Raw genomic sequence first — 57671 nt, forward strand, 5'->3', positions numbered from 1 at the left:
CCGCGAAGGTCGACGCCGCCACCACGCTCGCCACCGGCCGCCGCGCGCAGGTCGAGGCCGAGCGGGTCGAGCAGGCGGCCCTGCTGGCTACGGCCCGCGCGCAGGTCGACGAGCTGGCTACCGAGCTGGGCCGGCTCACCGACACCGTGCACCGAGACGAGCTGGCGCGGGCGGAGCAGCGGCTGCGCATCGAGCAACTTCAGCAGCGCGCCGTCGACGAGCTCGGCATCAGCCCCGACGACCTCGTCGACGAGTACGGGCCGCACCTGCTCATTCCGCCCGTGCCGGACCCCGACGTGCCCGAACCGGGCGACCCGGTGCCGTTCGTGCGCGAGGAGCAGGAGAAACGGCGCAAGCGGGCCGAACGCAAGCTCAACCAGCTCGGCAAGATCAACCCGCTGGCCCTGGAGGAGTTCGCGGCCCTCGAAGAGCGGCACAGCTTCCTGGTCAACCAGTTGGAGGACCTGCGAGCGAGCAAGCGCGACCTGCTGCAGATCGTCGCTGAGGTCGACGAGCGGGTGCAGCAGGCGTTTGCGCAGGCCTATGCCGACACCGCGGTGCAGTTCGAGGGGGTCTTCGCGCGGCTGTTCCCCGGCGGCGAGGGGCGGCTGACGCTCACCGATCCGAGCGACATGTTGACGACCGGCATCGAGGTGGAGGCTCGACCTCCGGGCAAGAAGATCAAGCGGCTTTCGCTGCTCTCCGGTGGTGAGCGGTCGCTGACCGCGGTGGCCCTGCTCGTCGCGATCTTCAAGGCGCGGCCGAGCCCGTTCTACATCATGGACGAGGTGGAGGCGGCGCTCGACGACACGAATCTGGGGCGCCTCATCACCCTTTTCGAGGAGTTGCGTGACTCCAGCCAGCTCATCGTCATCACCCACCAGAAACGCACGATGGAGGTCGCCGACGCGCTCTACGGCGTGACGATGCGCGGCGACGGGGTCACCACCGTCGTCAGCCAGCGGATCCGCGAGGCGCAGCCCGCCTGAATCCGGACCGGTGTCCAAAACTGCGGACCTGTGAATTCAGTGTGACGACAGGCCGACTCGGCGCTGTCGTTACCGATTTGTGACCCTAATTCTCGGGCTTGCCGGCTACGTCCGGGCGGGGCCGCTGCCGATTGAGAATACGTGCTCGTCATGCTCGGCTTCGCCCTCGGATTGGGCCTCATCGGCGCCATCGTCATGGTCATCGTGACCATCCCCGCCACCCGCGAGGGTCGCGGCCCCTGGACGTGGTGGGCGCGCAAGAAAGCCGACGCGGCCCTGCGCCGCGCGATGCGCCCGGTGGCCACCGCGGAGGAGCGCTTCGCCAAGGGCCTGAACTGGCGTCGCCTCGTCGGCGTGCTGCTGCACGCCATGCCGCGTCGGCGGCGCCGGAGCGCCCCGAGCTTTGTCACCCCCGGCGCCCACCTGCCCGGCGAGGCCAGCCCCGCCACCGCAGCGCCGGGAGCCGCCAGCGCTGCCGATCGAGCCGCCGCTGCCGATCGAGCCGCCGCCGACCGCGGCCTCAACGGTCACGCGAACGGTCAAGCGAATGGGCACCTGAACGGCCAAGCGAACGGTGCCGAGCCGGAGCGCTCCCTGCGCGAGAAGGTCGACGAGTACAGCTACGTCGCGCAGGTCGAGGCCCAGGCCGACCTGGCCAACGACATCGTGGTCATGGTCAAGAAGCGCATCCAGATGCCTGAGGTCATCGAGGCCGAGCCCATCGACGCCGTCATCGTCAACCCGCGCATCCTCTCCCGCTCGTAGGCGGTTTCGTCCGAGTTCTTCGGCCGGCTCAGGTGATCGCGCGCAGCAACGCCGTCAGCGCGGTGGCCACGAGGGCGGCCCACAACAGCGGCAACCGCCACCGCCACATGAGCAGGCCCGCCACGGCGACGCCGATCGTGTGCGCCCCCACGGACCAGCGCGGACCGTCGCTGAACAAGGCGGTCACGACCAGAGCGCACATCAGCGGTGCCGCCAGCAGGGCGATCACGCGCAGGGCCGGCGCCGGCAGCGGGCGCCCGCCCAAGGCCACCGGCCCGGCAGCCTTGAGAGCGAACGTGATCGCGGCCAACCCCACGATCAGCAGCCAGCGGTCGGAGTCGGTCATCGTCCCCCCGGCCCCGCGTCGGCCCGCGGGGTGCGCAGCCCGATGAGTGCGGCCAGCGACGCGGCCAGCACCGGCACCCCGGGCGGGGTGACCGGCACGAGCGCCAGTGTGAGGGCCGCGGCGAGCCCGGCCGCGACGAGGCGACGCGGGTTGCGGAGCTCGATGAGCAACAGGCCGAGGAAGAACGTCGGGAAGATGGCGTCGAGCCCGAACCTGTCGGGGTCACCGAGTCCACCGCCGACGGCAGCCCCGAGCACGGTGCCCGCGACCCAGGCCACGTACTGGGGAGCGGTGGAGCCGAACACGATCCAGCGATCGAAGGTCCCGTCGCCGCGCCCGCCGAGAACCCACGAGGAGTCGACCACGGCCTGGCCCTGCAGGGCCCGCTGCAGCGGCCCGCCGGGTAGCGACGGCGCCAGCGCCATCCCCATCGCCAGAAAGCGGGAGTTCATCATCGCGCCGGCGGCGAGCGCCGCGGGGATGGAGCCGCCGACCGTCACGATCGCCAGCGCCGCGAACTGCGCCGAACCGGCGAAGATGATCGCCGAGGCCACGATCGTCTGCAGCACCGAGAACCCGGCCTGCAGGGACAGGACCCCGAACGAGCCGCTCATGAGAAAGGCGACCGAGGCATAGGGCAGTCCCAGGCGCCAGCCGTCGCGGAAGGTGGGGTTCACCCGGCCACGGTAGGGCAGAGCAGAGGGCCGCCGGATACCGACGCCGTAGCGCCGCGTCAGACCAGCGGATTTGCGAGACTGAGGGGGTGATGGACTCGGTGTTGGACTTCCTCTACAGCGTCTGGGGGATCGCCGTCGTCGTCGGCGTTCTCGTCGTCGGACTGATCGTCGGGCTCATGCGCCCGGGACGACGCCGCCCGCCGGCCCCGCCACCCGATGTCGACGTGCGCGGGCCGGGTCCCGCCGACACCGCGGCGCCAGAAGCCCCGCCTCACGACGCGGCGGCGCAACCCAGCACCCCGCCCGCGCCGACCCTGGAGCGACCCGAACGCGCCGGTCGGCGGATGCAGCGGCTGCGGGCCCGCCTGGCCCGCTCGAACACCGCGTTCGGTCGTTCCCTGCTGGCCCTGCTCGGCGGCGGCAAGCTCGACGAGGAGGCGTGGGAGGACGTCGAAGACACACTCATCGCCTCCGACCTGGGCGTGGAGGCCGCCACTCAGCTCGTCGACAAACTCAAGCAGCGGGTCAGTGCCGAGGGCACCACCGACGAAGAGACGATGCGCGGCTGGCTGCGTGAGGACCTCATCGAGCTCATCGACCCCAGCATGGATCGGCGGATCAGCTCTCGCCGTCTGGAGGATCGTCCCGCCGTGTTGCTCGTCGTGGGCGTCAACGGCACGGGCAAGACGACGACGGTCGGCAAGCTGGCCCGCGTCATGGTGGCCGAGGAGCGCAAGGTGCTGCTCGGCGCGGCCGACACGTTCCGCGCCGCGGCCGCCGACCAGCTGCAGACGTGGGGCGCCCGCGTCGGGGTCGACACGATCCGCTCCGACAAGGAGGGCGCCGACCCGGCGGCCGTCGCGTTCGACGCGGTCAAGGCCGGGCAGGAGTCCGACGCCGACGTCGTCATCATCGACACGGCCGGGCGGCTGCACAACAAGGCGAACCTCATGGACGAGCTCGGCAAGATCAAGCGCGTCATCGAGAAGCGCAGCCCGATCGACGAGGTGCTGCTCGTGCTCGACGCCACGACGGGTCAGAACGGCCTCAAGCAGGCCGAGGTCTTCGCCCAGGTCGTCAACGTGACCGGCATCGTGCTGACCAAGCTCGACGGCACCGCCAAGGGCGGCATCGTCGTCGGGGTCCAGCGTCAGCTCGGCGTGCCCGTCAAGCTCGTCGGCCTCGGCGAGGGCCCCGACGACCTGGCCCCCTTCGACCCCGCCACCTTCGTCGACGCCCTGCTGGACTGACCCGACCACCCGTCCCCTTCGGGAGCCCCGTTCGTCAGGGCAGGTTCTCGATCGGAAGGCGGGGGATGTCGTCGGCGGGCTCGTAGCCCCACACCTGGGCGAGAAAGCTCGTCTGGGCCTGCCAGGAGGCGATCACGTTGGCGGGTTCGCGGAAGCCGTGGCCCTCGCCCTCGAAGAGCACGAGCGCCACCGGTAGGTCTTTGGCGCGGACGGCACCGGCCATGACGTGCGCCTGCTCGGGCGGCACCACTTTGTCCTGCGTGCCCTGCAGCAGCAGCAGCGGGCAGGCGAGGCGGTCGGCGTGGGCGATGGGGGAGCGCTGCCGGTACACCTCCTGCGCCTGCGGCCACGGGCCGACCAGGCCGTCGAGGTAGCGCGACTCGAACTTGTGCGTGTCGTGCGCCAGCGCGGTCAGGTCACCGACGCCGTAGAGGCTGATCCCAGCGCTGAACACCGACGATGCCGTGGGCGCAGTCAGCGCGGACAGCGTCGTGAAGCCGCCCGCCGAGCCGCCGCAGATCGCCATCCGGTCGCCGTCGACGACGCCCGAATCGGCCAGGTGCACGGCTCCGCGCACGCAGTCCTCGACATCCACGACACCCCACTGGCCGTCCAACCGCTGCCGATAGGCGCGCCCGAAACCCGTCGAACCCCCGTAGTTCACGTCGAGGACCGCCAGCCCCCGGGAGGTGAAGTACGCGGTGCTCGCGGCGGCCACGGGCGCGGCCGCCGCCGTCGGTCCGCCGTGCGAGATCACGATGAGCGGAGGCCGTGCGTCGGCCGGGCCGGTGACCCGCGGGTTGGTGGGCCGGTAGAGAAAGCCGTGGGTCGGTGCGGCGCCGTGACCGGCCCAGGTCACCGGCTCCGGCGTCGGGGCGCAGCCCTGCGGTAGCTGCGGCCCTCGGGTCGCCACGACCGTCGGCTCGAGCGAATCGGTGCCGCTTTCGCACAGGTGGGCGCGCCAGCCGGGGGCGGGGCCGTGCACCGGCACGATCGTCACGCTGCGCGGCCGATCGGCGAAGCCCGCCTCGCACAACACGCCGCCGCGGCACGGGGCGAGCCGGCTCGCCGCCGTCAGGTCCAACGACAGGTCCCGCGCCACGCCGGGCTGACCGAGGGACTGGGCGTCGGGGGCCAGCAGACACAGCCGCGCCACCCCATCGACTGTGCGCACGCCGACGAGGCCGCCGTTGTCGACGCGGGTCAGGCAGCGCTGCCGCAGCGTCCAGGCGGGCAGCCCGAACTCCGAGTGCGCGAACTCTGCGTCGACCAACAGCCGGGCCGCGGCCCGCGATCCGCCCTCGGCTGCGGCCTGCGCCGGGCCGGCGAGGGTGTCGGGAGTCTCCTGGAGGTCGACTTGGAGGTCGACGAGGTAGGGCAGGCAGTAGCCCGTCGGGTCTTGCAGAAACGCCAGACGGTGTCCGTCGACCCACACGGGCTCGGTGGCGGCGACGCGAGGCGGCCCCTCCGCTGCCTCCCCTTCCGTAGCGGCTTCCGTAGCAGCGTGCCGCGGATCGCGACCGGCCACGACCCGGGTGCCGGTCACCGAGCCGTGCCGATCGAGGTCAGCGACGACGATCTGGGTGTTGGTCCACGGCATCGCCGGATGCGACCACTGCACCCACGCCAGCCGGCGACCGCCGGGTGCCAAGACCGGATCGAGCACGAAGTCGGGAGCCTCGAGCGGCTCGCCGTCGCTCCGGCCGCGCGCGTCGAGCGCTCGCCGCCGGCCCGGGACGATGACGTCGCCCTCGTGCGGTCCGCCGGCCAGGGGGATGCGCACGATCTCGTTGACCGGCTCGCAGGTCGGGTCGCAGTGGTCTTCACGCACCGCGAACACCACCTGCCGCACGAGGTCGATCATCGGGGCGCCGTAGCGCACCTCGTGCCCCGGCCACGCCGGGGTCAACGGGGTCGTGGCGCCATTGGCCGCGACGCGCAGCAGGGAGCCCGACACATCGTCGACGACCGCGACGATGCCGCCCCGCGCCGCGAATTCGCCTCCGCCGTACTCGTGCACGCGGGAGCGCACGCTGATCTGCGGGCCGGTCAACTCGACCGCTCGCGCATCCGGATCGCGGCGCATGAGCACGACGCGTGATCCTGATGTCGGCGTGGTGGCCAGCCAGTACACGTACTTGTCGTCCGCGACCGGATTGGCCGGCGGGCCGCTGCCCTGCACCACGAGGTCCAGCCCGACCGGGCTCGGCCAGGCGCCGTAGGGAAGGGCGTCAGTCATGGCCCCATAGTTACGAGAATCACACGCGGTGTGCCAGTTACTCGCGAATCGCGTCTGGTTTGTCGGATTTCTCGCCGTGGCGCAGTGGGGCTGCACCCGAACCGTCTTGCCTGTTGGCAATCGTCGCGAAACGTCGTCGCAACATGGCCTTTCTACCGTCGGCGCATGCATCTGAGTCCGGCTGACACCGAGAAACTGCTGCTGGCGGTCGCCGGCATGGTGGCGCGCGACCGGCTGGCCCGGGGGGTTGCGTTGAACCACCCGGAGGCGGTGGCGCTGCTGTCCACGTGGGTCATCGAGCGGGCACGGGAGGGCCGCGGCGTCGCCGACCTCATGGCGGCCGGCCGGGGGGTGCTGACCCGTGATCAGGTGCTGCCGGGGGTCGCGGAGATGATCCACGACATCCAGGTCGAGGCGACCTTTCCCGACGGGCGCAAGCTCGTCACCCTCCACCACCCGATCGGTGAGCCCGAGGCGGGCGAGCCGGCGCCGCACGATGACGAGCTCTACGAGTTCACTCCCGAGTTCACCCCCGGGCAGGTGCGCACCGTCGCGGGCCACATCGACCTCAACGCCGACCGCGGCCCCGCGCAGCGGTGCACGCTGACGATCCTCAACACCGGCGATCGCCCCGTCCAACTCGGCTCGCACCTGCACCTACCCGACGCCAACAGCGCCCTGGAGTTCGACCGCGACGCCGCCGCCGGCTACCGCCTGGACATCCCCGCCGGCACGAGCGTGCGCTTCGAACCAGGGGTCTCGGCCAGCGTCGACTGCGTCGCGCTACGCGGTCGCCGACACGTCGCCGGACTGCAACTGCGGGAAGGCAACTGACGTGGCGCGCATCGACCGGGCCAGCTACGCGGGCCTCTACGGCCCCAGCGTCGGCGACCAGGTGCGCCTGGGCGACACCGACCTGTGGATCCAGATCACGCAGGACCGCACCGCCGGCGGCGAGGAGGCGGTCTTCGGCGGCGGCAAGTCGATCCGCGAGTCGATGGCCCAAGGCACCGCGACCCGCGCCGACGGGGCGTTGGACACCGTCATCACCAACGTCATCGTGCTCGACCACTGGGGCGTCATCCGCGCCGACGTCGGCCTGCGCGACGGGCGCATCGTCGCGCTCGGGCGGGCCGGCAACCCCGACATCGCCGACGGCGTGCACCCCGACCTGCTCATCGGCCCGGGCACCGACGTCATCGCCGGTGAGGGCCGCATCCTGACCGCCGGCGGCATCGACATGCACGTGCACTTTCTGTCGACCAGCCAGGTGCACGAGGCCCTGGCGACCGGCCTGACGACCCTCGGCGGCGGCGGCACCGGGCCCAGCGAAGGATCGAAGGCGACGACCGTGACGCCCGGCCCGTGGCATCTGGAGCAGGTGCTGCGAGGGCTCGACGCCGAGCCCATCAACCTGCTCCTCATGGGCAAGGGCAACACGGTCAGCGCGCAGGGCCTGGCCGAACAGGCCCTCGGTGGAGCCGCCGCCTACAAGTGCCACGAGGACTGGGGCTCCACACCCGCCGCCATCGACGCCGCCCTGCGCGCCGCCGACGAGCACGGCCTGCAGGTGACCCTGCACTCCGACAGCCTCAACGAGTGCGGCTACGTCGACTCCACGTTGCGGGCCATCGGTGGCCGCTCGATCCACGCCTTTCACACCGAGGGCGCGGGCGGCGGGCACGCGCCCGACATCATGTCGATCGCCGCCCACCCCAACGTCCTTCCGGGGTCGACCAATCCGACGCTGCCGCACACCGTCAACACGGTCGCCGAGCACCTCGACATGCTCATCGTCTGCCACCACCTCAACCCGGCGGTGCCGCAGGATCTGGCGTTCGCCGAGTCCCGCATCCGCGCCACGACGATCGCCGCCGAAGACCTGCTGCACGACCTCGGGGCCCTGTCGATGACGAGTTCGGACGCCCAGGCGATGGGCCGCATCGGCGAGGTCGTCACCCGCACCTGGCAGGTCGCGCACGTCATGAAGGCCCGCTACGGCGCCCTGTCCGGCAGCGAGCCCGCCGACAACGAGCGGGCCCGGCGGTACATCGCGAAGTACACGATCAACCCGGCCATCGCGCACGGCATCGACTCGGTCGTCGGCTCGATCGAGCCCGGCAAGCTCGCCGACCTCGTGCTGTGGGACCCGCGGTTCTTCGCCGTCCGACCGGATGTCGTGCTCAAAGGCGGGTCGATCGTGTGGGCGGCCATCGGCGACCCGAACGCCTCCATCCCGACACCCCAGCCGGTGCTCATGCGGCCCGCGCTCATCGCCGGCACGGCGCCCGGCTTCACGTTCACCTCACCGGCGGCGGTCGCCGACGGGCTGGGGGAGCGGCTCGGCCTGCGGCGCCCCCTGCACGCGGTCGCCCCGACCCGGGCGGTCGGCAAGGCCGACATGATCAACAACGGGGCCACCCCCGACATCCGCATCGACCCCGAGACCTTCGCGATCGAGGTCGAGGGAGAACTCGTGACTCCCGCTCCCGTCGATCAGCTGCCGCTGGCCCAGCGCTATGCGCTCTTCTGAGGAGGTGAGCGGCCTGGTCGAGGCGCCGACGGTGCAGTACGCGCTCATGCTGCTGGCCGACGCGCGGCTGCCCTCGGGCGGCCACACGATGTCGGCGGGCCTGGAGCCGGCGCTGCTGGCCGGCCTGACGGCCGAGCAGGTGCCCGCCTTCCTGCGGGCCCGACTGGTGACCACGGTGCGGGTCGACGCGGCCACCGCCGTCGTGGCGCGGCACGCCTGCGCGACCGCGGCACCACCCGCGGCAGGCTCATTCGCGCCCTCGACGGAGTTGGCGGCGGTGGCGCAGGCGTGGGCGGCCCGCACCCCCAGCGAGGTGCTGCGCGCGGCCGGTGAACTCGCCGGTCGCGGACTGTATCGGGTGCTCGCGCACGTGCATCCGGAGGTCGGTCGGGGCGTGGCACCGCTGGTGCGCGAGCGCCGGGCGTGGCGGCCCGTCGTGCTCGGTGCTCTGGCGCATGCCCTGGCCCTCGACTCGGCGGCGACTGCGCTGCTGGCCGCCTACGACGACATCCAGACCGTGACCTGCGCGGCCCTCAAGCTGCTGCCGCTGGACCCGCTGACGACGCTCGACTGGTCGCTGGCGGCCCGCGCCGACGTCACCACCCTCGTGGCTCAGGTCGCCGGTCTCACCGACCCAGACGACATCCCGGCCTGCGCCGCCCCGCAACTCGAGGCGTGGCACCAGCGCCACGCCGCCGCTGACAGGAGACTCTTCCGTGTTTGAGCACCGATACGACGCGCACCCGCAGGGGCAGCCGCCCACGCACGCCCCCACCAGCGCCGGCAGACCGATCCGCCCCATGCGGCTGGGGGTCGCGGGCCCGGTGGGCACCGGCAAGTCCTCGCTCATCGGCCTGCTGTGTCGCCAGCTGTCGCCGCAGCTGTCGCTGGGGGTCATCACCAACGACATCTACACCGACGAGGACGCCCGCATGTTGCGCGCCGCGGGCGTGCTCGACCCCGAGCGCATCCGGGCCGTGGAGACGGGCGCCTGCCCGCACACGGCGATCCGCGACGACGTGACGATGAACCTGCTGGCCGTCGAGGACCTCGAGCGCGACTTCGAGCCGCTGGACCTCGTGCTCGTCGAGTCCGGCGGCGACAACCTCACCGCGACCTTCAGCCCCGCGCTGGTCGACGCCCAGATCTTCGTGCTCGACGTGGCCGGTGGGGGAGACGTCGTGCGTAAGGGCGGCCCCGGCATCGCCCGCGCCGACCTGCTCGTCGTCAACAAGACCGACCTGGCCCCTTACGTCGGGGTGGATGCTCAGCTCATGGCCCGAGAGGGGCATCTCGTGCGCGACGGCCGCCCGGTCATCGGGCTCTCCCGGGACGACGCGACGTCGATCGCCCACCTGCGCGCCTGGGTGCTGCACTCCCTGGCGCACTACCGATCAGGGCGGCACGTGCCCGTCGACCCCGGCCCCATGGCCCCGCACGTGCACGCCGATGGTGTCGTCCACAGTCACTGATCGCTGCCCGCCGGCCACCGAGGCCTCGCAGGAGTCGGTGACGCGGGTGCGGGTGCGGCGCGGAGCGGGCGGACGGGCCTGGGTGGACACCCGATCCGGGCTGCTCGTGCCGCGCATCGTGCCTGGCGACCCCCCGTCGGGGGACACCACCTGCAGCGCACACGTCGTGCTGGTTGCGGCGGGTGCCCTGCTGCTGGCCGGCGACGACCTGGCGCTGGAGGTGGAGGTCGAGGCGGGGGTGCGGCTGCGGCTCACCGAGGTGGCAGCGACCGTGGCCTACGACGGTCGCGGCGAGCGGGCCTCGTGGCGGGCGCGGCTGAGGGTGGCCGCGGGTGCCGAACTGGTCTGGGATGGTGCGCCGTTCGTCGTCTCCGACGGCGCGGATGTCGACCGCGCGCTGCACGCCGACGTCGCCGCCGGGGGCCGCCTGACCCTGCGCGACACTCTCGTGCTGGGTCGCTACGGCGAGCGCGGCGGTGCCCTGCGGTCGCGGACCCGCCTCAGCTACGGCGGGGCTCCCGTGCTGGCCGAAGACCTGGACCTGGCGGAACGACCCGCCGAGCCGGACGACCTCGGCCCCTCGGCCGGGGCTCGAGCGAATCCCGGCGATCTACCGGGCATCCTTCGAGGCGTTCGCGTCATCGACCAGCGGGTCACGCTTGGCCCTGCCGTGGATCCTGTCGCGCCGCCCTCGGCCGCTGCCACGGGCGCGCTGAGCACCCCCCTGCTCGTGCCCGGAGGGCAGGGTCACCTCACCCGGTGGCTCGGCGCCCAGGCCCACGAGTCCGGGTTGAATTGCTGACTGGTGCCGCTCAGAGGCGGGCTCGCCGCTGCCGCGCGACGGCCGGGTCGGACAGCGCCCAGCGGACCAGGCCCGCAGAGGCGATGCCGAGCGGTCGGCCGAGCGCGGGCCGAGCCCGCAACCCGAGTTCGGCGCGCGCCCAGTCGGGCAGGTCCGCGACGGCTCCGGCGGCCAGCATCGCGTACCCCGGCCGCGCCGACCACGGCAGCGGCGGCTCACGCAGCAGAAACGCGGCCGCCTCGCGGGCCGCGCAGGTGGCCTGTAGCTCCGGGCGGTACTGCGCCAAGGTCGCACGCAGTTCGGCGAGCGTCGTGGGCGGGTCGAGCACGCCCAGGGCCGCGGCGCTCCGCCCCGACTGCTCCACATAGCGGTCGCACTCGGCGGCGGTGAGTCGCCCGGGCCCGTAGGCCTGGAAGCAGGAGAGAAAGCTGTCGGCCTCGGCGGCGTGCACCCAGGCCAGCAGGTGTGGATCGCTGGCCCGGTAGGTGCGCCCGTCCTGGGCGCGCCCGCGCACCCGCTCGTGCACCGCCCGCACGTGGGCGATGGCCGCTTCTGCGTTGCTGACCGTAGAAAACGTCGTCGTCGCGATGAAGCGACTGGTGCGCTGCAGCCGGCCCCACGGATCGGACTTGTACCCGGAGTGCCCGGCCACCCCGGCCATCGCCAGCGGATGCAACGACTGCAGCAGCAACGCCCGGATGCCGCCGACGAACATCGAGGCGTCGGCGTGCACCCGCCACACCGGGTCGTCGGGGGTGAACCAGCGCGGCCCGCTGGCCCCCCAGATCTTGGCCGCCTCGGCATCCGCGTCGTCGCCGGCCACCCGCGAGCGCAGCGCGTGGGCGAGCCGCACCCGCACGGGTGCCAGAGCACTCGTCCTTCGAAACACACCGTTTACAACGCGGGCCGACCCGTTGACGTGCCCGTAACGCGTGGAGTCAGGCGGCGAAACCTGGCGCGCGGACGCTAGCGGACATGGAAATCAACAGCGGCGATACCGCCTGGGTGCTCACGAGCGCAGCGCTCGTGATGTTCATGACCCCGGGCGTGGCCTTCTTCTACGGCGGCATGGTGCGTGCCAAGGCCGTCCTCAACATGATGATGATGTGCTTCGGGGCCATGGCCACCATCGGTGTGCTGTGGGTGCTGTACGGATACAGCATCGCCTTCGGCAACAGCTACGGCGGCATCATCGGTAACCCCACCGAGTTCTTGGGACTGCAGGGGCTGATGAGCGAGAGCTCGGTCGCGGGCAGCATCCCGTCACTGGCGTTCGTCGCCTTCCAGGCGATGTTCGCGATCATCGCGACGGCCCTCATCGCCGGCGGCATCGCCGACCGCGCGAAGTTCTCGACCTGGCTGGTGTTCACCGCGATCTGGGGCACCGTCGTGTACTTCCCCATCGCGCACTGGGTGTTCGCCTTCGACTCCGAGGACGGCACGGTCCGCGGCGGCTGGATCGCCAACCAGATCCATGCCCTGGACTTCGCCGGCGGCACCGCCATCCACATCAACGCCGGTGCCGCAGCCCTGGCGCTCGTGCTCGTCATCGGCAACCGGCACGGCTTCGGCAAGGAGCCGATGCGTCCGCACAACCTGACCCTGGTCATGCTCGGTGCCGCCATGCTGTGGTTCGGCTGGTTCGGCTTCAACGCCGGCTCGGCCGGCGCGGCCAACACCACCGCGGCCGTCGCCTTCATCAACACCCTCGCCGCGACCGCCGCCGCCATCCTCGGCTGGCTGCTCGTCGAGCGGATCCGCGACGGGCACGCGACCTCCCTGGGCGCAGCCTCGGGCATCGTCGCAGGCCTCGTCGGCATCACCCCCGCCGCGGACTCCGTCTCCCCGCTCGGCGCCATCGTCATCGGCGCGATCGCCGGAGCCTGCTGTGCGCTGGCCGTCAGCCTGAAGAACAAGTTCAACTACGACGACAGCCTGGATGTCGTCGGTGTGCACCTCGTCGGCGGCCTGGTCGGCACGCTGCTCATCGGCTTTCTCGCAACGGCCAACGCCCCGGCCGGCGTCAACGGCCTCTTCTACGGCGGCGGCTTCGACCAGCTGTGGCGCCAGGCGGTGGGAGCATTCAGCGTGCTCATCGTCTCCTTCGTGCTGAGCTACGCCATCGGGTGGGTGCTGCACAAGACCATGGGCTTCCGCATCGACCACGACCAAGAGCTGGAGGGCATCGACCGGCACGAGCACGCCGAGAGCGCCTACGAACTGCTCGGCCAGCCCGGGGTGCGCTCGATGAGCATGGCCTACACCCGCTCGTCCCTGGCCAGCGGCGACCTCTCCGCCGGCCCCGCCACCTCCGACAAGGGAGCTGTTTCTTCGTGAAGCTCGTCACCGCCATCATCAAGCCGTTCAAGATCGACGACGTGCGCAACGCCCTGGAGGCGTTCGACGTTGCCGGCATGACCGTCAGCGAGGCCAGCGGCTTCGGCCGCCAGCGCGGTCACAGCGAGGTCTACCGCGGCGCCGAGTACACGGTCGACACGGTGCCGAAGGCCCGCCTCGAGGTGCTCGTCGACGACGCGGACGCCGCGGATGTCGTCGACGTCATCGTCACCGCCGCCCGCACCGGCAAGATCGGCGACGGCAAGGTCTGGACGGCCCCCGTCGAAGAGGTCGTCCGTGTCCGCACCGGCGAGCGGGGCACCCAGGCCCTGTAACGCCCCCGACGGCAGCCGCCGCGCTGCTGGAGCTCTCACCCCTCATCGCCCGGGGTGCTGGTTCGCCCTCGGCGAGCCGGCACCCCGGGCCCAAGCGCTCATCGGGCTGCGCAGACCAGGTGTTTCGCAGACCGGTGCCTCACCCAGTGCTTCGCCCAATGCCTCACCCAGAGCCTCACCCAGCGCGCCAGCCGACGAAGGGACCACACGACATGAAAGCCCCCGACAGCGCACCGGCTCGACTTGTGGTTGGGCTCCCCGGGGGCCCTGGCGACCTGCGCAAGATGCGCACCGACGCCGCGAGCCTGCGCGCCTTCACCGAGTTGGGCGCCGGAGCGCGCCGGCGCGACGCGATCGCCTCGGTCACCGGCTCCTGGCTGCAGCGGGCGTGGCTGGGGGCGCAGACGCCCCGCGATGGCGTCGCCCTGGCCGCTGTCGGCAGCCTGGCCCGCGCGGACAGCGGCCCCGCCTCCGATCTCGACCTCGTGCTGCTGCACGACGGACGCCGGTCGGCCGCCGAGCTCGCCCAGATCGCTGAGCAACACTGGTATCCGCTGTGGGACTCCGGGGTGCGCTTGGACCACAGCGTGCGCACCCTCGCCGAATGCCGCGCGGTCGCCGGAGCCGACCTGGTGGCCGCCGTCGGGCTGCTCGACCTGAGGATGATCGCCGGTGACGCCGACCTGGTCGCCGGGGTTCGTTCGAGCGTCGCGTACGACTGGCGCGCCAACGCGCGCAAGCGTCTGCCCGAACTGCTGGAGGCCGTGCGGGAGCGACACGAGCGCTACGGCGAGTTGGCGCACCTCATCGAGCCCGACCTCAAGGAGGCCCGCGGGGGGCTACGCGACCTGACGATCATCCGGGCGTTGGCGGCGGCCTGGCTCGCGGACCGTCCGCGCGGCCAGGTCGACGAGGCCTACCAGCGGCTGCTCGACGCGCGCGACGCGTTGCACCTGGTGACCGGCCGCGGCCGGGAGCGGCTCGTGCAGCAGGAGCACGATGCCGTCGCCGCGCTGCTGGGTTACCGCGACGCCGACCTCATGCTCAAGGATGTGGCCGACGCGGGACGCGCGATCGCGCACGCCCTGGACTCCACGACCCGGCGGGCCGGGCAGAGCCAACGGGCTCGCGCACTGCGGATCGGTCCGCGCAAACCGGCACTGACCCCGTTGGGGCACGGGCTGTCCAGCCACGACGGGGAGGTCGTACTCGGCCCCCGCACCGACCCTGGCGCCGACCCGCTGCTCATTCTGCGGGCCGCCCGGGCGGCCGCGTCCGCGCAACTACCGATCGGGCCGACAACCCTGGAGAACCTCGTCGAGAACGTGCCGCATCTGCCCAAGCCGTGGCCGCCGAACGCCCGCGACCTGTTCGGCGAACTGCTCGCCTCCGGCGAGGGGCTCGTCGGGGTCTGGGAGAGCCTGACCCTGGCCGGGGTCATCGAGCAGTGGATTCCGGCGTGGTCGACGATCCGCAGCCTGCCGCAGCACAATCCGGTGCACCGACACACGGTCGACCGGCACAGCCTGGAGGCCGTGGTGCACGCCCGACGGCTGCTGGCCGATGTGCGGCGCCCCGACGTGCTGCTGCTCGCCTGCCTGCTGCACGACCTGGGCAAGGCCTTCGGCGCCGAAGACCACGCCGCGATCGGGGCGGAGCCGGCCGAGCAGGCGGTGCTCGCCCTGGGCTACGAACCGCAGCAGGCGAAACTGGTCGCACTGCTGGTGCGCCACCACCTCACGCTCGTCGACCTGGCGACCCGCCGCGACCCCGACGACCCGCGCACCCCGGAGCTGCTCTGCGCGGCCGTGGACAACGACCTGGACACCCTGGAGCTGCTGCGCGCCCTCACGGAGGCCGATGCGCGCGCGGCCGGGCCAGCGGCGTGGAGTTCGTGGCGGTCCCGGCTGGTCGACGATCTGGTGACGGCGGCGCGGGCCCGGTTGGCGCCGGGTGCTCCCGCGCTCGATTCGGCCGAATCGTCCGTCCAGATCCCCGGGCACGTGCGCGTCGCCGCTCAGCGGCTGGGGGTGCAGGTGCGGGTGGAAGACCACGGGGACGGCCAGCTGGTTGAGGTCGTGGCGCCCGACCGGGTCGGCCTGTTCGCCGACACCGCAGGGGTCCTGGCCGCCCACGGCCTGTCGGTTCGACGGGCCCGGCTGAGCACCGATGACGGAATCGCCATCGACCACTGGCACGTGGAGTCGCCCTCGGGGGCGCGCGCCGATCGGGAGGCGTTGGAGCGCGCGATGCTACGGCTGCGTTCCGGCGACCGCCGCGGCCTGGCGCCGCTGAGCCGGCGGCCGGTGCCGGTGCCCGACGCACCCGTGACCCGGGCGTTGCTCGTGCCCGACGCCGCCGCCGACGCCACCGTGCTCGAGCTGCGGGCCACCGACCGCCCCGGCCTGCTGCACGACGTCGGGCGGTGCCTCGCGCAACTCACGGTGAGCGTCCGCAGCGCGCACGTGGCCACCTACTGCGGCCAGGCAGTCGACACCGTCTACCTCACCGAACCCGACGGCAGCCAACTGGCTCCCGCCCGGGTGGCCCAAGTGATCCGCTCCCTCATCGACGCCGCCACCACCCCCTGACGCTCCGCCCCGGCCGATACCTGACCCACCCGACGGCTCGGCCGGAGCGGGAGGCTCAGTCGGCGGTGGACTTGACCCAGCGGGCCGGGTTGGCGATGAGGGTCTGCAACTCGGCCAGGGCGGCGCCGTGCGCCCCGGCCACATCGGAGTCGGCAACGCCGCGGGCGATGACGATGCGCGGCGGGCTCCAGGCCGAGCCCAGCACGCGGGTGGCCAGGCGGGCGGTGAGGTCGTCCTTGATATACGCGCCGAGGGCGCCCAGATGCCCGCCGAGGACGATCGTGGGGATGTCGACGACATTGACCACCCCGCCCAGGGCGACACTCAGCGCCCAGGAGGCCCGTTGCAACACGGCCTCCGCGCGCTCGTCACCGCTCTTGGCGCTGGCCACGAGGGCGGCGACGGCCTCCCGGGGAGTCCACGCCGTGGACCCCGGCGTGGACCCCGGCGTGGACCCCGGCGTGGACCCCGCGGTGGCGGGCGCCGGGCTGATCGCCTCGGCCTCGCGCCGCAGGGCATCCCCGCCGACGTACTGCTCCAGGCAGCCGGTGGACCCGCACCGGCACGCCGGACCGTTCGGGTCCACGCACACGTGCCCGATCTCCCCGGCCAGGCCGCTGCGTCCCGCCGCCAGCGTGCCGTCGGTCACCAGCGCGCCACCGACGCCGACCTCGCCGGCCAGGTAGACGAAGTCGGCCAGGTCCCCGCTGCGGCCGGGGCGGTTCTGGGCGACGGTGAGCGCGGCGAAGTCGGCTTCGTTGCCCATCCGCACGCCCAGATGCACCGGCTGACCGCTCATGCCTTTGGCCGGCATCGGCAGCAGCAGCGGCCCCGCCTCGACCTGCGACCAGCCGAGGTTGGGCGCCCGCATGAGGCGCCCAGTGCCGGCCACGACGATGCCCGGCAGCGCCAACCCCGCGCCGACCACGCGGGTGCTGCGGGGGAGTTTGCCCAGGATCTGCCGGGCCAGATCGCCCAGATCGCCGAGGACCGCCAGCGGATTGGAACCGACGAACTGGCCGTTCTGCCGCCGCGTCGCCAGCACCTGCCCGGCGAGATCGACCGCTACCGCGGCGATGAACTCGGTGTTGACCTGAAGGCCGAGCGCCACGATCTTGCCGCGCGAGGGCACCAGGGGTGTGGCCGGCCGGCCGGGCCCGCTGCCGACCTGGGGGGCCAACTCGTTGACGAAGCCGGCGTGCACCAGGTCGTCGACCAGGCGGGAGACCGTCGATCGGGTCATCGACGTGGAGTGCGCGACCTGGGCGCGCGAGGGCGGCTCGTGGGCGGCGACGATCCGCTGGAGCACGAGGCGGAGGTTGTTGTCCCGCAGCGACGACTGGCGGGCGCCGGCGGGCCCGATCGTGGCCACGCGCTGCGGTGTCCGAGGACGGGGAAGCGACATTCGGTCACGATACTCGCGCACGGTTCGATAATCGGGGCAAAATGTCGAACTGCAACAAAAGTCGCGCAGGTCGAGCGCCTACGCCGGGTGCCTACGCTGTCGTTCAGGTGTTCGATCCGTCGGTCCGATGCAGGCCGGTGCCGCCGGGCAGCGGGCCCAACATCGCCTCCGCTGCATCGGCCAGAGCGGGCAGGTCTGCGCGGCGGGTGCGGATGGCCACCCCACGGTTGTCGCGGCGCAGCGTGGTGCCCTCCGCGCGCCAGTGCGCCACCGCCTCGTCCAGCAGGTGCACCGGCAGGGTGCCCGCCGCGTTCGTCACCCGCCACCAGGGCAGTTGCGCCGCACCGGGCTCCGGTCCGGCCGCCATGATCGCGCCGACCTGGCGCGGACCCACGCCCAGCAGCTCGGCGACGTCGCCGTAGGAGACCACGCGCCCCGGCGGCACCAGCGCCACCACGGCGGCCACCGCGCGCCTAAGCCACGCGGCGTCGGCCCTCACTCCTGCGAGTAGTCATAGAAGCCCTTGCCGCTCTTGCGGCCCAGCTCACCGCGCTCGATGTAGCCGTCGAGCAATTCGATGGTGTTGGTGGGCAGTCCGGGCCGCTCATCCATGTAGTGCAGCTCGATGTCGCGTACGACATCCAGACCGACCTTGTCCATGAGCTGGAACGGACCCCAGTCCATGCCGAAGTTGATCATCCACATCTGGTCGATGTCTTGGGGCGTGCTCACGCCGTCGGCGACGACCGAAAGGCATTCGCGCTTGATGGCCGCCCAGATGCGATTGAAGATGAAACCCGTCGACTTCTTGGCGGCGATAAAGCCGAAGACGCCGTGCTTGGCCAGCTCCTCTTTCAAGAAGGGTAGAATCGCCTCGTCCGTGTGCCCGCTGCTCATGAGGTCGGCGGCGGGCAACTCCGGCGGCTGGTAGAAGTGCACATTGCACACCCGCTCGGGGCGCTGCACCTGGCCGATGATCTCCTCGCTGGCATAAGAGGAGGAGTTGGTCGCCAGAATGGCGTCGTCGTCGGCGATCTTGTCCAGTTCGCCGAAGAGCGAGATCTTCAGGTCCTTCTTCTCCGGGACGGCCTCGACGACGAGCCAGGCGCCGGGTACCGCATCGGCGATGTCGTCGTACAGCTCGATGGTGCCTACGCTGCCGTCGTCGATCGTCTCGATGACGCTCGCTAGGTTCTCCTCGACGTAGGTCTTGGCGTCCTGCCGCACCTGCGGAATCTTGTCGACGATGCGGACCACCCCGCCGCGGTTGGCCATCATCAGGGCGATTTTGCGGCCCAAGGTGCCCCCGCCGATGACGGTGACGGGGCGGGACTCGGTGTTCGTCGGCATCGTGAACGACATGGTGGCTGACCTTCCGAAGCGTGCGTCAGGCCGGCAGGCGCGACGCGAGGTGGATCGACTGCCTCCAATAGTGGTGCGCACCCGGTGCTCCTCGCGGCCGATTGGGGAATCGACCAGCGGGCGACACCCCGAGCGAGGCTGTGCGTGAGGCCTCGAGCGGGGCTCTGAGCAGCGACTGCGGCGTCGCGACGGTGGGCACGACGGGCCCCTGACGGCAGACCGGATAACCTGGGTCGGTGTTCAACAACCTGTCCGACCGTCTCACCCTGACGTTCAAGAACCTGCGCTCCAAGGGCCGGGTCACCGACAGCGACATCAACGCGACGATCCGCGACATCCGGGTCGCCCTGCTGGACGCCGACGTGTCCCTGCCGGTCGTGCGCGCGTTCACGTCGCGGGTGCGCGAGCGTGCCCTCGGTGCCGAAGTGCACGAGGCCCTCAACCCCGGTCAGCAGGTCGTCAAGATCGTCAACGACGAACTCGTCGAGATCCTCGGCGGGCAGACGCGGCCGATCCGGCTGGCCAAGCAGCCGCCCACGGTCATCATGCTCGCGGGTCTGCAGGGGTCGGGTAAGACGACGCTGGCCGGCAAGCTCGGTTACTGGCTCAAGCAGCAGGGGCACACCCCGATGCTCGTGGCCGCCGACCTGCAGCGCCCGAACGCGGTGACGCAGCTGGAGGTCGTGGGGGAGCGGGCCGGCGTGCCGGTCTTCGCGCCCGAGCGCGGCAACGTCGCCGGTTACGACGCCGCCGTCGAATACGGGTCGGGCACTCGCGGCTACGGCGACCCGATCACCGTGGCCCGCCAGGGTGTGGCGGAGGCCCAGCGCCAACAGCGCGACGTCGTCATCGTCGACACCGCCGGCCGCCTGGCGATCGACACCGAGCTGATGCAGCAAGCGGCTGACATCCGCTCCGCGATCGAGCCCGACGAGGTGCTGTTCGTCGTCGACGCGATGATCGGTCAGGCCGCTGTCGACACCGCGGTCGCCTTCTCCGACGGGGTCGACTTCACCGGCGTCGTGCTGTCCAAGCTCGACGGTGACGCCCGCGGTGGCGCTGCGCTGTCGATCGCGCACGTCACGGGTCGGCCGATCATGTTCGCCTCCACGGGTGAGCAGACCAAGGACTTCGAGGTCTTCCACCCCGACCGCATGGCCAGCCGCATCCTCGACATGGGTGACGTGCTCACCCTCATCGAGCAGGCCGAGCGGGCGTTCGACCGGCGCGAGCAGCAGGAGCTGACGCGCAAGTTCATGGAGGAGGAGGACTTCACGTTCGACGACTTCCTCCAGCAGATGTCGGCGATCAAGAAGATGGGGTCGCTCAAACAGCTGCTCGGCATGATGCCGGGGATGAACCAGATGCGCGAGCAGCTCGCCTCCCTCGACGAGCGCGAGTTCGACCGCGTCGAGGCGATGGTCCGCTCGATGACCCCGTTCGAGCGCAACCACCCCAAGCAGATCAACGGTTCACGTCGAGCCCGCATCGCCCGCGGCTCGGGCGTCACCGTCTCCGAGGTCAACCAGCTACTGGAGCGGTTCGGGCAGGCCCAGAAGATGATGCGCCAGCTGCGCCGTGGCGGCGGCATCCCGGGGATGCCCGGCATGCCCGGAGGCGGCGGCGGGGCGGCCAAGCGCAAGCCGCCGCCCAAGGTCAAGGGCAAGAGCGGTAACCCCGCCAAGCGCGCGCAGCAGGCGAAGGAGATCGAGGCAAAGCGCGCCCAGGCCCGCCAGAACGCCTACGGCGCCGCCTTTGAGCAGCCCGCCGCCGGACCCGCCGGGGGCGCGTTCGGAGCAGTCGGCCAGGCCGGTCAACCCGGCCAGGGCGCCGACCCCGCCCAGGCCGCGCAGGCCGCCGAACTCCTCAAGAACCTGGACCCGACGAAGCTGCCCAAGGGATTCGACAAGTTCCTCAAATAGGGCCCGCTTTCGTCATCCGGCGCCCTTGTGCGCCGCTGGTGCGCCGGGACAGACTGATCGCATCGACTCCTAGGGGGTAGGGGTCCGAAAGCGGGGGTTCGTCATGGGCGAGAGCGTCGTTGTGGCTGCGCGTACTGAAGGAATTGCGAGTGGCGGGCTCAGTGCCCGCAGCGCGGAGGCATCGGGCGACGATGGCGGTCCACCGGCACCCACGGGGCGGCAGACGTGGCCGTGGTGGTCGGCGGCCGCAGCGTTCGTCGTGGGCGGTCTGCTGACCGCTGCCGGCGGGGCGCTCCGCTGGTGGGGGCCGCTACGCCTCGATGATCGGGTCGCGCGGGAGAACGACGACGCGAACCCACTGCACATGGGCTGGACCTTTCACGTGCATCCCGGCAGCGGAGAACTCGTCGCCCCTGGCCAACTGCTCGTGGCAGCTGGTTTGCTCCTGTTGTTGTTCTTGCCGTGGCGCGGTCGCGCTGCCAAGGCCGTGGCTTATCCCACGTTGCTGTTCAGCGCACTGGGCGTCGCGTTTCGCCCCGGCGTGTGGGTCGCTTGGTGGGGGCAGGGCAAGCCGGAGGCGCCGTTCCCGGGCTGGTACCCACAGCTGCCCGCCGGGGTCGAAGGACTCGTCACGTTCTCGATGGGGTTCTGGGCGCTGGGGCTCGGGGTGTTGCTGCTGCTGGTCGCCGTCGCGATCCCTCCTCGTACCGGGGCACACGCGCAGACGTGGCGACGCACGACGCCGGCAGCCGTCACCCTGCTGCTCACGGCCCCCGCCTTCGAGCTGATGATCTGCTCCGCCGTGTTCGGCGCCAGCCACGACGACCCGGTGGGCACGGACGTTCTCTCCGGGCTGGCCTGGGTGGTGGTGGGGCTGCTGCTCGCGCGGGCCGCGGCCGCGGGTCGGGGGGCTGCCGCCGGACGGGGCGTCGCCGCCGGCGACCCACGACCGGCGCGCGGCTGGGTGTGGTGGCGTTGGGCTGGGGCGTTCTTCGTGCTCGCCGGAGTTGTGGGGCTGGTGGCCACGTGGCTCTACCCGCCGGAGCAGCTGATGCTGCTCGACGAGCCGCCGGCGACGCGAGTCCCGCTCGGTCGCGTCATGATGCTCGCCGAGCTGGCCGGCTTCGTGCTGTTCGTGGTCGGCCCGGTGCGCGGGGGACGACGACTGCTGGCCGCCGCCTTGGCACTGTTTGTGCTTGCCGCTGCCGTCTTGGCTATCGCGGAACAGCTCACTCGCACCTCGTCGGGGGCGATCTCGGAGGCGTTCGCGGGCGCGTCCATGGCCTTGACGATGCCGGCGCAGTTCGGCCTCCTGCCGTTGCTGGTCTCGGTGGTGGTCGCGTGGGAGTACAGCGTGACCCGCTCGATTCGCCCCGCCGGCCTTGGCCTCGTCGTGTTGGCCGGGGTGCTGTCGGTGCTCCTCGTGAACGCGGTGCGGTTCGTGGGCGGTCCCGAGGCGACCCAGAGCTTCCCGCCGATGCTGGAGACCCTGCTGTTGGGGCCGGCTCTGCTGATGGCCTCCCGGCCGCCAGCGCAGCGGCCGATCGCCGCGAAGGAGCCGATGCAACCGGCGGATGCGCAGCCTCCGGCCGACCGGTAGCCGACGACCCTCGCAGGATCGGCCCGTCCTCAGCCGCTGCAGGCGATGATCTGGGTGCGCAGCTGCTGGGCGTGTTCGCTGAGTCCGCCTTCTCCGGAGACGGTCGTCGCGACCTCCGTGACGAGCGTGGAGATGCCGGTGATGGCCTCGCTGATCGCCGCGATCGTCTGCACGGAGGCCGCCAACGCCTCCTGCGTGGCGACGACTTGGCGGGCGATGTCGTCCGAGGACTTGCTCGTCTCGTTCGCCAGCTCCTTGACCTCGCCGGCGACGACCGCGAAACCCTTGCCCAGGTCGCCGGCGCGGGCCGCCTCGATGGTCGCGTTGAGCGCGAGCAGCCGGGTCTGGCCGGCGACGCCGCTGATGATGGCGACGGCCTGCTGAATCTCGGCGCCCGCGGACTCCAGGGTGCGCACGGTCGAGATCGCGTCCGCGGCTCGAGCGACGGCGTCCTCGACCCCGGCGCTGAGATCGGCGCTGGTGCGTGCCAGGTGCACGGCGGTTTCGCTGACCTCGGCGGCAATGCCCATCGTCGTGGAGACGAGCTCGGAGCGGGTGGCCTCCTGGGCCGCCATCTCCTGCCCGACTGCGAGCATCTTCAGCCGGGCGGTGTTGATGTCTTTTGCGCCTGCCTCGAAGCCGCCGGGCATCCCGCGGAGCAGGAACTGGCGGTGGCCCCGCCCGTCGGCGGCGGCGCTCAGGCAGGCTTGCGCCTCGCGCATGAACGCGTCGACGACGTCGAGCAGGCGGTTGAACGACTCGCCGGCGGCGTCGAGCTGCTCGTTGCCGGTCAGTACGTCGGCACGCACCTCCAGGTCGCCGTGCGCTGCGCTCTCGATGACCTGGGCGAGTCGAGCCAGCGCCTCGTCGGCCGCGACGTCGACGGGCGCCGGGGTGGGCAGCGCGGTGCGCTTGGGCATCAGGAGCGCCATCACGCCACCTCTGCTCTGGACGCAGTGCTGGGGTCGATGAGGGACCAGATGTACTGGTCGTAGGTCAGGTGCTGCTCGGTGAGCGTGTCGGCGAGCAACCGGGCCGAGGCGTCGGCCGCCTCACTGGCCTTACGGTGGCGCTTCTCCTCGTCGAGCATCCGCTGATACAGCGGCAGCACCCGCGTCATCGCCGCCGGCTCCGGCACGCGCCGATTCGAGTGGAAGCCGATGATCTTGCCGGCGCGATCGCGGGTCGGCGTGACGTGGGCGAGCACCCAATAGTGGTCGCCGTTCTTGGCCAGGTTGTTGATGAACGCGAAGATCTCTTCACCGCGCCCGATCGAGTCCCACAGCAGCCGGAACACACCGCGTGGCATCTGGGGGTGCCGGATGAGATTGTGCGGCTGGCCGATGATCTCCGGCAGCGTGTATCCGGAGACGCGGACGAAGACATCGTTCGCGTAGGTGATCCGGCCTTTCGGGTCGGTCTTGGAGACGAGTAGCTCACTGGGTTCGAAGCGTCGCTCTCGGCCCGTGGGCGCAACGGCGGACAAAGTGCCTCCTCGGCATAGTCATCCCCGGGCACCTTGTGAGAACCGACGGGATCGAATACACACTGTTATTCGGTGTTGGCGAGGCTGTTCTTAGTCGGTCGTCCTGCACCGCTCCTCTCATCCGGCCAGGTGCGCCCAGCTGCGCTCGAGCTCGGTCCAGGGGCCGACGGCGGCGACGCGGCCGTCGGCGACGACGACGACCCGATCGGCCTGGGCGAGCGCGGCGCGTTTGGACGTGGCGCCGATGACGGTCGCGTTGCGGTCGCGCAGGGCCCGCCACAGGTCCACCTCGGTGCGGGCGTCCAAGGCCGAGGAAACGTCGTCGGCCAGGAGCAGCTCGGCGTCGGCAGCCAGGGCTCGGGCCAGGGCCAGGCGCTGCACCTGGCCGCCGGACAGCCGCACGCCGCGGTGCCCGACCAACGCCTCGGGGCCACCGGCGCTCTCCACGTCGGCGCTCAGGCGCGCATCGGCGACCGGCGCGGTGAAGAGTCGCTCGTGGCCCAACCGAACGTTGTCCGCAAACGTGCCCGAGAGCACCCGCGGCACCTGGGCGACGTAAGCCACCTGACCGGGGCGCAGGAACAGTTCGGGGTCGCCGACCTCGGTGCCGTTCCAGCGCAGCGAGCCACGGTGGTCGACCAGCCCGGCCAACGCCCGCAGCAGGCTCGACTTGCCAGAGCCGATCTGCCCCAGCAGCAACACCAGTTCGCCGCGCTCGACGTCGAGGTCGACGTCCTCGATGCCGATCGTCCCGTCCTCGTGCATGGCCGTGAGGCCGCGCAGCGTGAGCTGCCGCAGGGGCGCGCGGGGCACTCGCGGCGGGTCGGGGGCCGCGCCGGTGAGCAGATCGACTCCGTCGGGCAGCTGCATGAGGTCGACCCCACCGGCCATGCGGCCGGTCGCCGTCTGCCAGGAGCGGGTGCCGGGCGCCTCGGTGACGACGGCACCGGCGACTCGGCCGAACCAGTCGAAGCCGCTGACGGCGGTCGCGACGAGCAGCGCCGTCGCCAGGCCCCAGGCGTCGAGCAGCACGCCGAGCCAGGCCGCGACCACGCCGAGCTGCACCATGATCGTCGGCACTCCGTCGAGGGCCGACTGCACGCGGTGCTCGCGGACGGCCGCGCGCACCCGCCGCTCATCAACGGCCAACAAGTGTGTGCGTACCTGTGGCAGGCGCCCCGCGAGCTTGACGGTGCGCGCGGCGTCGAGCACCGAGACGAGGGTGCGACCGAAACTGGCCCGCGCCGCGGAGGCAGCCGTCGCCGACTTGCCCGCGATGGGGCGGCCGAAGGCGGACGCCAGACCCGCGGCGACCATGACGCACAACAGCACCAGTCCGGCGAGCCATGAGCCCGCGGCCAGGCTGGTGAACCCTGCGATGAGCAGGCCGTTGAGCACATCGACCCAACGGTCGGCGTAGCGCGCGTACCGGTCGGAGTCCAGGGCGCGCGCCACGACCTCTCCGGCCGGAGACGGAGGTAGCCGACGCTGACCGCTCTGGCCGACGAGCACGGCCATCCGCACGCGGAGCAGCACCTCGACCCACCAGCGCGGGTAGCGCATGACCCCGGCCGCCAGCGCGACCGGCCCCAAGAGCGCGCTCACCACGACCAGCGCCACCCAACCCCACGGGCTCCCGCCGGTGCTCAGGGACTCGACGGCGTGGCCCCAGCCGTAGCCGGTCAAGGCGCCCATGGCGCCGGACAGTCCGTAGGCGAGGAACAGACCGACCGACAGGATCCCCCAACGCGGCCGCACGATGAACACGCGCCAGATGCCGCGGGCCAGGGACGGTCCGGAGCCCGCGTCGGCCCGCGGCACGACCTCGCCGCGGCGTCGGGAAGTGCCGACCGCTACCGGCTCGGCGGATCCGCCGGGACGGGTGCCGGCCGGCTCAGAGCTCGGCTCCGTCGATGGTGCCGTCGATGGTGCCGTGGATGGCGCCGTGGTGGTCGCCGCATCGGATGTCTGGGTGGCCTCGTGCGGGGCCCGATTCTCCTCGCTCAGGCCGGCGGCCTCGAGCAGGTCGCGGAAGGGTCCTTCGGCGCGCGCGAGCTCGACGCGGCTCCCGGCCTGGACGATCCGGCCGTCGGTCAGGACTGCGACCTGGTCGGCGCGGGCGATCGTGGACAGGCGGTGGGCGATGAGGATGCCAGTGCGGCCGCGCAGCAGCCGGTCGGCGGCGGCGACGACGCGGGACTCGGTGAGCGGGTCCATCCGGGCGGTCGCTTCGTCGAGCACGACCACCTCGACGTCGCGGATGAGCAGCCGAGCGAAGGCCAGCAGCTGCTCCTCGCCGGCCGACAGCGTGGTGCCTCCGGCGCCCAGCGCGGTGTCCAGGCCCTCGTCCAGGCCGGCGACCCAATCGGTGAGCCCCAGCTCGGTGATGACCTGCTCGATGCGGTCGCGCGGCAGGTCCGCGAACAGCGTGATGTTCTCGGCGAGGGTGCCCGCGACGATCTCGGTGCGCTGGGTGACGACCCCGACGGCGCGCCGCAGCTCCTGCAGGTCGACGTCGAGCACGTCGACTCCGCCGAGAAAGACCGTGCCGGCGGGAGGGTCGACCGCGCGGGAGACGAGCGCGGCCAGCGTCGATTTGCCGGAGCCGGTGCGGCCCACGAGCGCGAGCGTCTGCCCGGCCGGCACGCTCAGGTCGATGTCCCGCAGGGCGAAGGAGCCTTCCGGGTAGCCGAAGTGCAGGTCCTCGAAGCGCAGGTCCAGTGCGCCGGGCGGGAGGCTGCGCCCGCCGACGGGCTCCGGGGCAGAGGCGAGCATGAGGCGCAGCCGCAACACGGCGCCCATCCCGGCCTGCAGGTCGGGCAACTGCTCGGCGACGTGGGCGGTGAGCCCGACGAACGTGCTCGTCACGAGGAACAGGGTCACGAGTTGGGCCACGCTCAGCCCGCCGCCCAGCGCCAACGCGGTGCCGACCACCGCTGTCGCGGCGAGCAGCGCGTGCAGGGTCAGGCCGGCGCGCAGCACGACCTTGCGCTCGAGCACCAGGACGTTCTCGAAGCGAGCGTGGACGATCGCCGACAGCCGAGCTAGGCGCTTGATGGCGAACGCCTGCCCCAGGCTCGTGCGCAGGTCGTCGCGGCCGGCGACACCCTCCTCGAGAGCGGCGGCGTGATCGGTCCACGCGGCCTCCTCGACGACCTTGCGCTCGGCGATGCCGGGCAGCAGGGGGCGCACGACGCGCAGCGTCAGCCATGTGACGAGGGGAAACACGATGGCCCCCGGCCACCAGGTGAGGGCCGCCACGACGAGCATCGGCACGCCGGTGAGCACGGCGCGCAGCATCATCCACACCTGCAGGCGCACGAGCGAGCCGACCTCGCGGGTGTCGTCGTCGACGCGGTCCAGCACCTCCCCGACGGCCTGCTCGGTGAGCACCGCCAGCGGCTGATTGAGCGCTGCGTCCAGCAGGTCCGCCCGAAGCCGACCCTCGGCCAGATCGGCGGCCCCCGCCCACAGCACCCGCCCAACGGTGTCGAGACACGCGCCGCCCACGACGCATAGGGCCAGCCAGCCCACGAGATCGAGGCGGACCCCCTCGGCCAGCCGGCCCGCGACGACCGTGCCGAGAGCGGTGCCGATCGAGCCGAGCAGCAGGGCCAGCAGCGCCACGGCACAGACGGGGGTCAGCAGCCGCCGCCAGGTGACCGTCGGGGGCGCCGGTGCGCGCCGACCCGCGTCGGCACTGGTGCCGGCTGAGTCGAGGGAGCGGGCGAACAGAGTGGTCACGAGTACCGAAGCGTAATGAGTCAGCCCCGGCGAAGCACGTGAATTTCGCGCGAGCTCCACGCGTCGCCCCAGGTGGCGGCCCTGACCCCCCGATGCGGCCCGGTGCGCCGGCCTGGTGGCGGACTGGTGGCGGACTGGTGGCGGCGCGTTGCGGCGGTCCGGTCAGCCGGTCGCGCGGGTGACCTCGTCGAGGTGGGCGCGGGCGTCCGCGTACCGATGGGTGATGAGTTCGATGACCGCCGGGTGCTCGGCCAGCGGGTCGGTCACCAGGTCCGCGCCGGCCTCGCGGAGTCGGTCGTGGAAGAAGCCCTCGCCGATGAGGTACGACGCGACGACGGCACGGCCGGTGCGGCAGGCGCGCCAGGCGCGAGCCGCGGCGACGGCCGCCGGCACCGTGGGGGAGGCGCTGGCCCCGAAACCGACACCCACCCGACCCGGCCAGCGGCGCGCCAGGAGTGCGGCTACGGCCTTCGCGTCGGCAGCGGCCTGGGGGCGCGAGGAGCCGGCGGCCGCCAGCACGATCGCATCGCCCGGTTTCGCGCCGCCCTGAACGAGGCGCTCGATCAGGGCCTGGACCAGCAGCGGGTGCGGACCCAGGGCGCCGCTGGTCGCGGCCAGTGCGTGCGGTGCGACGGCGCCCAGCACGTCGACCTGCACGTGGTAGCCCATGCTCAACAGCAGCGGAACGACGGCCACTCGTCGACCGGCCGCAGCGCGCGCCGCGACGACCTGCGCCACGCGTGGCTCCTGCACGTCGACATAGGCGAGCTCGACGTGCACGCCCGGGAGCTGAGCGGCTACGGCTTCGCGGATCCGATGGCTGGTCGCCGCGCCCGCCGCGTCGCGGGTGCCGTGGGCGACGAGCACCAGATCGGTGGGTGCACCCCGATCGAGGTGAGCGGATCGGTCGTGCCGCGGGGGCAGCAGGGTCGGGGCGGTGGTCATGGGTGGGCTCCCTGTTCGGCGCGGGGCCGGCTCGGATCGAGCATCGGGTCGTTGCGCACTTCGTCGGGCAGCATGTTTGCGGTGCGTACGTTTTCGGGCGGTACGTCATCGGGCAACACATCGAGTCGGTAGCCGCGTTTGACCACGGTCTGCACGAGCGGGCGCAGGCCCGGGGCCTCGCGCAGCCGGGCCACCGCCATCTCGGCCGTATGCGGATTAGTGCTGTCTCCCGGTAGTTCGGCCAGGATGGCGGCGCGGGTGACGACGGCACCCTGCGCCTGCGCCAGCAGCCGCAGTACCGCCAGCCCCGCCGGCGTGAGCGGCAGCGGCCGGCCCTCCAGGTGGGCGGCGCGAGTTCGCACCATCAGGGTCCCCGCGGGGGTGTGGACGCGCGCGGCAGCCCGCGGCGCCAACGCCTTGACGAGTTCGCGCACGAGCGCCCCGAGGCGGTAGCGATCCGGCACGATCGGCTCGATGCCTACCGCCTGCAGCGGGCCCGCCGTCACCGGACCCACGGCCGCGGCGAGGACGTCTCCCTGGGGATGGCAGGCAGCGACGACCTCCTCGAACCGGCCGTGGCTGCGGGCTCGGTCGAGAAACTCGGCCGCCATCGGCGCGGAGGTGAAGACGACCGCGTCGACCTGTTTGTCGGCCACCAGGTCGATCCCGCGAGCCACCGCCGCCGGATCCGGGCTCGGCCCGACTCGATAGACGACCACCGGGGTGACCCGGGCGCCGGCATCGGCGAAGAGTGCGTCGAGGCCGTCGTCGCCGGATCCGTGGTGCTGCACGGCGACGTGGCGACCCTCGACTCCCTGCGCCAGCAGGTACTCGCCGACCTCAGCCGCCGTCTCCGACTCTGCGGTCCAGGCGGCGGAAAGCCCGGCCTGCAGAATCGCACCCTTGGCCTTGGGGCCGCGGGCGACGATCTGCGTGTCGGCCAGCGCCGCGAGGAGGTCGGTGGCCAGGCCCGCCGCGTCGGCCGCCTCGACCCAGCCGCGCAGCCCGACTCCGGTCGTCACCACGAGGACGTCCGGAGGATCGGCGATGAGGTCGCGCGTTCGATCCGTCAGCTCGTCGTCGTCCGCGTGCGGGACGATCGAGAGCACCGGTGCATCGACGATGGCGGCACCCCGCCGGGCCAGGGCCGCCCCCAACTCGGCAGCCCGGCGCTGGTTCGTCAGCAGCACCCGAAGTCCACCAAGTTGCTCCTGCATGGTCTTTCCTTATCCCGCTTCCGTGACGGCCGTTGCGCTCGACGTGGACGCGTCGAGCGATGCTCCGGCGTGCGGAGCCCGGGCTACGCATACCCGACCCTCGCAGACCTGCACCGGCCAGGTGGCCAGCGCCACGGCCGGATCGGTGAGGCAGACGCCGGTGCGCACGTCGAAGGCCTGCTTGTACATCGGCGACTGCAGCGTCGGCACCTGCTCCCCGTCGACGATCGCCGAGCCCACGATGCCACGGGACATGACGTTGGCCCCGCTGAACGGATCGTGCTGCGCCACAGCGTAAACCGAGTCGTCGAGCAGGCGGACCAGCGCCACCTGTGCGCCGCCGACCCACGCCGCGGCGGCCCGCTCGGGCAGCAGTTCGGTCAGTGCGCAGACATCCTCATAGGCGGTCTCGACGGACAACGAATCCTCCACAGTAACGTGTGTGATTGTCGGACGGGTGGGGGCTGTTCGGGCCGTGGTCACGAGCGCACCTCGATCCGCGCTCCGAGCGAAACGGGCGTGTCCGCACCGCTGCCCTCGTCGGCGTGTGTCACTGCGACGTCACCGGGGAAGCCGGTGGTGACGTCGCGCTCATCCGCCGCGGCCGGTCGCTTCTGGCCGCGCTCGGGCACGTAGGCCAGGTCGGGATCAGCCATGGCCGGCGCGTTGACGAACGATCGGAAGCGAGCGAGCTTCTCCGGGTCCTCCAGCACGTCGCGCCACTCGTCGGAGTAGCCCGCGACGTGTGCATCCATCGCCGCGTCGAGGTCCGCGCAGATGCCCAGGGCGTCATCGAGGATGATCTCGCGCAACCGGTCGATGCCGCCGTCCAGGTCGGCCATCCACGGGGCGGTTCGCTGCAGCCGGTCGGCGGTCCGGATGTAGTACATGAAGAACCGGTCGATCGCCCGGATCAGGGTGTCGTCGTCGAGGTCTTCGGCGAGCACCACGGCGTGCCGCGGCGTGAACCCGCCGTTGCCGCCGACATAGAGGTTCCACCCCTGCTCCGTCGCGATGACGCCGACGTCCTTGCCGCGGGCCTCCGCGCACTCGCGGGCGCAACCGCTGACCCCGACCTTGAGCTTGTGCGGCGCGCGCAGCCCCCGGTAACGCAACTCGAGCCGGATCGCCATGCCGACGCTGTCCTGCACGCCGTAGCGGCACCACGTCGAGCCCACACACGACTTCACGGTGCGCAGGGACTTGCCGTAGGCGTGGCCGGACTCGAAGCCCGCGTCGACCAGACGCTGCCACACGAGCGGCAACTGCTCGATCCGCGCGCCGAACATGTCGATGCGCTGACCACCGGTGATCTTGGTGTAGAGCCCGAAGTCGCGGGCGATCTCGCCGATGACGATGAGTCCCTCCGGGGTGATCTCGCCGCCGGGGATGCGCGGGACGACCGAGTACGTGCCGTCTTTTTGGATGTTGGCCAGCACGTGGTCGTTGGTGTCCTGCAGCGTGGCCTGCTCGCCTGCCAGGATGTGCCCGGAGCCCAGGCTGGCCAGGATGGAGGCAACTGTCGGCTTGCAGATGTCGCAGCCGCGACCGCGGCCGTGCCGGGCGATGATCTGGCTGAACGACCGCTCGCCGGTGACTCGGACGATGTCGAACAGCTCGGCGCGCGGCATGTCGAAGTGCTCGCACAGCGCACGGCTGACGCTCAGGCCCGACTTCACCATCTCCGCGGCGAACAACTTCTTGACCAGCGGCAGGCAGGAGCCGCAGCTCGTGCCGGCCCTGGTGCACGCCTTGACCTCGCCGAGGTCCGTACAGCCGCCCTCGCAGACGGCCGAACGGATGGCGCCCGCGTCGACGTTGTTGCAGGAGCAGACGGTGGCGTCGTCGGGCAGCTCCCCGCCAGGGGCACCGCCGGCCGCTCCCTCGGGCAGCAGATAGGCGGCCGGATCGCCACCGAGTTCGCGGCCCAACAGAGGCCGCAGCGAGGCGTAGGCGGAGGCGTCGCCGACGAGGATTCCGCCGCGCAGCGTGCGCGCGTCGTCGCAGAGCACGAGTTTCTTGTAGACGCCGGCGACAGGGTCGGCGTAGACGATCTCCAGGCTCCCGGGCTGAGTCGCGAACGCGTCGCCGAAGCTGGCGACGTCGACGCCGAGCAGCTTGAGCTTGGTCGCGGTGTCGGCACCGGGGAAGCTCGCCGCCCCTCCCAGGAGCCGGTCGGCGACGATCTCGGCCATCGAGTAGCCGGGCGCGACCAGCCCCCACACGCGACCCTGGATGCACGCGACTTCACCGATCGCGGACACCGCGGGGTCCTGCGTCAGGCAGACGTCGTCGACGATGACACCGCCGCGCTCGCCCACCGGCAGGTCGGTCGCGCGGGCGAGCTCGTCGCGGGGGCGCACGCCGGTGGCCAGCACGACGACGTCGACGTCGATGCGCCGATCGTCGCTGAACGTCATGGAGGACACCTGGCCGCGAGTGGCGCCGATCCGCTTGGTCGCGGTACCCGTGAGCACGGTGACACCCAGGTTGCCGATGAGGCGCGACAGGGCCTGCCCGCCGCCCTCGTCGACCTGGATCGGCATGAGTCGCGGTGCGAACTCCACGACGGTGGAGTCGACGCCCATCGCCTGCAGCGCGCCGGCGGCCTCCAGGCCGAGCAGGCCACCACCGATGACCGCACCCTTGAGTGGCCGCGCCAGGTCGCGGCCCCGCTGCTGCACGTACCCCTTGAGCTCGGCGACGTCGTCGATCGTGCGGTAGACGTAGACGCCGCTGTGCTCGTTGCCCTCGATGGGTGGCACCGCGGCGTTGGAGCCGGTGGCCAGGACGAGGTGGTCGTAGGCGATGGGCTCGCCGCGGGTGACGGCGACGGTTTGGGCCGCGCGGTCGATGCCGGTGACGGCCACGCCGCGCCGCAGCGTGACCAGCGGATCGCGCCATAGCTGCGGATCGCCCAACTCCAGTTCGGTCGCGCTCTTGCCGCTGAAATAGCTCGTCAGAGCGACCCGGTCGTAGGGGGCACGAGGCTCCTGAGCGAGCACGGTGATCCGCCAGGTGCCCTCGGTGTCGCGGGATCGCAACGCCTCGACGAGACGGTGGGCGACCATGCCGCCGCCGACTACGACGCAGTGCCGGGTGCCGGACGGGTCGCCGATGGGCACCTGCGGCGGCTCGGCCTGAAAAGGGGTCGAGGTCATAGCGGTGTCCTCTTTCGTGTGCGGTGCGGGAAAGTCGGCGACGGCGCCGGGAATTGCGAGAATTCGCGATGAAAGGACGGGAGAAGCTCGCGATAAATCGACGGTAAGTAGCCCGTGTTACGCGGGAATCGGCGTTGTGTTTCGCCCGTGCAAACTGGGATTCACGCGCTCGGCGTCTCCGTCGTGAGCAGCCGGCCGCCGACCGCCGGCGCGGTGGGCTGCGCCGGGTCGGCCTCGAGCAGCCACGCGAGGATGCCCTGACAGGCGTCCTTGCAGCCGCCGCAGCCGGTGCCGGCGCGGGTGGCCGCCGACAAGGCGGGCATCGTGCGTTCCCCGGCCTCGAAGGCCTCGACGAGCGCGGCTTTGCTGACTCCGTTGCAGCGGCAGATCGTCGCCGAGCCGGGGATATTGGCGGGGGTGGAGACGGCGCCCAGGCCGCCGCCGCGCCGCCCGGTCATCGGCACCAGCAGGTCAGCGGGATCCAGAGGTAGGGGGGAGTCTCGTTCGTAGGCCACGACGAGATCTGCGCCGAGCGCACCGGCTCCGACGAGGATGCCGGCGGCCAGCCGCCCGTCCCGCACGAGCAGCCGCAGACTGCGGCGGCCCGCCGGATCGTGCAGCGACAGCACCCGCGGCCTGGTCGAGGGCGCCGCGTCGTTCGCGGGAGGAGCCTCGTTCCACGCGGTGAGCTCGTCGGGGTCGACCGGCGTCGACTCCTCCGGTGTTGCCTCGTCGGGGAAGCGACCGAAGGCCACGACATCCAGGTCGGCTGCCTTGAGCCGCACGACCTCCTTGGGTTCGACCTCCTGCCCCCCTGCGCCGAACGGCGCCCTCTCGGCGGAGGCATCTGGGCAGAAGTCGGGCTCGCGGCCGAAGGTCGTACCTGCGGCGCGACGTGGGGCAGGGGTCGACGCGGCGGAGCGGATGGCGCGGGCGAGGCGCTCGGCTTGCTGCCAGCCGGGGGCCAGCAGGCCCGGGCAGCCGCCCTCGGCCGTCTGGGAGCAGTCACCGATGGCGGCGATCCGCGGGTCGGCGGGGGAGCGCAGGTCTGGGCCCACGAGAATCCCTTGCTCGCACGGCAGGCCTGCCGTCGCGGCGAGCTCGATGCGGGGGGCCACGCCCGCGGTGAGTAGCAGCGCGTCGCAGGCCAGCCGACGTCCGTCGGACAGCTCGACGCCGACGAGGGTGCCGTCCGCACCGCGCCGCAGACCCGCGGCGCGGACCCCGCGCACAACCGTGACCCCCAGGTCGCCCAGGGAGGCAGCCAGCACCGCACCGCGCTCGGCGTCGAGCTGCCGGTCCAACACGTGTGATCCGCTGTGCACCACGGCGACCCTGGCCCCCCGGCCCGCCAAGGCACGGGCCGCCTCGAGCCCGAGGAGGCCGCCGCCGAGCACGACCACGCGCGGGGGGTCGGCCGGCCGGGGCGATCTGCCGGCCAGCGCGAGCAGCTCGCGGCAGTCGTCGACGGTGCGTAACGCCCGAACTCCGGGCGGCAGGTCGTCGGGATCGCAGCGGTCGGGCAGCCCAGCCAGCGGTGGCACGCGCGGCGCTGCTCCCGTGGCGAGCACGAGCGTGTCGTAGGGGTGCTCGAAGCCCAAGTGATCGACCACGATCCGGCGCACGCGGTCGAGGGAGGCGACCGAGTGCCCCGCCAACACCCGCACGCCCTGCGGAGCGGTAGGCAGGGTGATGCCGCCGAGGTCGGCGCGCCCGGCGAGCACCTCGCTGAGCAGGATCCGGTTGTACGGCTCGTAGGGCTCGGCGCCGAGCACGGTGATCGACAGCCGCTCGGGTTGCAGATCGGCGGCGTTGCGGGCCAACTCGGCCACGAATCGATGGCCGACCAGGCCGTGTCCGACGACCAGCACCCGGTGGTGATCGGTAGTGGATGCGCTCACGCGCGGGCCTCCTCACTCAGCAGCGCGAGCCGCGCCGCCGGCGTGTCTGCGGAGGCGACGTCGACGGCGCACACCTTGAACTCGGGCATCCCGCTGATGGGGTCGGTGGTGGGATTGGTCAGCAGGTTCGCCCGCTGGCGCCCCGCGAAATGGAACGGCATGAAGACGACATCGGGTCGGATGCCGGTGGAGAAGACCGCGGTGGCGACGGCCACTGCGCGCTGCGAGGTCAGCCGCACGGGCGTGCCCTCCTCGATGCCCAGCCGGTCCGCCGTCACCGGATGCATCGTCACGGTGGCCTGCCGCTGCGCCCGCGCGAGCTGGGGCACCCGTCGGGTTTGCGCCCCCGACTGGTAGTGCTCGAGCACCCGCCCGGTCACCAGGTAGAGCGGCGCCTCCGGGCGCAGGTCGTCGGCGACGGGCGCGGCACTGACCGGCAGCATGCGGGCGCGCCCGTCGGGGGTGGCGAAGCGGTCGAGGAAGACCCGCGGCGTCCCCGGATGCTCGGCGCTCGGGCACGGCCAGTACAGCGCTTCGCGCGTCGCGCGCTCCATGGTGACGCCGCCGTAGTCCGCGATGCCGCCGGCGCTGGCGCGGGCCAGCTCGGCCAACACCTCGTGGGGGTCGTCGCTGAACGGCGCGGGCGCCGCCAGCCGCGCGGCCAGCTCACGCCACACCCACAGCTCGTCGCGCACGCCCGGCGGCGGTTCGATCGCTTTGTGCCGAGCCAGGATCCGCCCCTCGAGCGAGGTCATCGTGCCGGACTCCTCGGCCCACTGGGTGATCGGCAGCACCACGTCGGCCAGCTGTGCGGTCTCGGAGGGCACGAGGTCGGCCACGACGAGTAGGTCGAGGCGGCGCAACCGAGCCTCCAACGCTCCGGCATCCGGCGCCGAGACCACGGGGTTGGCGCCGTGCACGAACAGAGCCCTGATGCCGCCCTCGGCGGCGGGCCGGCCGACCTTCTTGAAGAGTTCGACGGCGGGGACCCCCGGCCCCGGCAGCAGCTCCGGATCGACGCCCCACACCTGCGCGACGTGCGCCCGCGCCGCGGGATCGCCGATCGAGCGGTAGCCCGGCAGTTGATCGGCCTTCTGGCCGTGTTCGCGGCCGCCCTGCCCGTTGCCCTGCCCGGTCAAGCAGCCGTAGCCGGAGCCGGGCACCCCCGGCAGGCCGAGCGCGAGCGCGAGACCGATCGCGGCGGTGACCGTGTCGGTGCCATGCGCGTGCTGCTCCGCGCCGCGGCCAGTCAGCACGTAGGCGCCCGCACCGCCGCGCCCGGGGGCGGCGGCGGCCAGCAGGTGGGCGGCGCGGCGCAGCAGATCGGCCGGCACCCCCGTCTCCCGCTCGACCCGTTCGGGCCACCACTGCGCCACCTCGCGGCGCACCGCGCCCACGCCGTCGACCCGCCGCCGCAGGTAGTCGGTGTCGGCCAGACCCTCGGCGAAGACCACGTGGGTCAGCCCGAGCAGGAGCTGCAGGTCGGTGCCCGGCAACGGTTGCAGATGCAGGCCGGCCTCGTCGTCGGTCAGCGCCGCCGTGGCGGTGCGGCGCGGGTCGACGACGAGCAGACCGCCCCGCTCGCGGGCCCCGCTCAGGTGTCGCAGTGCCGGCGGCATCGTCTCGGCGACATTGCTGCCGAGCAGCAGGATGGCGTCGGCTCCGGCGAGATCGGTCAGCGGGAACGGCAGCCCCCGGTCGAGCCCGAAGGCCCTGTTGCCGGCCGCGGCGGCGCTGCTCATGCAGAACCGACCGTTGTAGTCGATGAACGGCGTGCGCAGCGCCACGCGCGCGAACTTGCCCAGCGTGTACGCCTTCTCGTTGGTCAGGCCACCGCCCCCGAAGACCCCCACCGCGGACCGGCCGTGCGCCGCCCAGATATCGCGCAGACCCCCGGTGATCGCGCTCAGGGCGTCCTCCCAACTGGCCGGATGCAGAGCACCGTCCGGCCCGCGCAGCAGCGGGGTGGTGAGCCGGTCGGGCACGTCGAGCACCTGGGCGCTGGTCCACCCCTTGGCGCACAGGCCGCCGGCGTTCGTGGGAAAGTCGCGCGGGGTCACCTCCAGGCTCGAGGCTCGGTCGGACGTCTGCGCTGGGACGGTCAGCCGCATCCCGCACTGCAGGGAGCAGTAGGGGCAGTGCGTGTCGGTCATCGCGGCCTCAGATGCGTGCGGCGTCCGCGGCGCGGCCGCGCACGTAGACCACGTAGGTCGTCACCGCCATCGCCGCGTAGGCGCCGATGAACACCCACAGCGCCGCGGTCAGCGAACCGGTCATCGAGTTGCTCAGGGCGAACCCGCGCGGGATGAGGAAGCCACCCACTGCGCCGACGGCGCCGGCGATGCCGATGCACCCGGCCGCGGCCTTCTTGGCCCGCAGCACCCCCGCCGCCTCGGTGCCCGCGTCGCGGCGGAAGACCGCCGGGATCATTCGGTAGACCGAGCCGTTACCGACCCCGGTGAACACGAACAGCAGCAGGAACGACCCAAAGAACAGTGTGAAGTTCTGCCCGGTGATCCCGAAGATCGCCCCGACGGTTCCCAGCGACATCGCCGCGAAGCTGAGGATCGTGATCGGTGCCCCGCCGAAGCGATCGGCGAACATGCCGCCCAGCGGCCGCGACAACGACCCGACGAGCGCGCCCAGGAAGGCGATCGACAAGGACATGTCCGGAAACTGGCTCTTGAGCAGCGTCGGGAACGCCCCCGAGAACCCGATGAACGAGCCGAACGTGCCGATGTAGATGAACGAGATGATCCAGGTGTGTCGCATGCCGGCGGCGCGACCGAAGCTGCGCAGGTCCGAGGTCGTGCCGTCGAGGTTGTCCATGTGCCGCCAGGCCAGCCAGGCGGCCAGCAGGATGAGCGGTAGGAAGATGAGACCGGCCCGCTCGAGGGCCAGCCCGACGCCGGTGACGATGACCAGTGGCACCGCGAACTGCACCGCGGCGGTGCCCATGTTGCCGCCGGCGGCGTTGAGCCCCAGCGCCTTGCCCTTCTGCGCCTCGGGATAGAAGAACGAGATGTTGGCCATCGAGCTGGCGAAGTTGCCGCCGCCGAGCCCGGCCAGCGCCGCGACGAAGAGCAGCACCCCGAACGGGGTCGCCGGATTCTGCACGACGTAGACCAGCGCGAGCGTGGGAATGAGGAGGAGCAGCGCGGAGACGATGGTCCAGTTGCGCCCGCCGAACAGCGGCACGGCGAAGGTATAGGGCAGGCGTAGCGCCGCTCCCACGAGGGCCGGCACGGAAACGAGCCAGAACATCTGGTCGACGGTGAGGCTGAAACCCGCGGAGTTGAGCTGGGGCACGACGATGCTCCACAGCGCCCAGACCGCGAAGCCGAGGAACTCGGCGAAGACGGAGATGGCCAGGTTGCGGCGCGCGATCGCCGATCCGCCGCGGCCCCACTGGCCCGGGTCCTCCGGGTCCCAGTGCACGAGCCAACGTCCCGGGCGCTGGGTCAGGGCGACCCGTGGCTGCGGCAGGGTGGCGCCTGCGGTTGTCGCGCCTGCGGTGGCCGTGGTCACCGCGGGGGCGCCTGGCGTGTGCGAGGTGCTCGAGGTCACGATGATCGTCCTTCGTGCCGGGGCTCACCCTGGTGGTGAGCTCACCTCATCGACGGTAGGAACGCCCTGCGCCCGGGCGATTGCGTCGGTGTTGCCGAACGGTCAACTGGTTCTCACGGTCGGTGACTTGCGGGTGTGAGGTGGTGGCGTCAGCCGGTGAAATTGCCGTGGCGTCGCTACGGTTGGGGGCATGGCTGCGGTGCTGCATGTGCGTGGATCGGTGCTGGTCGGGGCGCACGACGTGCGCGATGAGGTGTGGGTGGTCGGCGGGCGGATCACGTTCGAGCCGCCCGGCGGCGGCGAGGTCGAGTCGGTCAGCGGATTCGTGTTGCCCGGGTTGGTCGACGCCCATTGCCACGTGGGCCTGGACAGCCGGGGAGCCGTCGACGAGCAGACGGCGCTCGAGCAGGCCGGTACCGAGCGCGACGCCGGCGCGTTGCTGTTGCGGGACGCAGGGTCCCCGGTGGACACCCGGTTTCTGCAGGAGCGCGACGACGTGCCTCAGATCATCCGCGCGGGCCGGCACATCGCCCGCCACCGCCGTTACATTCCAGGCGTCGGGGTCGAGGTGGAGCCCGACGAGCTCGTCGCGCAGGTGCGCGAGCAGGCCCGCCGCGGCGACGGCTGGGTCAAGTTGGTCGGCGACTGGATCGACCGCGACGCCGGCGATCTGCGTCCCTGTTGGCCGCGCGAGGCGCTCACGCAGGCCATCGCCGCCGCCCACGAGGAGGGCGCCCGAGTCACCGCGCACTGCTTCGGCGAGGAGTCGCTGCACGACTTCGCCGCCGCCGGCACCGACTGCATCGAACACGCCAGCGGCCTGAGCACCGACTCCATCGAGGCGTTCGCCGCCGCGGGCATCGCCATCGTGCCGACCCTGGTCAACATTGAGAACTTTCCCGCCTTCGCCGACGCCGGCCGCAAGAAGTTCCCCACCTACGCCGACCACATGATCGACCTGTGGGAGCGGCGCTACGAGACGATCGGCGCCGCGCACGAGGCCGGTGTGCCGATCTACGCCGGCACCGACGCCGGCGGTCAGGTCGCGCACGGACTGGTCGCCCAGGAGGTCGCTCAACTCGTGCGGGCCGGAATGTCGAACCTGGAGGCGATCAGCGCCGCAACGTGGGGCGCGCGGGAGTGGCTCGGTCGCCCCGGCCTGACCGAAGGCGCCCCCGCCGACCTCGTGGTCTACGACGCGGACCCCCGCACCGATGTCGCCGCGCTCGGCCGCCCGGCCCACATCGTGCTCCGCGGCCACCTTGTCCGCTGATCGCGGGGCGCCGCCCACGCTCGCCCGGCACGGGGAGCGGGTCCGCATCCACGTGCCCAGTCAGGCCGACGTACCGCCCTACCGCCGCGCCGTCCTGGCCAGTCAGGAGCGGCTGCGACCGTGGAACCCGGTCAACCCCGGCGACCTGGCCTACCACCTGCGCATGCAGTCCGAGGTCCACCGCACCTTCCTGATCCGGGCGCTCGAGTCGACCGGCAACCACGACATCGTCGGCAAGGTCAACGTCACCAACATCGTGCGGGGGCGGGCGCTGGCGGCGACCCTGGGCTACGACTCCTACGACCCGTACGCCGGCACCGGGCTCTTCACCGAAGGGCTGCGGCTGGTCGTCGACCTGGCCTTCGACGCCCCGCCGTGGGGGATGGGGCTGCACCGCATCGAGGCCAGCACCCAACCCGGCAACACGCGCAGCGCCGGTGTGCTGCGCGCCCTGGGGTTTCTGCCGCGCGGCGACTGGCCGGGCTTTCTGTGGCTCGGCGACGCCACGGGCCGGGACGCCTGGCGCGACCACATCACCTACGGGGTGATGCGCGAGCAGTGGCCGGCGCCGCCGTATGCAGCCCGGGTGCCCGCCCGACCCGCGTTGCTGCTGCTCGTACCCACAGCGCAGCAGGTACAGGTGCCGCGACCCCTGGCGCTGGCCCGCGCCGCGGCCGTCGAACTCGGCGTCAGCGTCGTGCGCGACGACGAGGAGAGCGACCCCTCCGGCTCGCAGCTGCAACGGTGCCTGGGCGACGCGGTGAGCGGAGTGGTCGTGCTCTCGGCGCGCGAGCCGCAGCGGCTGCTCGACCGAGTCTTCGACGCCGGCTTCAGCTCCCCGGTCGTGGCGGCGCTCGCGAGCATCGCCGGCGCCGCCGACATCGTGCGGCTGGCGCTGCAGGCCCGCGCCGGCGCCGGCGTCAGCGACCCGTGACCTGCGGGTGTGCGGGAGTCCGTCCGGCGTCTGGCACAATGTCACTCGTACCCGTCTGCCGTAGTCCCCTCTCGACCGCGGCCGGGCGCCTACACACCGAGCTACGGTTCCCCACGACATCCCCACAGTGGTCTTTCCATACACAGTGGTCTTTCCATAGTGGTCTTGCCGTGCTCACGATCAAGAAACAGGAGAAACGACCCACGTGGCCGTCAAGATTCGTCTGAAGCGAATGGGTGCCATTCGCAGCCCGTTCTACCGTGTCGTCGTCATGGACTCGCGCACCAAGCGCGATGGCCGTGCCATCGAGGAGATCGGGCTTTACCACCCGACGCGTGAGCCCTCGGTCATCGACATCAACTCCGAGCGCGCGCAGTACTGGCTCGGCGTCGGCGCCCAGCCAACCGACCAGGTGCTCAGCCTGCTCAAGGTGACCGGCGACTGGCAGAAGTTCAAGGGTGAGCCGGGCGCCGAGGGCACCCTCAAGCCGCAGCCCACCAAGCCCAGCAAGCGGGAGCTCTACGAGGCCGCCATGGCCGCCGCCGGCAAGGCCGACGACGACTTCGCGAAGAGCGGACCGACGCGCAAGAAGGCCGCCAAGGCCGAGGCGCCGGCCGAGGCCGCTGCTCCTGCGGCCGCCGAGACCGCTGAGGCCGCTGAGGTCCCGGCGGCCGAGGCTGCCGAGGCGGGCGCGGACTCCACCACCGAGGCCTGATCGTGCTCGAGGAGGCCCTCGAACACCTCGTCAAGGGCATCGTCGACAACGAGGACGAGGTCGTGGTGCGCCGCAAGGAGCTGCGTCGTGGCGAGGTTCTCGAGGTGCGGGTGCACCCGGACGATCTCGGTCGCGTCATCGGCCGTTCGGGTCGCACCGCCAGCGCACTGCGCACCGTGGTCGGAGCGCTGGCCGGAGGCAGGCCGGTACGGGTCGACATCGTCGACACCGACCGGGTGCGCTGAGCCGGAGCCCGACGTACTTCCCGGACGGTTCGCACCGCGTCTTCCCGCGTCTGAACGCAGCTGAAGCGGACGAATCAGCCGAAACGCACCGACAGGGGCGTGCCTCCTGGGCACGCCCCTGTCGCGCATACACCGAACTTCTCCAGGTAGAACCACCGTCTTTTCGACCACCGGAGGTGCCAGGTAGATGGCCAAGGAGGCGCTCGTCGCCCGGATCGGCAAGCCGCACGGCCTTCGCGGGGAGGTGACGGTGCAGGCGCACACCGACGTCCCGGCGGAGCGGTTCGTGCCGGGAACCGTGTTCGCGACACAACCCGAGCGCGGCGCGCTGACGCTGCGGTCCGCCCGGCTGCACCAGGGCATCTGGCTGCTGGGCTTCGAGGAGGCCGCCGACCGCACCGCGGCCGAGGCACTGCGCCGCACCCGCCTCGTGGCCCACGTGGACCTCGACGATCCCGACGATGACGACGACGCCTGGTACGCCGAAGAACTGGTCGGTCTGCCCGTGCGCGATGTCGACGGTGCGGTGATCGGTGAGGTGACCGATCTGGTCACCCGGCCCGCCCAAGATCTGCTGCAGGTGCGCCTGCGCGACGGTCGCACCGGGCTCGTGCCGTTCGTCGAGGCGCTGGTGCCCAGCGTCCAGGCCGGCGCCGGGGCCGAGGACCCGCACGTCGTGCTCGACGCCCCCGACGGTCTCTTCGACCTCGGCTGACGGGGGAGGCCCGACATCGTGCGCATCGACGTCCTGACGATCTTCCCGCAATACCTCGCGCCGCTGGAGCTCTCCCTTATCGGCAAGGCTCAGCGCGACGGGCTGCTCGACGTGCGGGTGCACGACTTGCGCGAGTTCGCCCACGACCGCCACCGCACCGTCGACGACACCCCGTACGGCGGGGGAGCCGGGATGGTGATGAAGCCCGAACCGTGGGCGGCGGCGCTCGATGCGCTCGTGGCACCGGCCAAGGGATCGGCAGTGGCAGTGGCATCGGCATCGGCATCGGCCACACCGCTACTCATCGTGCCCGGCCCCGCCGGGCGCCCGTTCACGCAGGCGTTCGCCGCCGAGCTGGCGACCCGGCCGTGGCTGGCGTTCGCGTGCGGCCGCTACGAAGGCATCGACGAGCGGGTCTACGAGTACGCGGCCGACGACCTCGGGTTGCGGGTCGAGGTCGTCTCGCTCGGCGACTACGTGCTCAACGGCGGGGAGGTCGCGGTGCTGGCGATGGTCGAGGCCATCGCCCGACTAGTGCCGGGCGTTGTCGGCAACGCCGAGTCGCTCGTCGAGGAGTCGCACAGCGACGGGCTGTTGGAGTATCCCGTGTACACCAAGCCGGCGAGCTGGCGCGGCCGCGACGTGCCCCCGGTGCTGCTGGGCGGTGATCACGGCAGGATCGCCGCCTGGCGCCGCGAACGCAGCATCGAACGCACGGTCGCGCGCCGCCCGGACCTGCTCCCCGCGGCGGCCCTCACGGGACTCCCGAGCGACGATGTCGAGGGCGGCGCCCTACGGATCACCACCGCGGTGCCCGCCGACGCCGCGGAGCTGCTCGTGCTGCAGCGGTGCTGCTGGCTGGCGGAGGTGCGCGACAACGGCGACTGGGACATTCCGCCGGTCACCGAGGAGCTCGACGACGTGCGCCGCGACCTCTCCCAGTGGTCGCAGTGGGTGGTGCGCGACCCCTCCGGGCGGCTTGTCGGTGGGGTCCGCGCCCGCCTGCACGGCAACGGCTGGGAGATCGGCCGGCTCATGCTCGCCCCCGATGTGCGCGGGCGCGGGCTGGGCAAGGCGCTGCTGGAGCACGCGGAGGCCGCGGCCCCCGCCTCCGCCGACATCGCCTATCTCATCACCGGCCAGGCGAGCGCGGCCAACCTGCGCCGCTACAAACGCGCCGGATACCGGCCCGCCCGCCCGGGCGAGACGGGCTCCGACCCGTTCCGCGGGACCGTCGAACTCGTCAAGCCGCTGCGACGCGCGTAGCCACCTGCCGGCGCCGCGACCACCAGACCAGCGCTGCTGCGCTCACGCCGATGACGGCGATCTGGACGAGCATGAACGGGCCGCCGACGCCGGCGCTGCGGTCGAACATCTGGGTGACATCCGTGGTGTAGGAGGCGACCGCCCCCGCCACGACGTTGTTCACGACGTGGATCGCGATCGCCGCCTCCAGGCCCCCGGTCAGTTGCGTCGCGATCGACAGGGCTACCCCGAAGGCGAGGTAGTAGAGGTTGAGCCACGGGTCGGTCGCCAGGTGAGCCGAGGCGAACAACACGGCCGAGACCGTGGTGCCGCCGATGAGCGCGGCCCGCTGCCCGCTGAACCACGAGCCGGCGGCGCGCTGCACGTAGCCGCGGAAGAAGATCTCCTCCGCCGCCGCCTGCAGGGGCATCAGCAGCACCCCGATGAGCAGGAACGTGAGCCACTGGGGGCTGCGGCCGCCGCCGCCCTGGTCGGCGAACAGCGGCGTGAACACGATCATGTAGGCCAAGAACAGGACGAGCAGCAGCGGTACCGGCGTCAGGATCAGCTGCCAGCGCAGGCGCTGCTGCACCGAGGAGTTCCACCCCCACGACTGCCGGTGGATGACCCGCACCAGAAACCAGGTGATGGGGATGAGCGCGACGAGGCCCAACAGGCTCCCGGCATAGACCATCGGGGTCATGGCGGTGAAGTCGAAGGGTCGCCCGAAAACGGAGGCGTCGATCGCCATCGCCCCCAGGGACGCCGCGAAGCTCGCGACGAGCATGAGGATCATGCCGAGCGGGATGCCGACGGCCGGCTTCCACCAGCGGGCTTTCGTCGTGCGCAGGGTGCTTGAGTACGGCAGGCCGGGTGTCGGTGCCCCCGGTGGGACAAGGTCGGCGTTGAGGTGACTCATGTCTCCACCATCACCCATCGGGTGGGTGCGTGCGGCGGACGGCTGTCATCGGAGCCCATGACGAAGGCAGGCTGCTGCGATGACATTGTCACGGGGTACTCGCGCGCCGGCAGGCGCGACGATTTCGGCCGACCGAGCTCGTTGTGGCAGACTGGATTCTCGCGTCCGCTCCGCGTTCGTGCCCCTGCCACAGGGGGGTGAGCACTCCGGGATTCCCGGTCGCCGCGGACCAAACCCAACACTTGTCGGCACTCGGTGTGACACCGAGCGCCCCCGAATCCGTGGGTGACCTGTGGCACCGCGAGAAAGCGACTTGGCCATGCACAAGCTCGACGTTGTCGATGCTCCCAGCCTCCGCGACGACATCCCGGCGTTCCGCGCCGGTGACACCGTCAAGGTGCACGTCAAGGTCATCGAGGGCACGCGCTCCCGAGTGCAGATCTTCCAGGGCGTCGTCATCCGCCGCCACGGCCGCGGCATCGGCGAGACCTACACCGTGCGCAAGGTCAGCTTCGGCGTCGGGGTCGAGCGCACCTTCCCGGTGCACTCCCCGGTCGTGGAGAAGATCGAGGTCGTTACCCGCGGCGACGTGCGCCGCGCCAAGCTGTACTACCTGCGCAACCTGCGCGGCAAGGCCGCCAAGATCCGCGAAAAGCGCTGACACACGCGGGGATTCGCCCCGCCTTCGCAGTTGCGACACGGCCTGGGTCGGTCACGGCCCGGCTGCGTCGCCTGCTCAGCTTCGGCAGGTAGCGTGCCGCACGTGCGAGACGACAGGACGGCCAGATGAGCGACGGTTCTCAGCGGGACCCAGCGGATGCCGCGAAACCCTCGGACTCCACCTCAGAGGCGTCGGGGACAGGAGCAGGTGACGACGGCAGGCAGGAGAGCCGGAGCGCCACCCGTACCCAGGAGCGCGCCGGTGGCCCCTCGCAGGGCAACAGCATCGGGCGCAGCCTGCTGATGTTCCTCAAAGAGGTCGTCATCGTCGTCGTCCTGGCGGTCGTCCTCTCCCTCGTGCTCAAGACGTGGTTCGTGCAGTCCTTCTGGATTCCGTCGGGCTCGATGAACAACACGCTCGTCAAGGACGACCGGGTCAGTGTCTCCAAACTGACCCCTCGGTTCTTCGACCTCAAGCGGGGCGACATCGTCGTCTTCGCGGACCCGGGCGAATGGCTCACCGACGTCGTCCCGCCGCAGCAGGGTCCCGTCGCCGAGCGGATCAACTCGGTGCTCTCGTGGGTCGGTCTGCTGCCCAACGACGAGGGCAATCACCTCATCAAACGGATCATCGGCCTGCCCGGTGACAAGGTGCAGTGCTGCACGGCCGACGGACGGCTGCTGGTCAACAACGCTCCCATCACCGAGCCGTACGTCTACCCCGGTGACCGGCCCAGCGACATCACGTTCGACATCACGGTGCCGGCCGATCACCTGTGGGTCATGGGCGACCACCGCTCCAACTCCAAGGACTCCCGGTACAACGACGCGCCCGCGGACAACGGGAGCCTCGGCTCCGTGCCGATCGACAATGTGGTCGGCCGAGCCTTCGCCGTCGTGTGGCCACTGAGCAAGCTGAGCTGGCTGAGCACCCCCGAGAGCACGTTCGCGCGGGTGCCCGATCCCGGCGCAGCGCCGGCGGACCCAACGCCCGGTGAGCCGGGGCAGACCAGCCCCGCGCCGCCCGCGACGGAGCCGACCCCGGCCCCCACACCGTCTCCGAGCCCCACGGCGGCCACCCCCGCCGGGACGCCGTGAGCGGCAGGCCCCCCACTGGTAGCGAGGTCGGAGCGCGAACCCCGGCGGTTCGGCGGGCTCGTCGACCCACGTGGTCGAGCAAGCCGTCGCTGCGGGTCGAGCGCGACCTGCAGCGCCAGGGGTACCGGCTCGTGGCCGGCATGGACGAGGTCGGCCGCGGAGCGTTGGCCGGGCCCGTCAGCGTCGGGGTCGTCGTGATCGACGAGGGCTGCCGATCCGCGCCGACCGGTTTGAAGGACTCCAAACTGCTGCCCGCGCGCCGCCGCGAGGAGCTCGTGGCCCCCGTGCGGCGCTGGGCTCTGGCCTTCGGGGTCGGGCACGCCAGCGCCGCCGAGATCGACGCCGTCGGGATCATGGCGGCCCTGCGGTTGGCGGGCCGGCGCGCTCTGGCCGCGGCCGGGGTGCGACCCGATGTCATCGTGCTCGACGGCAACCACGACTGGCTGACCGATCCGCGGCGCGAGGGACTGCTGGGATTCACCGAGCCCGAGCCGGCCGCCCTCGCCGGTCACCCGGCCACCGAGGTCGCCGATGCCAGCGAGGCCAGCGAGTCGCTGTCCGGCGAGGTGCCGCTCGTGCGCACCCTCATCAAGGGCGACATGCGCTGCTCCTCGGTGGCGGGCGCCTCCGTGCTGGCCAAGGTCGAGCGCGACGCGATGATGGTGTCGCTGGCCGCGCAGTACCCCGAGTACGGCTGGGTCGGCAACAAGGGCTACGCGGCGACCGAGCACCGCGCCGCCCTGCTGCGCTTGGGGGCCTGTGAGCTGCACCGACGGTCGTGGAACCTGCTGGCTGCCCCCACCGCGAGCGATCCCGAAGGCGACGAGCCGAAGTGTGCCGACGACGGGCCGGAGAAGCGGGGTTGTGACACCGCCGGCGACTCGGCCGCCCGGGGGCTTCGCGGTAGCGCGGGCATGAGTGATGATGGGCTGGCGTCCCCGGCGGGGGCGCAACTGCTGGACGTGGAGGTGAGCCGGGCGTGAGTTCTGAAGACCTGGAGAAGTACGAGACCGAGATGGAGCTGCAGCTCTATCGGGAGTACCGCGACGTGGTCGGACTGTTCTCGCACGTCGTCGAGACCGAGCGCCGGTTCTACCTGTGCAACTCCGTCGACGTGAAGGTGCGCGGCGACGCCGGCGAGGTGTACTTCGACGTCTCGATGTCGGACGCCTGGGTGTGGGACGTCTACCGCCCAGCGCGGTTCGTCAAGAACGTGCGCGTGGTGACATTCAAGGACGTCAACATCGAAGAGCTCGCCAAGTCCGACCTCGAGTTGCCCGACGACGATAAGTTCTCTTCCTGATCCACAAGCCTCCAGCGCCGGTGGGGCCCATCCACAGGTAGGCGTCGCTGCGTCTGCGCGCAGGGGTCTGTTCGCGGTAGGTCTGCTGCCCAATCGAGGAGTGAAGGGGCAGCGGATCATGGGCGGACGTAATCGCGCGGTGGGCGCCTACGGTGAGCGGGTGGCCGCGCGTCGGCTCCTCGAGTTGGGCTACGAGATCTTGGCGACCAACTGGCGCTGCCGGGAGGGGGAGGTCGACATCATCGCCCTCGACGGCACCTGCCTGGTCGTCGTCGAGGTCAAGACCCGCACGAGCGACCGCTTCGGCTCCCCGATCGAGGCCATCACGCCGCGTAAGGCCGCGCGGCTGCGCCGATTGGCGGGCACCTGGCTGGCGCAGCACCCGCACGTGGCCAGCCGCCGCGTGCGCATCGACATCGTCGGCGTCCGGCAGCCGCCGCGCGGTGCCGCTGAGGTGACCCACCTGATGGGCGTCTGAGCGGAGCCTGTTGGGGGCTTCTCCGCACGAATCGCCGTCCACAGGGGGCATCGGGTCCCGGGGTGCATCCACAGGCGACTAGGCCGAATTCTGCGGGCCGAGGCACTCCTTGCCTAATGTCCGGGCCGTGACCGACAACCTCTTTCTCCACCAACTCCACCAACTCCACCAGCTCGACCAGAGCGCCGCCGCCTGGGGCGTGCCAATGCCGCTCAGCGCCGCTGGCGCCGCCCCGGTCCGCCGCGCCGCCGAGCCCGCGAACCGATCGGGGCACCGGCCATGACGATGGGGTTGACACGCTGTGTCGCGCTCGACGGCATCGCGGGAGCGGTCGTCGACGTCGAGGCCGACATCGTCAAGGGGCTGCCGGCATTCGCGATCTCCGGGCTGCCCGATGCAGCGTGCCGACAGAGCGCCGACCGGGTCAAGGCGGCCGCCGCCAACCTCGGGCGCTCGCTGGCGCAGGACCGGATCACCGTCAACCTCTCCCCGGCGTGGCTGCCGAAGGTCGGCTCGACCTTCGACCTGGGCATCGCGGTCGCGGTGCTCGCCGCGACGGGAGCGCTGCAGCAGCGGTATATCGCCGACGTCGTGCACATCGGTGAGGTGGGCCTCGACGGCACGATCCGGCCGGTGCGCGGCGTGCTGCCGCTGGTCCTGGCCGCGGTGCAGGCGGGGCATCGGGAGGTCGTGGTGCCCGCCGCCAATGCCGCGGAGGCGGCGCTCGTCTCCGGGGCACGAGTCGTGCCGGTGACGACCCTGGCCGAGGTGATCGCCCGCTACGAGGCGCTCGCTGACGGCCGCCCCGTCGCCGAGGTGTCGGTACCGGCAGGCGAGGCTTCTCGACCCGGGCCGATGCGGGACCTTGGTGAGATCGCTGGGCAGACGGAGGCCCGCTTCGCCCTCGAGGTTGCGGCCGCAGGCGGGCACCACCTCTTCCTGCTCGGGCCGCCGGGCGCCGGCAAGACGATGCTCGCCGAGTGCATGCCTGGGGTGCTACCGCGGCTGGGTGAGCAGGACGCGATGCAGGTCACAGCGATCCACTCGCTGCTGGGGCAGTTGGAAGACGGCTCGATGATGCGGCGGGCGCCGTTCGTCGCGCCGCACCACGACGCCTCGTTGGCCGCGCTGGTCGGCGGCGGCAGCGCGGCGGTGCGCCCGGGGCTCATCTCCCAGGCGCACGCGGGGGTGCTGTTTCTCGACGAGTCGACCGAGTGTCCAGTCCTCGGCCGGTGCATTGCGAAGCAGGTCGAGCGCTTCGCGAGCCTCGGCCCGCAGGGGCGCGAACCGCCGGTAACGTGGTGTGCCAGGACGACCCGTCCTCTTCTGGGTCGTGGTTCGTGATACGGGCGAGGTCTTCACATACGGGCTCACGACATCGAGCACGGCAAAGAGCAGGGCCTGCGTCCGGTAGAACCTCTTGGTGCACGGTCCGTCAACACTGAGCGCGACCAGCTCGTCCAGGAGTGGCGTGAACATCCGAGTGCGGTTCTCTCCGAGGCGGAGTATCTGGGCCGACTCGGAGTAGATCTCGTCGGCGAAGTCATGGGCATCGAGCCGGTCTGCAAGCAGCTCGGCATGCTGCCAGAAGACCTGGTCGACGACGTAGTCTCGGTCCAGGTAGAGCGTGGTGACGGTGACAAGATCTTCGGGTTCGCCACCACACAGGGTGTTGGCACCCAGGGCCACGACGTCACCGGCGCAGACGGGCTTCTCACCAAACTCGCTGAGCACGATCGCAGATCCTGCGCGGACGAAGATCAGCTTGACGCAGTCATGCGCCACGGGCGCGATAGGCACACGGATGCTGCAAGTGCGAGCAATGATTGGTTGAAGGCGCGCCGAAGGCATACATGCCTGCTACGGCCGACCCGCACCAGGCGTGGGCCGGGTCATGGCGCGCAGCCTCTCATTGCGGTCGCTGGTGGGGCGCCACGAGGTCTAGGAACCAGAGACGTCACGGGGCTGACCCCCAGAGGGGGGGTCGGGCAGCCCTACCCCAGCGCGTCGCGGCGAGCAGCCCACTGGCCGACCGGTCGCGCCATGGTGAAGTCGGGGTGGTCATAGTCGGCGTTCTTGGTCCTCTCCTCCGGCAGCAATGGTGCTTGGATCCCCGCCCAAGGGCCTGCCACGGCTTCTGCCGCGTGTGTGGTCTCCCACCGGGCATCACGGTAAAAAATGTAGCAGATAGTACAATTGACCGCCTGTGGCTGAGTTCGCGGTCGCCGCGTCGGTGTCGAGTCGCGGGCGAAGGGGGTGAGACGTGTCGTAGCTCCCGAGCGGGAGATGTCACCGTCATGCGCGGGAGACTTAGCGCACTATAGAACGAGTTCTACCTCAGTCTTGGACCTAACTAGGGCATCGCAGGCTGCGAGATTCCCAACCCATACTCACGCCATTGGTATCAAAGATCGTACTTGACGGTACATAAATGGCTCTGGCATCGTGATGTGCTGTGAGTGGAGATCCTCGTGTGGCCAACGGTTGGGGTGCCGAGCATCGGCGTGCCCAGGCCGAGCAGATCAGTTGTGCCGACGTGGTCGATGCGCTGGGTCGTCGTCACCGCCACCGTGCGCACATCCTGGGGCTGGAGAGTCCCACCCCCGGCAGGGTCCTCTTCGGACCAGTCGTGACTATCGCCTTCTTCCCCAGTTGCGCTGCCAGCGTCGACCCCGCTGTACACGATTTCCGATCGCTGATCCGTGAGGCGGTTGGCGACGACGCCGAGGGAAAGGTCCTCGTGCTCGCGACCAACGGCCATCCAGGCGTCTCGGTCGGTGGTGGAACGAAGCTTGGCCGCGTTCACCACTACGGGCTCGACGGGGTGCTGACAGATGGCCGGCTCCGGGACTACGCCGAGCTTCGAACGTACGGGTTCACCGCGTACTGCGCCGGGGAAGCGGTCGAGGCTGGCGGTGCGCTGATCACTCCACACCAGGCGAACGTTCCCGTGGTGCTGGATGGTGTCGGCATCATGCCGGGCGACTACGTTCTCGCCGACGGATCGGGGGCGGTCATCATCCCCGGCGCGGAGATCGACGAGGTCCTACTCGGTGCGACAGCGGTGAAACAGGAGGACGCGCGCTTCCGTGAGCAAATCGCGCAGGAACGCGCCAGTGCCGGGGAGAGCGCCCGGGGAGAGCGAGAGCGATGACCGAGCCGGGACGCGACGAGCGGACAGAACCATCACCAGACGCTGGAACGGGAGATAGCCCTGGCTCCCGCAGCGCTTCTCGACACCACGCCGAGCCGGAGGCGGGCGACCACTCCAACGACAGCGTTGGCCGCGAGATGTTCGCTTGCCCGCACTGCGGGCACCAACTCAGCATGTTCAGAGAAGCGCGGTCGAGCCCCGGAGACAAGGCCGCTGCCTGGGTGGCGAGCGTCGCGGGCTCATGGCCGTTCCTGCTAATCCTGGTGGTGGCGATTCTCGCGTGGTTTGTCGTGAACACTATCCTGCCGCTCTTTTATCCCCACCCGACGGCCATGCTGGACTATCTAGGAACGGCTCTGGCGATCGTCGCGGCTCTGCAGGGACCGCTGATTCTGCTCACTCAGCGACGGGAGTCGGACCGGGACCGTGCGCGAGACATCGAGACGTTCCACATCTCTCAGAACACCGAAGCCGATCTGCACTCGATCAGTCATGCCATCAACTCGGTTCTTGAGCAGTGGGAACGCGACCGGTCGTCAGGTGCCGTTGACGTACCGGGAGGTGGCGGTACGGCTGAGAAACCGCGGACGGGAGCCACTCGATCGCAGGACTCATCGTGACCTCCGAGGCTGGCGGGTTCAGTCCAGATCGGGAGCACGGTGAGTGAGAAGAAGCCGCGACGGCTGACCGCCAAGGGCGAGGCCACTCGCCTGCGTATCGTCGCGGCAGCCGCCGATCTCATGTACTCGCAGGGCGTCGAGGCCACCAGCGTTGACGATGTCATAGAGGCCAGTGGAACGGGCAAGTCTCAGGTTTACCACTACTTCTCGGACAAGACCGAGTTGGTTGAGGCAGTCGTGAGGGCCCAGATTGAGCGGGTGCTTGGCGAGCAGGCACCATTCCTCGACGACCTGCGCACGATGCGCGGCTTCGAGCGTTGGCGGGATGCGATCGTGGTAGGAGTGCGTGGTTGGCGAGGTGCTCACGGCTGTCCGATGGGGTCGCTGGCGAGCGAAATCGCTGGCCGGTCTGAGACTGCGCGTGAGAATCTCCAGCGAGGATTCAGCGTCTGGCAGCACTGGTTCCGTCTCGGACTGGAGCGCATGCAGGACTCAGGCGAGCTACGGCCGGACGCAGATGCTGAGGAACTCGCCGTCGGTCTGATGGCGGCTGTCCAAGGCGGGTACCTCCTCGTCAAGACCACACGGGACGAGCGCAGCATGGCAATCGCGCTCGACATGGCTCTCGACTCCATCCGCGTCGCGCTGAGCGCCGCAGAGTGAACTGCGGAGGAGAGCACATGCCTTCTGAGGCACGAGTCCCAGAGCCCGCGGACGATTCCACGAGCCATGCCGTGAGGAGGAGTTCTGCCCCGGCCTTTCACAGTTCGAGCTCTCTCCACTCGATGCCTCCCGAGCATGATGGTGCGAGTCAGGCCACGGCCAGCTTGCGGGCAATGGTCGACCGGGTTCCTGAAGGCTGGACCGTCGTCGCATACGAAGGTCGCTCATACGGATTGACCCGGACCACGCGAGTGCAGGGCCAGAGCATCAGCATCTCGGCCGAAGAGCTAGGAGGCGAAGACCTGATCAGCGCCAACGTGTACCGCACTCGCAAAGCAGAGCACCTACGGCCCTGTGAGGTATCCGAAGCCAAGGTGCTGGCATTCCTGCGCGGGTGGACGCCCGCATGACCCCTCGCGACACTCTGTCAGCAGGATCAGGAATCCACGCCGAATCCTCTGGTGTGGCTTCATCGACTACGAGGACCACGACATGTTGGCATGGCCCCGTTTAGAGATTCCACGCCTGGATGTGCACGGGCCCGCAGTCTCGGTCTATGACACTGAGAAGCGATCGTTGGTGACGTTGCGGCCGGACGACGCCGCGCGGATGTACGTCTGTGGTATCACACCGTACGACTCCACTCATCTCGGCCATGCGGCCACCTACGTCGGCTTCGATCTGCTTAACCGCGCCCTTCGAAACGCTGGGCGCGATGTCATCTATGTCCAGAACGTGACCGACGTCGATGACCCGCTGCTGGAACGCGCCCACGCGCGAGGCATTCCCTGGAGTGATCTCGCACAACGCGAGATCGAGCGATTCCGGCAGGACATGACAGCCTTACGCGTGCTGCCACCCGCGCATTACATCGGGGTTGCCGAGACCGTCACCAAGATCATCTCTCGCATCGAGATGTTGAAAGAACGCGGCTCCATCTACCGAGTGGGGATCGACCTCTACTTCGAGGTGTCTGCCGACCCATCCTTCGGCCGTATATCGTCACTCGACCGCGACGTGATGCTGAAGGACTTCGCCGAGCGTGGTGGTGACCCCGACCGGAAAGGCAAGCGCGATCCGCTCGACTGTCTGGTTTGGCGCGGCGAGCGGCCAGGGGAGCCGTTCTGGCCCAGTCCGTGGGGGCCGGGACGACCCGGATGGCACATCGGATGCACCACAATCGCCCAGGAATATCTGGGACCATCCTTCGACGTACAGGGTGGAGGACGAGACCTGGCATTCCCGCACCACGAGATGTCCGCAGGACTCGGTCATGTCATTCATCCACAGCATCGGTTCGCGCAGACCTTCGTCCATGCCGGGATGGTTGCCTACGACGGCCAGAAGATGTCGAAGTCGCGCGGAAACCTGGTCTTCGTCTCCTCTCTGCGAAAGCAAGGAGTGGACCCTGTGGCCATCCGCCTCGCCCTCATGCGGCACCACTACCGATCAAGCTGGCAGTGGACAGACGCCGAACTCCCTGCCGCACTCGTCACGTTGAAGCAGTGGCGGCGTGCCCTGGCGCTCGGTAGCGGGGCGCCGGCAGCACCGGTCGTGCAGGCCGTGCTATCGGCACTAGCCGCCGACCTGGACGCTCCGGCCGCGGTTACCATTGTGCAGGCGTGGGTTGACGCCTCGCTTGGTACCGACACTGTGGCGGACAAGCGAGACAGCTCTGCCTCTATGACGGTTCGACGTCTGGCGGACGCTTCACTCGGTCTCCTGCTCTGATCGGATCACCCCGGACTGGGAATATTCGGCCATCGTGCACGAGCTGGCTACGCCTGCGTCCAGGTGGTGCCGGAGGTGTGGTCCTGGATGGCGATCCCAGCACTAGCCAGTTCGTTCCGGATGCGGTCGGCTGTGGAGAAGTCTCCTGCGTCTCGCGCATGAGAGCGATTCGCGAGCAGGACCTCGACGAGGGTAGAGATCGTGCTGCTCTGCACGTCGGCTCGCGGGGCGGTCGTGAAGCCGCCGGGCTCGGCTCCTAACACTTCGGTCATCGCGAGCACCGATTCGTACGCGGACATGACGGCAGCTGCATCGCCGTTATCCAGAGCGATGTTGCCCGCGCGCACGTGGTCGTGTAATACCGCGAGCGCCGCTGGAACATTCAGATCGTCGTCGAGCGCGGCCGCAAAGGCAATGGGCGGCTTCGGGACGTCGGATGCTGTGTTCGCGAGCTGTGTTCGTGCGCGGCGCTGGAAGGTCGCGATTCTCGTGACCGCAGCTTCGGTGTGCGCGAGGGCTTCCTGGTGATAGTCCAAGGCGCTGCGGTAGTGCGCGCTGAGCAGGTAGTAACGCAGGGTCGCCGGGCCGACGCGGCGGAGGAGTTCGTCGGCATACAGAGAGTTGTCTAGCGACTTGGCCATCTTCTGACCGCCGACGGTGACGAGGCCGTTGTGCACCCAGTACTTGGCGAACTCCTCGCCTGCTGCGGTGGACTGGGCAAGCTCGTTCTCATGGTGCGGGAACCGCAGGTCGAGGCCACCTCCGTGGATGTCGAATGCACGGCCGAGGTAGTGCCTGGACATCGCCGAGCACTGTATGTGCCATCCCGGCCTGCCGGTTCCCCATGGTGAGCGCCAACGAGCGGATGCTGGGTCGCTGGGCTTGGCTCCCTTCCAAAGCGCGAAGTCGCGGGGATCGGTCTTTGCCCCGCCAGGCCCTTCGTCAGGGTCCACCACGGCGTCGGGGGTCTGCCGGGTGAGCGTGCCGTATGCCTGCCAGCTGCTGACATCGAAGTAGACGTCGCCGGAGCCGTCGCCGGCGACGTAGGCGTGTCCGCGGCGAAGGAGTCGTTCGATCAGGGTCAGTGCTTGCGGGATGTGACCGGAGGTTCGGGGTTCATGGGTTGGCGGGAGAACACCCAACGCGGTGTACGAGCGCGCGAACTCCGTCTCGACACGGTAGGCGCGTGCCCACCATGGTTCAGTCTCGGTTGCTAGGTCCAGAACCTTGTCGTCGACGTCGGTGACGTTGCGAACGAGGGTGACCGCGTAGCCGCGGTGGGTGAGCCAGCGTCGCCAGAGATCGTAGACGAGGGCGCTACGAAGGTGCCCGATGTGCGGCGCGGACTGCACGGTCGGCCCGCACACATAGATGGAGACTCGTCCTGGGGTCAGCGGGACGAAGCTACGTAGCTCCCGGACAGCACTGTCGTAGATGCGAAGCATCAGTCCGCAGCCTCCTGCCTGGTAGAAGCCGCGATCGCGACGAGCGGACCAGTCATAGGCGGGGCACCCTGATGTAGTCCAGGCCCGAGAGGTTCACTAGCGTCTCTCGGAAACCGCGGACGATGACGCCCAGGACCGCCTGACAATGGCCGCATCGCATGACTGCACCCATGGCCGTGATGAAGACATGCGCGCAGGCGAGGTTGAAAGAGCTGCCGCAGCCCCGGCACCTGCCGACCGTCACAGTGATCTCGATACCGAGAGCAGTCGCGAACGCACCCGCGAGGGCGTTTCCGTCGACGTGAGTCATCGACTGCCTCCAAATCGTTCCGTACGAATCTGCGTGGGGTCGTGGCCCAGTTCGACAAGCCAACCGGCGACGGCCTCAACGAACGATGTCGGTCCGCAGACGAAGATGCGTGGCGACAGCGACGCGGGAAAGGTCGACGCTGCGAGCGCCTCACGCGTCAGCCGTCCAGGTGGCCGGCCCGCTCCAGGTGCTGACTCGCGCGTGTAGACAATCTCGACGACGGTTCGTGAGAGCTCTGCCAGTTCGTCAGCGAAGAACTCATCGCGCGGACTGCGGACCGAGTACAGCAGCCGAAACTCAGCACCTTTCAACTCACGTTCACGCGCCGAGGCCATCGAGAACAAGGGCACAACCCCTGAGCCGCCCGCGATGAGCTGAACCGGTGACTGCTCGGGCTCAGCGGGGATCCAGACGAAGAAGCGTCCGAGCGGTCCTTGTACCTCGACTTCTTCACCTTCCGCGAGCTGACGCACAAGAAACGGCGACACCTCGCCCCCGGGTAGCTCCTGGACCACCAGCACGACCCGTGTCGACTCACCCGAAGACGCCAGCGAGTAAGACCGGGACGCCTGGTACCCGCCCGGTGCCGTGAGCCGGATGTCGAGATGAGCTCCGGCGTCGTTTCCAGGCCAGGTCGGCACAGCCAGTTCAAGACGCACGGCCGAGCCGGTCTCAAACTGCCGACTGATCACCCGCCCGAGGTGCCACCGGACTCGGTTAGAGGTGATCACCAGTAGCGCTCCTCCCGCCACGGGTCGCCACGGAGGTGATAGCCGTTCTGTTCCCAGAACCCCGGGTCGTCCGAGGGCATCATCTCCATCCCGCGAACCCACTTCGCGCTCTTCCAGAAGTAGAGGTGAGGCACGAGAAGTCGAGCAGGACCTCCGTGCTCGGGCCTGAGAGGCTCGCCCTCCGCTTCGGTGGCTACCCATGCCTGACCATCGAGCAGATCCTCGAGAGGGAGGTTGGTGGTGTATCCGCCGTAACTACGGACCATCACATAGTCGTAACTGGTCTCGACATCCTCGAACAGCCGGTCTATGGGCACGCCACGCCAAGCCATGTCCAGCTTCGACCAGTGGGTGACGCAGTGGATATCGGTGACGATGTCTTCGACGCCCACCTCCTGAAGCTCACTCCAGTTCCATCGGTGCGCGACCTGGTCCTCGGTCGTGATCGTGAAGCTCCATCGGCTCTCGTCGACATTGGGCGTGGGTCCCGTCGAGAGCACCGGCCAGTCGTAGACGTGGGTCTGCCCAGGAGGCAGTCGCGGGTCACTGGAGCCACCTCGTCCTCCGAAACCGCTGTTGATCACTGTCATGGCTACCCCTTCCTCCGGGAACTCTCTACTGTGGCCCGCGCGAACGGTCGGCGTCGCTCACGAGGGAGCGATGTTGGGTAGGTGTTCCGGACGACGCCAGGCTCGGAGTGGCACCCTGAGCCAGCTTTAGGCGGGTCCACACGTTCATGTTGATGACGACCGCGGCGATCTCGGCGACTTCGCGCTCCGTGAAGTG

General features: G+C 70.7%; 52 protein-coding genes (1 of these 52 running past the window's edge). 29 read left to right on the forward strand and 23 right to left on the reverse strand.

Annotated features, from left to right (window positions below; translation table 11 throughout):
* On the forward strand, window positions 1–989 hold a 989-nt coding region (locus tag KILIM_RS02795; protein WP_006591096.1), incomplete at its 5' end, for an AAA family ATPase.
* Window positions 990–1130: 141 nt separating this feature from the next.
* Entirely contained in the window at window positions 1131–1754 is a 624-nt protein-coding gene (locus KILIM_RS02800) for a hypothetical protein (RefSeq protein ID WP_006591097.1), read from the forward strand.
* Window positions 1755–1782: 28 nt separating this feature from the next.
* On the opposite strand, the gene KILIM_RS02805 is transcribed toward KILIM_RS02800, so the two are convergent.
* A complete protein-coding gene (locus KILIM_RS02805) occupies window positions 1783–2100 on the reverse strand; it encodes an AzlD domain-containing protein (protein WP_006591098.1) in 318 nt (105 codons plus the stop codon).
* Window positions 2097–2777 (reverse strand): AzlC family ABC transporter permease, encoded by a 681-nt coding sequence (locus KILIM_RS02810; protein WP_006591099.1) that lies wholly within the window; start codon window positions 2775–2777, stop codon window positions 2097–2099. Before KILIM_RS02810 ends, KILIM_RS02805 begins: the two co-directional genes overlap by 4 nt.
* A gap of 89 nt (window positions 2778–2866) precedes the next feature.
* Between KILIM_RS02810 and ftsY the strand changes: the two genes are divergently transcribed.
* Window positions 2867–4027 carry a signal recognition particle-docking protein FtsY gene (gene ftsY / locus KILIM_RS02815; RefSeq protein ID WP_006591100.1) on the forward strand — a complete coding sequence of 387 codons (1161 nt, stop codon included), beginning with the start codon at window positions 2867–2869 and terminating at the stop codon, window positions 4025–4027.
* Between the two features lie 34 nt (window positions 4028–4061).
* Here ftsY and KILIM_RS02820 read toward each other — a convergent pair whose 3' ends face one another.
* The gene (locus KILIM_RS02820) at window positions 4062–6266 is read right to left on the reverse strand and encodes an alpha/beta hydrolase family protein (protein WP_006591101.1); all 2205 of its coding nucleotides are present in this window, start codon (window positions 6264–6266) and stop codon (window positions 4062–4064) included.
* A gap of 165 nt (window positions 6267–6431) precedes the next feature.
* On the opposite strand from KILIM_RS02820, the gene KILIM_RS23045 reads away from it, so the two are divergent.
* From KILIM_RS23045 to KILIM_RS21980, 5 genes are read left to right on the forward strand one after another with little or no spacing between them, the layout of a single operon-like run.
* Window positions 6432–7100: an urease subunit gamma gene (locus KILIM_RS23045; RefSeq protein ID WP_006591102.1), complete on the forward strand. Its 669-nt coding sequence runs from the start codon at window positions 6432–6434 to the stop codon at window positions 7098–7100.
* Between the two features lies 1 nt (window position 7101).
* Window positions 7102–8799, forward strand: a complete 1698-nt coding sequence (locus KILIM_RS02830) for an urease subunit alpha (protein ID WP_006591103.1) — start codon at window positions 7102–7104, stop codon at window positions 8797–8799.
* Window positions 8800–8803: 4 nt separating this feature from the next.
* Complete coding sequence (locus KILIM_RS02835; protein ID WP_051988609.1) at window positions 8804–9523, forward strand: urease accessory UreF family protein; 720 nt, start codon at window positions 8804–8806, stop codon at window positions 9521–9523.
* A complete protein-coding gene (ureG, locus tag KILIM_RS02840) occupies window positions 9516–10271 on the forward strand; it encodes an urease accessory protein UreG (RefSeq protein WP_006591105.1) in 756 nt (251 codons plus the stop codon). The genes KILIM_RS02835 and ureG overlap by 8 nt, the downstream gene beginning before the upstream one ends.
* Window positions 10249–11073: an urease accessory protein UreD gene (locus KILIM_RS21980; protein WP_006591106.1), complete on the forward strand. Its 825-nt coding sequence runs from the start codon at window positions 10249–10251 to the stop codon at window positions 11071–11073. Before ureG ends, KILIM_RS21980 begins: the two co-directional genes overlap by 23 nt.
* 10 nt (window positions 11074–11083) lie before the next feature.
* Here KILIM_RS21980 and KILIM_RS02850 read toward each other — a convergent pair whose 3' ends face one another.
* Window positions 11084–11932, reverse strand: a complete 849-nt coding sequence (locus KILIM_RS02850) for an oxygenase MpaB family protein (protein WP_006591107.1) — start codon at window positions 11930–11932, stop codon at window positions 11084–11086.
* A gap of 116 nt (window positions 11933–12048) precedes the next feature.
* On the opposite strand from KILIM_RS02850, the gene KILIM_RS02855 reads away from it, so the two are divergent.
* The 3 genes from KILIM_RS02855 to KILIM_RS02865 all read left to right on the forward strand — a co-directional run bounded on the left by KILIM_RS02855 (window position 12049) and on the right by KILIM_RS02865 (window position 16336).
* On the forward strand, window positions 12049–13410 hold the full coding sequence (locus tag KILIM_RS02855) for an ammonium transporter (RefSeq protein ID WP_006591108.1): 1362 nt from the start codon (window positions 12049–12051) through the stop codon (window positions 13408–13410).
* Window positions 13407–13745 carry a P-II family nitrogen regulator gene (locus KILIM_RS02860; RefSeq protein ID WP_006591109.1) on the forward strand — a complete coding sequence of 113 codons (339 nt, stop codon included), beginning with the start codon at window positions 13407–13409 and terminating at the stop codon, window positions 13743–13745. The genes KILIM_RS02855 and KILIM_RS02860 overlap by 4 nt, the downstream gene beginning before the upstream one ends.
* Before the next feature lie 212 nt (window positions 13746–13957).
* Window positions 13958–16336 (forward strand): [protein-PII] uridylyltransferase, encoded by a 2379-nt coding sequence (locus KILIM_RS02865; protein WP_006591110.1) that lies wholly within the window; start codon window positions 13958–13960, stop codon window positions 16334–16336.
* Window positions 16337–16391: 55 nt separating this feature from the next.
* Here KILIM_RS02865 and KILIM_RS02870 read toward each other — a convergent pair whose 3' ends face one another.
* The 3 genes from KILIM_RS02870 to KILIM_RS02880 form a co-directional block, all read right to left on the reverse strand.
* The gene (locus KILIM_RS02870) at window positions 16392–17741 is read right to left on the reverse strand and encodes an ROK family transcriptional regulator (protein WP_051988610.1); all 1350 of its coding nucleotides are present in this window, start codon (window positions 17739–17741) and stop codon (window positions 16392–16394) included.
* 103 nt (window positions 17742–17844) lie between these two features.
* Window positions 17845–18240, reverse strand: a complete 396-nt coding sequence (locus KILIM_RS21985; protein ID WP_006591112.1) for an MGMT family protein — start codon at window positions 18238–18240, stop codon at window positions 17845–17847.
* Window positions 18237–19103: a 3-hydroxyacyl-CoA dehydrogenase family protein gene (locus tag KILIM_RS02880; RefSeq protein WP_006591113.1), complete on the reverse strand. Its 867-nt coding sequence runs from the start codon at window positions 19101–19103 to the stop codon at window positions 18237–18239. The genes KILIM_RS21985 and KILIM_RS02880 overlap by 4 nt, the downstream gene beginning before the upstream one ends.
* Before the next feature lie 236 nt (window positions 19104–19339).
* Here KILIM_RS02880 and ffh point away from each other — a divergent pair, with 236 nt between their 5' ends.
* Together ffh and KILIM_RS02890 are read left to right on the forward strand one after the other, a co-directional pair.
* Window positions 19340–21025, forward strand: coding sequence for a signal recognition particle protein (gene ffh / locus KILIM_RS02885; RefSeq protein WP_006591114.1), 1686 nt, complete (start codon window positions 19340–19342; stop codon window positions 21023–21025).
* Window positions 21026–21284: 259 nt separating this feature from the next.
* A complete protein-coding gene (locus tag KILIM_RS02890) occupies window positions 21285–22625 on the forward strand; it encodes a hypothetical protein (RefSeq protein WP_040561998.1) in 1341 nt (446 codons plus the stop codon).
* Between the two features lie 29 nt (window positions 22626–22654).
* Here KILIM_RS02890 and KILIM_RS02895 read toward each other — a convergent pair whose 3' ends face one another.
* The 10 genes from KILIM_RS02895 to KILIM_RS02940 form a co-directional block, all read right to left on the reverse strand.
* Window positions 22655–23557 carry a methyl-accepting chemotaxis protein gene (locus KILIM_RS02895; protein ID WP_006591116.1) on the reverse strand — a complete coding sequence of 301 codons (903 nt, stop codon included), beginning with the start codon at window positions 23555–23557 and terminating at the stop codon, window positions 22655–22657.
* On the reverse strand, window positions 23557–24111 hold the full coding sequence (locus KILIM_RS02900) for a PAS domain-containing protein (protein ID WP_006591117.1): 555 nt from the start codon (window positions 24109–24111) through the stop codon (window positions 23557–23559). The genes KILIM_RS02895 and KILIM_RS02900 overlap by 1 nt, the downstream gene beginning before the upstream one ends.
* A 117-nt stretch (window positions 24112–24228) precedes the next feature.
* Window positions 24229–27855, reverse strand: coding sequence for an ATP-binding cassette domain-containing protein (locus tag KILIM_RS02905; RefSeq protein WP_006591118.1), 3627 nt, complete (start codon window positions 27853–27855; stop codon window positions 24229–24231).
* Between the two features lie 162 nt (window positions 27856–28017).
* Complete coding sequence (locus KILIM_RS02910; protein ID WP_006591119.1) at window positions 28018–28800, reverse strand: sirohydrochlorin chelatase; 783 nt, start codon at window positions 28798–28800, stop codon at window positions 28018–28020.
* On the reverse strand, window positions 28797–30017 hold the full coding sequence (locus tag KILIM_RS02915) for a uroporphyrinogen-III synthase (protein WP_006591120.1): 1221 nt from the start codon (window positions 30015–30017) through the stop codon (window positions 28797–28799). Before KILIM_RS02915 ends, KILIM_RS02910 begins: the two co-directional genes overlap by 4 nt.
* Window positions 30018–30026: 9 nt before the next feature.
* Window positions 30027–30437 (reverse strand): nitrite reductase small subunit NirD, encoded by a 411-nt coding sequence (gene nirD / locus KILIM_RS02920; protein WP_006591121.1) that lies wholly within the window; start codon window positions 30435–30437, stop codon window positions 30027–30029.
* Between the two features lie 59 nt (window positions 30438–30496).
* Window positions 30497–33178, reverse strand: a complete 2682-nt coding sequence (gene nirB / locus KILIM_RS02925; protein WP_006591122.1) for a nitrite reductase large subunit NirB — start codon at window positions 33176–33178, stop codon at window positions 30497–30499.
* Window positions 33179–33339: 161 nt separating this feature from the next.
* Window positions 33340–35079: an FAD-dependent oxidoreductase gene (locus tag KILIM_RS02930; protein ID WP_006591123.1), complete on the reverse strand. Its 1740-nt coding sequence runs from the start codon at window positions 35077–35079 to the stop codon at window positions 33340–33342.
* On the reverse strand, window positions 35076–37232 hold the full coding sequence (locus tag KILIM_RS02935) for a molybdopterin oxidoreductase family protein (RefSeq protein ID WP_006591124.1): 2157 nt from the start codon (window positions 37230–37232) through the stop codon (window positions 35076–35078). The genes KILIM_RS02930 and KILIM_RS02935 overlap by 4 nt, the downstream gene beginning before the upstream one ends.
* A gap of 7 nt (window positions 37233–37239) precedes the next feature.
* A complete protein-coding gene (locus tag KILIM_RS02940) occupies window positions 37240–38646 on the reverse strand; it encodes an MFS transporter (RefSeq protein WP_006591125.1) in 1407 nt (468 codons plus the stop codon).
* Window positions 38647–38836: 190 nt separating this feature from the next.
* Between KILIM_RS02940 and KILIM_RS02945 the strand changes: the two genes are divergently transcribed.
* From KILIM_RS02945 to trmD, 6 genes are all read left to right on the forward strand, one after another.
* Window positions 38837–39919 carry an amidohydrolase family protein gene (locus KILIM_RS02945; protein WP_006591126.1) on the forward strand — a complete coding sequence of 361 codons (1083 nt, stop codon included), beginning with the start codon at window positions 38837–38839 and terminating at the stop codon, window positions 39917–39919.
* Entirely contained in the window at window positions 39909–40853 is a 945-nt protein-coding gene (locus tag KILIM_RS21990; protein WP_006591127.1) for a GNAT family N-acetyltransferase, read from the forward strand. The genes KILIM_RS02945 and KILIM_RS21990 overlap by 11 nt, the downstream gene beginning before the upstream one ends.
* A 205-nt stretch (window positions 40854–41058) precedes the next feature.
* Window positions 41059–41568: a 30S ribosomal protein S16 gene (gene rpsP, locus KILIM_RS02955; RefSeq protein ID WP_006591128.1), complete on the forward strand. Its 510-nt coding sequence runs from the start codon at window positions 41059–41061 to the stop codon at window positions 41566–41568.
* 2 nt (window positions 41569–41570) lie between these two features.
* Window positions 41571–41813, forward strand: coding sequence for an RNA-binding protein (locus KILIM_RS02960; protein WP_006591129.1), 243 nt, complete (start codon window positions 41571–41573; stop codon window positions 41811–41813).
* A 187-nt stretch (window positions 41814–42000) separates the two neighbouring features.
* Window positions 42001–42528, forward strand: coding sequence for a ribosome maturation factor RimM (gene rimM, locus KILIM_RS02965; protein ID WP_006591130.1), 528 nt, complete (start codon window positions 42001–42003; stop codon window positions 42526–42528).
* An 18-nt stretch (window positions 42529–42546) separates the two neighbouring features.
* Entirely contained in the window at window positions 42547–43794 is a 1248-nt protein-coding gene (gene trmD / locus KILIM_RS02970; protein WP_006591131.1) for a tRNA (guanosine(37)-N1)-methyltransferase TrmD, read from the forward strand.
* Here trmD and KILIM_RS02975 read toward each other — a convergent pair.
* A complete protein-coding gene (locus tag KILIM_RS02975; RefSeq protein ID WP_006591132.1) occupies window positions 43772–44692 on the reverse strand; it encodes a CPBP family intramembrane glutamic endopeptidase in 921 nt (306 codons plus the stop codon). The two genes, trmD and KILIM_RS02975, sit on opposite strands and share 23 nt — an antisense overlap.
* A 319-nt stretch (window positions 44693–45011) precedes the next feature.
* Here KILIM_RS02975 and rplS point away from each other — a divergent pair, with 319 nt between their 5' ends.
* The 10 genes from rplS (at window position 45012) to mshC (ending at window position 54399) form a co-directional block, all read left to right on the forward strand.
* On the forward strand, window positions 45012–45353 hold the full coding sequence (gene rplS, locus KILIM_RS02980; protein ID WP_006591133.1) for a 50S ribosomal protein L19: 342 nt from the start codon (window positions 45012–45014) through the stop codon (window positions 45351–45353).
* Window positions 45354–45478: 125 nt separating this feature from the next.
* Entirely contained in the window at window positions 45479–46450 is a 972-nt protein-coding gene (lepB, locus tag KILIM_RS02985; protein ID WP_006591134.1) for a signal peptidase I, read from the forward strand.
* Between the two features lie 89 nt (window positions 46451–46539).
* A complete protein-coding gene (rnhB, locus tag KILIM_RS02990; protein WP_276511150.1) occupies window positions 46540–47433 on the forward strand; it encodes a ribonuclease HII in 894 nt (297 codons plus the stop codon).
* Entirely contained in the window at window positions 47430–47753 is a 324-nt protein-coding gene (locus tag KILIM_RS02995; RefSeq protein WP_006591136.1) for a DUF2469 domain-containing protein, read from the forward strand. The genes rnhB and KILIM_RS02995 overlap by 4 nt, the downstream gene beginning before the upstream one ends.
* 100 nt (window positions 47754–47853) lie before the next feature.
* On the forward strand, window positions 47854–48231 hold the full coding sequence (locus KILIM_RS03000; RefSeq protein WP_306302322.1) for a YraN family protein: 378 nt from the start codon (window positions 47854–47856) through the stop codon (window positions 48229–48231).
* 279 nt (window positions 48232–48510) lie between these two features.
* On the forward strand, window positions 48511–49575 hold the full coding sequence (locus KILIM_RS03005; RefSeq protein ID WP_006591138.1) for an ATP-binding protein: 1065 nt from the start codon (window positions 48511–48513) through the stop codon (window positions 49573–49575).
* Window positions 49576–50704: 1129 nt separating this feature from the next.
* A complete protein-coding gene (locus KILIM_RS03010; protein WP_006591140.1) occupies window positions 50705–51385 on the forward strand; it encodes an RraA family protein in 681 nt (226 codons plus the stop codon).
* Between the two features lie 173 nt (window positions 51386–51558).
* The gene (locus KILIM_RS03015) at window positions 51559–52005 is read left to right on the forward strand and encodes a DUF1003 domain-containing protein (protein ID WP_157551415.1); all 447 of its coding nucleotides are present in this window, start codon (window positions 51559–51561) and stop codon (window positions 52003–52005) included.
* 39 nt (window positions 52006–52044) lie between these two features.
* Window positions 52045–52668, forward strand: coding sequence for a TetR/AcrR family transcriptional regulator (locus KILIM_RS03020; RefSeq protein ID WP_006591142.1), 624 nt, complete (start codon window positions 52045–52047; stop codon window positions 52666–52668).
* 492 nt (window positions 52669–53160) lie between these two features.
* On the forward strand, window positions 53161–54399 hold the full coding sequence (mshC, locus tag KILIM_RS03025; RefSeq protein ID WP_006591144.1) for a cysteine--1-D-myo-inosityl 2-amino-2-deoxy-alpha-D-glucopyranoside ligase: 1239 nt from the start codon (window positions 53161–53163) through the stop codon (window positions 54397–54399).
* 47 nt (window positions 54400–54446) lie between these two features.
* Here the strand turns inward: mshC and cysS are convergent, their stop codons facing one another.
* The 5 genes in view from cysS to KILIM_RS03050 are tightly spaced (at most 49 nt apart) and all read right to left on the reverse strand, a layout consistent with a single transcriptional unit that may run on beyond the window.
* Entirely contained in the window at window positions 54447–55847 is a 1401-nt protein-coding gene (gene cysS / locus KILIM_RS03030; protein ID WP_040562003.1) for a cysteine--tRNA ligase, read from the reverse strand.
* Between the two features lie 49 nt (window positions 55848–55896).
* Entirely contained in the window at window positions 55897–56154 is a 258-nt protein-coding gene (locus tag KILIM_RS25410) for a DUF6510 family protein (RefSeq protein ID WP_006591146.1), read from the reverse strand.
* Entirely contained in the window at window positions 56151–56885 is a 735-nt protein-coding gene (locus KILIM_RS03040; RefSeq protein WP_006591147.1) for an FAD-binding oxidoreductase, read from the reverse strand. The genes KILIM_RS25410 and KILIM_RS03040 overlap by 4 nt, the downstream gene beginning before the upstream one ends.
* The gene (locus KILIM_RS03045) at window positions 56882–57475 is read right to left on the reverse strand and encodes a molybdopterin-dependent oxidoreductase (protein ID WP_006591148.1); all 594 of its coding nucleotides are present in this window, start codon (window positions 57473–57475) and stop codon (window positions 56882–56884) included. Before KILIM_RS03045 ends, KILIM_RS03040 begins: the two co-directional genes overlap by 4 nt.
* A gap of 25 nt (window positions 57476–57500) precedes the next feature.
* Window positions 57501–57671, reverse strand: partial view of a carboxymuconolactone decarboxylase family protein gene (locus KILIM_RS03050; protein ID WP_006591149.1) — the 3' portion only. The gene runs 393 nt beyond the window's last position; the window shows 171 of its 564 coding nt (coding positions 394–564); its start codon lies off the right edge, out of view; the stop codon is at window positions 57501–57503.

The sequence above is a fragment of the Kineosphaera limosa NBRC 100340 genome, assembly GCF_000298215.1.
GTDB classification, from domain to species: Bacteria; Actinomycetota; Actinomycetes; order Actinomycetales; family Dermatophilaceae; genus Kineosphaera; species Kineosphaera limosa.

Bases quoted from the DNA above. Each gene is read 5' to 3' on its own strand.
- KILIM_RS03005 (WP_006591138.1), top strand. From the start codon at position 48,511: ATGACGATGGGGTTGACACGCTGTGTCGCGCTCGACGGCATCGCGGGA.
- KILIM_RS02895 (WP_006591116.1), bottom strand. From the start codon at position 23,557: ATGGCGCTCCTGATGCCCAAGCGCACCGCGCTGCCCACCCCGGCGCCC.
- KILIM_RS02855 (WP_006591108.1), top strand. From the start codon at position 12,049: ATGGAAATCAACAGCGGCGATACCGCCTGGGTGCTCACGAGCGCAGCG.
- mshC (WP_006591144.1), top strand. From the start codon at position 53,161: ATGTTGGCATGGCCCCGTTTAGAGATTCCACGCCTGGATGTGCACGGG.
- lepB (WP_006591134.1), top strand. From the start codon at position 45,479: ATGAGCGACGGTTCTCAGCGGGACCCAGCGGATGCCGCGAAACCCTCG.
- KILIM_RS23045 (WP_006591102.1), top strand. From the start codon at position 6,432: ATGCATCTGAGTCCGGCTGACACCGAGAAACTGCTGCTGGCGGTCGCC.
- rimM (WP_006591130.1), top strand. From the start codon at position 42,001: ATGGCCAAGGAGGCGCTCGTCGCCCGGATCGGCAAGCCGCACGGCCTT.
- KILIM_RS02915 (WP_006591120.1), bottom strand. From the start codon at position 30,017: ATGCAGGAGCAACTTGGTGGACTTCGGGTGCTGCTGACGAACCAGCGC.
- KILIM_RS03045 (WP_006591148.1), bottom strand. From the start codon at position 57,475: ATGACAGTGATCAACAGCGGTTTCGGAGGACGAGGTGGCTCCAGTGAC.
- KILIM_RS02870 (WP_051988610.1), bottom strand. From the start codon at position 17,741: ATGTCGCTTCCCCGTCCTCGGACACCGCAGCGCGTGGCCACGATCGGG.
- KILIM_RS03015 (WP_157551415.1), top strand. From the start codon at position 51,559: ATGTTCAGAGAAGCGCGGTCGAGCCCCGGAGACAAGGCCGCTGCCTGG.
- nirB (WP_006591122.1), bottom strand. From the start codon at position 33,178: ATGACCTCGACCCCTTTTCAGGCCGAGCCGCCGCAGGTGCCCATCGGC.
- KILIM_RS02910 (WP_006591119.1), bottom strand. From the start codon at position 28,800: ATGACCACCGCCCCGACCCTGCTGCCCCCGCGGCACGACCGATCCGCT.
- KILIM_RS02945 (WP_006591126.1), top strand. From the start codon at position 38,837: ATGGCTGCGGTGCTGCATGTGCGTGGATCGGTGCTGGTCGGGGCGCAC.
- KILIM_RS02880 (WP_006591113.1), bottom strand. From the start codon at position 19,103: ATGTCGTTCACGATGCCGACGAACACCGAGTCCCGCCCCGTCACCGTC.
- KILIM_RS02975 (WP_006591132.1), bottom strand. From the start codon at position 44,692: ATGAGTCACCTCAACGCCGACCTTGTCCCACCGGGGGCACCGACACCC.
- KILIM_RS02935 (WP_006591124.1), bottom strand. From the start codon at position 37,232: ATGACCGACACGCACTGCCCCTACTGCTCCCTGCAGTGCGGGATGCGG.
- ftsY (WP_006591100.1), top strand. From the start codon at position 2,867: ATGGACTCGGTGTTGGACTTCCTCTACAGCGTCTGGGGGATCGCCGTC.
- rplS (WP_006591133.1), top strand. From the start codon at position 45,012: ATGCACAAGCTCGACGTTGTCGATGCTCCCAGCCTCCGCGACGACATC.
- KILIM_RS02865 (WP_006591110.1), top strand. From the start codon at position 13,958: ATGAAAGCCCCCGACAGCGCACCGGCTCGACTTGTGGTTGGGCTCCCC.
- KILIM_RS21980 (WP_006591106.1), top strand. From the start codon at position 10,249: ATGGTGTCGTCCACAGTCACTGATCGCTGCCCGCCGGCCACCGAGGCC.
- KILIM_RS25410 (WP_006591146.1), bottom strand. From the start codon at position 56,154: ATGACTCACGTCGACGGAAACGCCCTCGCGGGTGCGTTCGCGACTGCT.
- KILIM_RS02805 (WP_006591098.1), bottom strand. From the start codon at position 2,100: ATGACCGACTCCGACCGCTGGCTGCTGATCGTGGGGTTGGCCGCGATC.
- KILIM_RS02820 (WP_006591101.1), bottom strand. From the start codon at position 6,266: ATGACTGACGCCCTTCCCTACGGCGCCTGGCCGAGCCCGGTCGGGCTG.